Source organism: Rhodococcus sp. NPDC056743 (assembly GCF_042790355.1).
Taxonomy (GTDB): domain Bacteria; phylum Actinomycetota; class Actinomycetes; order Mycobacteriales; family Mycobacteriaceae; genus Rhodococcus_F.
Window position 1 is genome coordinate 1 of record NZ_JBHTZI010000017.1, and the last position, 57671, is coordinate 57671.

48 protein-coding genes, 2 tRNA genes and 1 pseudogene (1 of these 51 running past the window's edge) are annotated in these 57671 nt (G+C 62.4%); 16 read left to right on the forward strand and 35 right to left on the reverse strand.

What is annotated here, in order from left to right; all coding sequences use genetic code 11:
* Positions 1-225: 225 nt before the first annotated feature.
* Positions 226-1485: a UDP-N-acetylglucosamine 1-carboxyvinyltransferase gene (gene murA / locus ACFRFQ_RS29645; protein WP_378665168.1), complete on the reverse strand. Its 1260-nt coding sequence runs from the start codon at positions 1483-1485 to the stop codon at positions 226-228.
* A gap of 54 nt (positions 1486-1539) precedes the next feature.
* On the opposite strand from murA, the gene ACFRFQ_RS29650 reads away from it, so the two are divergent.
* The gene (locus ACFRFQ_RS29650) at positions 1540-2112 is read left to right on the forward strand and encodes a cob(I)yrinic acid a,c-diamide adenosyltransferase (RefSeq protein ID WP_378665169.1); all 573 of its coding nucleotides are present in this window, start codon (positions 1540-1542) and stop codon (positions 2110-2112) included.
* A gap of 14 nt (positions 2113-2126) precedes the next feature.
* Here the strand turns inward: ACFRFQ_RS29650 and ACFRFQ_RS29655 are convergent, their stop codons facing one another.
* From ACFRFQ_RS29655 to argS, 21 genes are all read right to left on the reverse strand, one after another.
* A complete protein-coding gene (locus ACFRFQ_RS29655) occupies positions 2127-2549 on the reverse strand; it encodes a DUF2550 domain-containing protein (RefSeq protein WP_185993400.1) in 423 nt (140 codons plus the stop codon).
* Positions 2550-2598: 49 nt separating this feature from the next.
* Positions 2599-2967 carry a F0F1 ATP synthase subunit epsilon gene (locus ACFRFQ_RS29660; RefSeq protein WP_138872757.1) on the reverse strand — a complete coding sequence of 123 codons (369 nt, stop codon included), beginning with the start codon at positions 2965-2967 and terminating at the stop codon, positions 2599-2601.
* Positions 2968-2973: 6 nt separating this feature from the next.
* Positions 2974-4425: a F0F1 ATP synthase subunit beta gene (gene atpD / locus ACFRFQ_RS29665; protein WP_003941349.1), complete on the reverse strand. Its 1452-nt coding sequence runs from the start codon at positions 4423-4425 to the stop codon at positions 2974-2976.
* A gap of 3 nt (positions 4426-4428) precedes the next feature.
* Positions 4429-5412, reverse strand: coding sequence for a F0F1 ATP synthase subunit gamma (locus tag ACFRFQ_RS29670; RefSeq protein WP_378665170.1), 984 nt, complete (start codon positions 5410-5412; stop codon positions 4429-4431).
* A 48-nt stretch (positions 5413-5460) separates the two neighbouring features.
* On the reverse strand, positions 5461-7104 hold the full coding sequence (gene atpA / locus ACFRFQ_RS29675) for a F0F1 ATP synthase subunit alpha (RefSeq protein WP_138872754.1): 1644 nt from the start codon (positions 7102-7104) through the stop codon (positions 5461-5463).
* 62 nt (positions 7105-7166) lie between these two features.
* Positions 7167-7991 (reverse strand): F0F1 ATP synthase subunit delta, encoded by an 825-nt coding sequence (locus ACFRFQ_RS29680; RefSeq protein ID WP_378665171.1) that lies wholly within the window; start codon positions 7989-7991, stop codon positions 7167-7169.
* Between the two features lie 5 nt (positions 7992-7996).
* Positions 7997-8557 (reverse strand): F0F1 ATP synthase subunit B, encoded by a 561-nt coding sequence (locus ACFRFQ_RS29685; RefSeq protein ID WP_378665172.1) that lies wholly within the window; start codon positions 8555-8557, stop codon positions 7997-7999.
* Positions 8558-8566: 9 nt separating this feature from the next.
* The gene (locus tag ACFRFQ_RS29690; protein WP_033236102.1) at positions 8567-8815 is read right to left on the reverse strand and encodes an ATP synthase F0 subunit C; all 249 of its coding nucleotides are present in this window, start codon (positions 8813-8815) and stop codon (positions 8567-8569) included.
* 80 nt (positions 8816-8895) lie between these two features.
* A complete protein-coding gene (gene atpB / locus ACFRFQ_RS29695; RefSeq protein WP_378665173.1) occupies positions 8896-9723 on the reverse strand; it encodes a F0F1 ATP synthase subunit A in 828 nt (275 codons plus the stop codon).
* Between the two features lie 281 nt (positions 9724-10004).
* Positions 10005-10475, reverse strand: a complete 471-nt coding sequence (locus ACFRFQ_RS29700) for a hypothetical protein (RefSeq protein WP_378665174.1) — start codon at positions 10473-10475, stop codon at positions 10005-10007.
* Between the two features lie 31 nt (positions 10476-10506).
* A complete protein-coding gene (locus ACFRFQ_RS29705) occupies positions 10507-11691 on the reverse strand; it encodes a glycosyltransferase family 4 protein (RefSeq protein WP_378665175.1) in 1185 nt (394 codons plus the stop codon).
* A 40-nt stretch (positions 11692-11731) separates the two neighbouring features.
* Entirely contained in the window at positions 11732-12394 is a 663-nt protein-coding gene (locus ACFRFQ_RS29710; RefSeq protein WP_033236099.1) for an L-threonylcarbamoyladenylate synthase, read from the reverse strand.
* On the reverse strand, positions 12391-13323 hold the full coding sequence (gene prmC / locus ACFRFQ_RS29715; protein WP_378665176.1) for a peptide chain release factor N(5)-glutamine methyltransferase: 933 nt from the start codon (positions 13321-13323) through the stop codon (positions 12391-12393). The genes ACFRFQ_RS29710 and prmC overlap by 4 nt, the downstream gene beginning before the upstream one ends.
* Before the next feature lie 50 nt (positions 13324-13373).
* Positions 13374-14453, reverse strand: coding sequence for a peptide chain release factor 1 (gene prfA, locus ACFRFQ_RS29720; protein WP_378665177.1), 1080 nt, complete (start codon positions 14451-14453; stop codon positions 13374-13376).
* A gap of 149 nt (positions 14454-14602) precedes the next feature.
* Positions 14603-14836, reverse strand: coding sequence for a 50S ribosomal protein L31 (gene rpmE, locus ACFRFQ_RS29725; RefSeq protein WP_033236138.1), 234 nt, complete (start codon positions 14834-14836; stop codon positions 14603-14605).
* Positions 14837-15069: 233 nt separating this feature from the next.
* Positions 15070-17172, reverse strand: a complete 2103-nt coding sequence (gene rho / locus ACFRFQ_RS29730; protein WP_378665178.1) for a transcription termination factor Rho — start codon at positions 17170-17172, stop codon at positions 15070-15072.
* A gap of 490 nt (positions 17173-17662) precedes the next feature.
* Positions 17663-18607, reverse strand: coding sequence for a homoserine kinase (gene thrB / locus ACFRFQ_RS29735; RefSeq protein WP_378665179.1), 945 nt, complete (start codon positions 18605-18607; stop codon positions 17663-17665).
* 44 nt (positions 18608-18651) lie between these two features.
* Complete coding sequence (gene thrC, locus ACFRFQ_RS29740; protein ID WP_209447759.1) at positions 18652-19734, reverse strand: threonine synthase; 1083 nt, start codon at positions 19732-19734, stop codon at positions 18652-18654.
* The gene (locus tag ACFRFQ_RS29745; RefSeq protein ID WP_378665180.1) at positions 19731-21044 is read right to left on the reverse strand and encodes a homoserine dehydrogenase; all 1314 of its coding nucleotides are present in this window, start codon (positions 21042-21044) and stop codon (positions 19731-19733) included. The genes thrC and ACFRFQ_RS29745 overlap by 4 nt, the downstream gene beginning before the upstream one ends.
* Positions 21041-22462 carry a diaminopimelate decarboxylase gene (lysA, locus tag ACFRFQ_RS29750; protein WP_378665181.1) on the reverse strand — a complete coding sequence of 474 codons (1422 nt, stop codon included), beginning with the start codon at positions 22460-22462 and terminating at the stop codon, positions 21041-21043. The genes ACFRFQ_RS29745 and lysA overlap by 4 nt, the downstream gene beginning before the upstream one ends.
* Complete coding sequence (gene argS, locus ACFRFQ_RS29755; protein ID WP_378665182.1) at positions 22459-24111, reverse strand: arginine--tRNA ligase; 1653 nt, start codon at positions 24109-24111, stop codon at positions 22459-22461. Before argS ends, lysA begins: the two co-directional genes overlap by 4 nt.
* Positions 24112-24328: 217 nt before the next feature.
* Here argS and ACFRFQ_RS29760 point away from each other — a divergent pair, with 217 nt between their 5' ends.
* Together ACFRFQ_RS29760 and ACFRFQ_RS29765 are read left to right on the forward strand one after the other, a co-directional pair.
* Positions 24329-25156, forward strand: coding sequence for a DUF3105 domain-containing protein (locus ACFRFQ_RS29760; protein ID WP_378665183.1), 828 nt, complete (start codon positions 24329-24331; stop codon positions 25154-25156).
* Complete coding sequence (locus ACFRFQ_RS29765) at positions 25143-25868, forward strand: DUF305 domain-containing protein (protein ID WP_378665229.1); 726 nt, start codon at positions 25143-25145, stop codon at positions 25866-25868. Before ACFRFQ_RS29760 ends, ACFRFQ_RS29765 begins: the two co-directional genes overlap by 14 nt.
* 47 nt (positions 25869-25915) lie before the next feature.
* Here the strand turns inward: ACFRFQ_RS29765 and ACFRFQ_RS29770 are convergent, their stop codons facing one another.
* Positions 25916-28285, reverse strand: coding sequence for a phosphoketolase (locus ACFRFQ_RS29770; protein ID WP_378665184.1), 2370 nt, complete (start codon positions 28283-28285; stop codon positions 25916-25918).
* Positions 28286-28483: 198 nt separating this feature from the next.
* On the opposite strand from ACFRFQ_RS29770, the gene ACFRFQ_RS29775 reads away from it, so the two are divergent.
* A tRNA-Arg gene (locus tag ACFRFQ_RS29775) sits at positions 28484-28559 on the forward strand.
* A gap of 84 nt (positions 28560-28643) precedes the next feature.
* A pseudogene (locus ACFRFQ_RS29780) lies at positions 28644-28883 on the forward strand (LysR family transcriptional regulator); the annotation flags it as partial.
* Positions 28884-29107: 224 nt separating this feature from the next.
* Here the strand turns inward: ACFRFQ_RS29780 and ACFRFQ_RS29785 are convergent.
* Complete coding sequence (locus ACFRFQ_RS29785) at positions 29108-33688, reverse strand: hypothetical protein (protein WP_378665185.1); 4581 nt, start codon at positions 33686-33688, stop codon at positions 29108-29110.
* 282 nt (positions 33689-33970) lie between these two features.
* Between ACFRFQ_RS29785 and ACFRFQ_RS29790 the strand changes: the two genes are divergently transcribed.
* From ACFRFQ_RS29790 to ACFRFQ_RS29800, 3 genes are all read left to right on the forward strand, one after another.
* Entirely contained in the window at positions 33971-34897 is a 927-nt protein-coding gene (locus ACFRFQ_RS29790) for a LysR substrate-binding domain-containing protein (protein ID WP_378665186.1), read from the forward strand.
* 128 nt (positions 34898-35025) lie between these two features.
* Positions 35026-36336 (forward strand): MFS transporter, encoded by a 1311-nt coding sequence (locus ACFRFQ_RS29795; protein WP_378665187.1) that lies wholly within the window; start codon positions 35026-35028, stop codon positions 36334-36336.
* A gap of 2 nt (positions 36337-36338) precedes the next feature.
* A complete protein-coding gene (locus tag ACFRFQ_RS29800) occupies positions 36339-38201 on the forward strand; it encodes an FAD-dependent monooxygenase (protein ID WP_378665188.1) in 1863 nt (620 codons plus the stop codon).
* Positions 38202-38292: 91 nt separating this feature from the next.
* Here the strand turns inward: ACFRFQ_RS29800 and ACFRFQ_RS29805 are convergent, their stop codons facing one another.
* Positions 38293-39840, reverse strand: coding sequence for an MFS transporter (locus ACFRFQ_RS29805; RefSeq protein WP_378665189.1), 1548 nt, complete (start codon positions 39838-39840; stop codon positions 38293-38295).
* Positions 39841-39925: 85 nt separating this feature from the next.
* Between ACFRFQ_RS29805 and ACFRFQ_RS29810 the strand changes: the two genes are divergently transcribed.
* Positions 39926-40303 carry a MarR family winged helix-turn-helix transcriptional regulator gene (locus ACFRFQ_RS29810; protein ID WP_378665190.1) on the forward strand — a complete coding sequence of 126 codons (378 nt, stop codon included), beginning with the start codon at positions 39926-39928 and terminating at the stop codon, positions 40301-40303.
* A gap of 2 nt (positions 40304-40305) precedes the next feature.
* Here ACFRFQ_RS29810 and ACFRFQ_RS29815 read toward each other — a convergent pair whose 3' ends face one another.
* The 5 genes from ACFRFQ_RS29815 to ACFRFQ_RS29835 all read right to left on the reverse strand — a co-directional run bounded on the left by ACFRFQ_RS29815 (position 40306) and on the right by ACFRFQ_RS29835 (position 45603).
* The gene (locus ACFRFQ_RS29815) at positions 40306-40677 is read right to left on the reverse strand and encodes a limonene-1,2-epoxide hydrolase family protein (RefSeq protein WP_378665191.1); all 372 of its coding nucleotides are present in this window, start codon (positions 40675-40677) and stop codon (positions 40306-40308) included.
* The gene (locus ACFRFQ_RS29820) at positions 40674-41819 is read right to left on the reverse strand and encodes a 3'(2'),5'-bisphosphate nucleotidase CysQ (RefSeq protein WP_378665192.1); all 1146 of its coding nucleotides are present in this window, start codon (positions 41817-41819) and stop codon (positions 40674-40676) included. Before ACFRFQ_RS29820 ends, ACFRFQ_RS29815 begins: the two co-directional genes overlap by 4 nt.
* Positions 41816-43660 carry an adenylyl-sulfate kinase gene (gene cysC, locus ACFRFQ_RS29825; protein ID WP_378665193.1) on the reverse strand — a complete coding sequence of 615 codons (1845 nt, stop codon included), beginning with the start codon at positions 43658-43660 and terminating at the stop codon, positions 41816-41818. Before cysC ends, ACFRFQ_RS29820 begins: the two co-directional genes overlap by 4 nt.
* Positions 43660-44586, reverse strand: a complete 927-nt coding sequence (cysD, locus tag ACFRFQ_RS29830) for a sulfate adenylyltransferase subunit CysD (protein WP_138872731.1) — start codon at positions 44584-44586, stop codon at positions 43660-43662. The genes cysC and cysD overlap by 1 nt, the downstream gene beginning before the upstream one ends.
* 93 nt (positions 44587-44679) lie before the next feature.
* Positions 44680-45603, reverse strand: coding sequence for an IclR family transcriptional regulator (locus ACFRFQ_RS29835; protein ID WP_378665194.1), 924 nt, complete (start codon positions 45601-45603; stop codon positions 44680-44682).
* A gap of 115 nt (positions 45604-45718) precedes the next feature.
* Between ACFRFQ_RS29835 and ACFRFQ_RS29840 the strand changes: the two genes are divergently transcribed.
* From ACFRFQ_RS29840 to ACFRFQ_RS29855, 4 genes are all read left to right on the forward strand, one after another.
* Positions 45719-46885 carry a hypothetical protein gene (locus ACFRFQ_RS29840; protein ID WP_378665195.1) on the forward strand — a complete coding sequence of 389 codons (1167 nt, stop codon included), beginning with the start codon at positions 45719-45721 and terminating at the stop codon, positions 46883-46885.
* Between the two features lie 3 nt (positions 46886-46888).
* Positions 46889-47671, forward strand: coding sequence for an SDR family oxidoreductase (locus tag ACFRFQ_RS29845; RefSeq protein WP_378665196.1), 783 nt, complete (start codon positions 46889-46891; stop codon positions 47669-47671).
* A 7-nt stretch (positions 47672-47678) separates the two neighbouring features.
* Positions 47679-48818, forward strand: coding sequence for a sulfotransferase family protein (locus ACFRFQ_RS29850; RefSeq protein WP_378665197.1), 1140 nt, complete (start codon positions 47679-47681; stop codon positions 48816-48818).
* A gap of 62 nt (positions 48819-48880) precedes the next feature.
* Positions 48881-50266, forward strand: a complete 1386-nt coding sequence (locus ACFRFQ_RS29855; RefSeq protein ID WP_378665198.1) for an alpha/beta hydrolase domain-containing protein — start codon at positions 48881-48883, stop codon at positions 50264-50266.
* Here ACFRFQ_RS29855 and ACFRFQ_RS29860 read toward each other — a convergent pair.
* Positions 50242-51114: an alpha/beta fold hydrolase gene (locus ACFRFQ_RS29860; protein WP_378665199.1), complete on the reverse strand. Its 873-nt coding sequence runs from the start codon at positions 51112-51114 to the stop codon at positions 50242-50244. The two genes, ACFRFQ_RS29855 and ACFRFQ_RS29860, sit on opposite strands and share 25 nt — an antisense overlap.
* A gap of 573 nt (positions 51115-51687) precedes the next feature.
* Positions 51688-51761 (reverse strand) — tRNA-Cys (locus ACFRFQ_RS29865).
* A gap of 254 nt (positions 51762-52015) precedes the next feature.
* On the opposite strand from ACFRFQ_RS29865, the gene ACFRFQ_RS29870 reads away from it, so the two are divergent.
* Positions 52016-53248 (forward strand): hypothetical protein, encoded by a 1233-nt coding sequence (locus ACFRFQ_RS29870; RefSeq protein ID WP_378665200.1) that lies wholly within the window; start codon positions 52016-52018, stop codon positions 53246-53248.
* 42 nt (positions 53249-53290) lie between these two features.
* Complete coding sequence (locus tag ACFRFQ_RS29875) at positions 53291-54535, forward strand: multidrug effflux MFS transporter (RefSeq protein ID WP_378665201.1); 1245 nt, start codon at positions 53291-53293, stop codon at positions 54533-54535.
* Here the strand turns inward: ACFRFQ_RS29875 and mraY are convergent.
* Positions 54532-55608 carry a phospho-N-acetylmuramoyl-pentapeptide-transferase gene (gene mraY / locus ACFRFQ_RS29880; RefSeq protein ID WP_378665202.1) on the reverse strand — a complete coding sequence of 359 codons (1077 nt, stop codon included), beginning with the start codon at positions 55606-55608 and terminating at the stop codon, positions 54532-54534. The two genes, ACFRFQ_RS29875 and mraY, sit on opposite strands and share 4 nt — an antisense overlap.
* Positions 55609-55693: 85 nt before the next feature.
* Here mraY and ACFRFQ_RS29885 point away from each other — a divergent pair, with 85 nt between their 5' ends.
* The gene (locus ACFRFQ_RS29885; protein ID WP_033236071.1) at positions 55694-56206 is read left to right on the forward strand and encodes a MarR family winged helix-turn-helix transcriptional regulator; all 513 of its coding nucleotides are present in this window, start codon (positions 55694-55696) and stop codon (positions 56204-56206) included.
* Between the two features lie 66 nt (positions 56207-56272).
* Here ACFRFQ_RS29885 and ACFRFQ_RS29890 read toward each other — a convergent pair whose 3' ends face one another.
* Positions 56273-57049 (reverse strand): enoyl-CoA hydratase, encoded by a 777-nt coding sequence (locus tag ACFRFQ_RS29890; protein ID WP_378665203.1) that lies wholly within the window; start codon positions 57047-57049, stop codon positions 56273-56275.
* A protein-coding gene (mmsB, locus tag ACFRFQ_RS29895) for a 3-hydroxyisobutyrate dehydrogenase (protein WP_378665204.1) crosses the window boundary here: on the reverse strand, positions 57046-57671 show its 3' portion. It continues 271 nt past the right edge of the window; only the last 626 of its 897 coding nucleotides appear in the window; its start codon lies off the right edge, out of view; its stop codon occupies positions 57046-57048. Before mmsB ends, ACFRFQ_RS29890 begins: the two co-directional genes overlap by 4 nt.

A 57671-nucleotide genomic window follows, 5' to 3' on the forward strand; every position in this document is an offset into this window, starting at 1 on the left:
GAAATTTGGCCAGGCACTTCGTACAACCTCGTGTCACTCGCTGTGAAGCGGGAGTCGGTGTCCGTGTCGCTCTGACTTGGAATAAGTTACGCGAACCTTCAACGAATTAACAAATCGCCTGGTCACTCCACTTGGATGGAGAAGATTTCCGAGGTCACAGCGATTTCGGTGCCGGCAGAATCCGACTAACCCGCACAACTGCTCGATGTGACCCCGAGCACCCCGCTATTCGGTGCCGACCCGCTCGATGATTCCGCCCAGTCCGCGCAGATTCTCGACAAAGCGGGGATAGCCGCGATCGATATGGAAGATGTCGTGCACTTCGGTCACTCCATCAGCCACCAGGCCGGCAAGAACAAGACCAGCTCCGGCGCGAATGTCCGACGACCACACCGGCGCACTGGACAGAACCGGCACTCCCCTGATTACTGCATGGTGTCCGTCAGTCCGGGCGTCTGCACCTAAACGGATCATTTCCTCGACAAACCGGAAACGGGATTCGAACACGTTCTCGGTGATCATGGACGTTCCCTCCGCCACTGCCGCCAGTCCGATGGCCATGGGCTGCAGGTCTGTCGGGAATCCCGGGTACGGAAGCGTCGCGAAATTGACAGCTTTGGGCCGCTCACGTTGCACGACTCGAAAGCCGTCGACTTCCGGCGTCACTTCGGCGCCTGCAGTTCGTAGCTTGTCCAGGACCAAGCCCAGATGCTTGTGGTTGACCCCACGAACTCGCACGTCTCCCCTGGTCATCGACGCAGCGACGCCCCAGGTAGCTGCAACGATGCGATCACCGATCACTCGGTGTGTGGTCGGTTCCAGCTTGCGAACACCTTGAATGGTGAGCGTCGTGGAACCCCCACCACTGACCTTTGCCCCCATCTGGTTCAGCATGTTGCACAGGTCGACGATCTCCGGTTCACGCGCGGCATTGTCGATGACCGTTTCACCTCGCGCCAGAACTGCAGCCATGAGGATGTTTTCAGTAGCACCGACCGACGGAAATACGAGGCGGATATTCGCACCATGCAGGTCATCGGCCTGCGCCACAACACATCCGTGCTCGATTTCGCTCTGCGCACCGAGAAGCCGAAGGCCCGATTGATGCATGTCGAGTGGACGAGATCCGATCGCATCGCCACCGGGAAGGGCAACCACTGCCCGTCGACAACGCGCCACGAGCGGTCCCAAGACACACACCGATGCGCGGAACTGCTTCACCGCGTCGAAGTCGGCGTGGTACTTCGGTTCCGCCGGAGTCGTGATCCGAACTTCCGAATCCTCGAGTTCGACGTCGCACCCCAAGCCTCGCAGCACGTCCGCCATCAGGGGAACGTCGAGGATGTCAGGGCAGTTGGTCACGACGGTTGTGCCCTCGGCCAACAATGCCGCAGCCATCAGCTTCAGCACACTGTTCTTGGCGCCCCCGACTGAAACTTCACCTTCGAGGCGCTGACCCCCGGTTACAAGAAAGTGCTCACTCACGGTTCACAGCCTAGAGCCACAACCGCCGAAACTCCGCGCCGGTACCGTTGGCGTATGAGTGTTCACCTTACGAAGATCTACACCCGAACCGGCGACGACGGCACCACAGGACTGAGCGACTTTTCGCGCGTGTCCAAGAACGACCCGCGCCTGACCGCATATGCGGATTGCGATGAAACCAATGCCGCGATCGGTGTTGCGTTGGCTCTCGGAAACCCGCCGGAGAATCTGGTTGCGATACTTCGACAGATTCAGAACGACCTCTTCGACGCCGGAGCGGACCTGTCCACCCCGGTCGTGGAGAATCCCAAGTACCCACCGCTTCGCGTTACCCAGGCATACATCGATCGCCTCGAAGGTTGGTGCGATGAGCTCAATGATCAACTGGCACCGCTGAATTCGTTCATTCTGCCCGGCGGAACGCCGTTGGGTGCACTACTGCACGTTGCTCGGACCGTCTCTCGCCGAGCCGAACGAGCGGCATGGTCGGCTATCGACTCTCACCCTGACGACACGAGCGTTCTGCCTGCGAAATACCTCAACAGGCTGTCGGACTTGCTCTTCATCATGGGAAGAGTTGCCAATCCGAACGGTGATGTTCTCTGGAAGCCAGGTGCCGGCGCCTAATACGACGCCTACGGTCAGGCGGTACGTCGCCTACGGGCACGCCCGTCTGGCCGAGATTCCACCCAGGACAGGAAGGCAGTCAACGCTCCACTGTCCAAAGCGATTTCGTAGTTCGACTCCCCGTCGCGCACGCGCAGGACAACGATGTCGTCACTCATGATGTCGAATTCGGTACCCGAGGGAGAGCGACGGCTCTCGACCTCGATGCCTTGACGATCGACACGTGAATCCGGACCGGGCCGGAGAGAAGAAAGTTTGAAGAATACACACGAGCTTTCGCCGTAGCGAATGATTCCGTGCCGCCACCCGCTGTCCCCCGGCGAGGGCAGAACGCGAAGAAGTGCTGCAGTACCACCGCGGCGCAGGATCACCAGGCGGTACAGAAAAGCCGCGACGAGAACCGCGAGCAGCACAACCAGAATGATCAACACAGTCATTCCGAATGTCACTGTTCGTCGGCTCCCGTCGCGGCTTTGCTCTGATTAACTACGCGCGCTCGACTGCCCGAAGCTGACCCTTGGCGACCGCAATCGCCTCGTCGTCTGCCTGGGTGTCAGCGAGAACTGCCTTGGCAGCGTTCACGTCGATGTCCTCGGCCATGTCCGCGGACTCGGCCAGAATCGTGACGGTGGTAGCCGTCACCGACAGGAAACCGCCGTGAACTGCTGCGACGATGCGCTCACCGTCGACAGGCGTGATCGACACGGTACCGCCCTCGATGAGCTGGCCGAGGACCGGCTCATGCCCAGGCATGATGCCGATCTCGCCCTCGGTCGTCTGAGCGCTGACCAGCGTCGCCGTACCCGACCACAAGCGCTCCTCGACGGCAACGAGTTCTACGGTCATCTCAGCCATCGTGGACTACTTCCCGGCCATCTTCTTGGCTGCAGCCTCGACGTCGTCGAGTCCGCCACAGCTGTTGAATGCCTGCTCGGGCAGGTGATCGAACTCGCCCTTGCAGACGCGGTCGAAGGCTTCGATGGTGTCGCGGAGCGGCACGACGGAGCCGGGCTCACCGGTGAACTTCTCGGCAACGATGAAGTTCTGGCCGAGGAACTTCTGGATACGACGGGCGCGGCCCACGAGGACCTTGTCCTCTTCCTGAAGCTCGTCCATACCGAGGATGGCGATGATGTCCTGCAGTTCCTTGTACTTCTGCAGGATGCGCTTGACCTCGTTGGCAACACGGAAGTGCTCGGCACCGACGATGCCGGGCTCCAGGATGCGGGAGGTCGAGCTCAGCGGATCCACAGCGGGGTAAATACCCATCTGCGAAATCGGGCGCGAGAGCTCGGTGGTGGCATCGAGGTGCGCGAACGTCGTAGCCGGCGCGGGGTCGGTGTAGTCGTCGGCGGGCACGTAAATAGCCTGCAGCGACGTGATCGAGCGACCACGGGTCGAGGTGATGCGCTCCTGGAGCTCACCCATCTCGTCCGCCAGCGTGGGCTGGTAGCCCACTGCCGAAGGCATACGGCCGAGGAGAGTGGAAACCTCGGAACCTGCCTGCGTGAAGCGGAAGATGTTGTCGATGAACAGCAGAACGTCCTGGCCCTGAACGTCGCGGAAGTACTCCGCCATCGTCAGTGCGGACAGGGCGACGCGCATACGCGTTCCGGGCGGCTCATCCATCTGGCCGAAGACAAGGGCGGTGTCCTGAAGGACGCCCATCTCTTCCATTTCCAGGTGAAGGTCGGTGCCCTCACGGGTACGCTCACCGACGCCTGCGAACACCGAGGTGCCCGAGAACTCGCGAGCGATACGCGTGATCATTTCCTGGATCAGAACGGTCTTGCCGACGCCGGCACCACCGAACAGACCGATCTTTCCACCCTTGACGTACGGGGTGAGAAGGTCGATGACCTTGATACCGGTCTCGAGGATCTCGGTCTTACCTTCGAGCTGATCGAAGGCTGGTGGCTTGCGGTGGATGCCCCACTGCTCGCCGTCGCGGCCGAGGCCCGGGGTGTCGAGGCAATCGCCCAGTGCGTTGAACACGTGGCCCTTGACGACGTCACCGACGGGAACCGAGATCGGCTTGCCCGAGTCGGTCACTGCAGTGCCGCGGACCAGGCCGTCGGTGGGCTGCATGGAGACGGTGCGGACCAGGTTGTCACCGAGGTGCTGAGCAACCTCGAGCGTCAGCGTCTTGGCGACCGAGGGAAGTGTGATCTCGGCGTTCAGGGCGTTGAACAGTTCAGGAACAGCGCCACGCGGGAATTCAACGTCCACGACGGGACCGATGACCCGCACGACGCGGCCGGCTACGGCCGAAGCCGAACCTGCCCCGTTGTTTTCGGTTACTGCTGCGGTCATGTGCTAGTCACTTCCTGCGCTCGAGGCGAGCGCGTTGGCGCCGCCGACGATCTCGCTGATTTCCTGGGTGATCTGGGCCTGGCGAGCCTGGTTGGCCTGACGGCTCAACGTGTTCACCAGTTCGTTTGCGTTGTCCGTCGCGGCCTTCATAGCGGTACGACGGGCTGCCGACTCCGATGCCGCAGCATCGAGAAGCGACGAGAAGATTCGCGTGCTGACGTACTTCGGCAGAAGTGCGCCGAGCAACTTCTCCGGCTCCGGCTCGAAGCTGAAGTCAGCGACGGGACCGGTGGAGTGGTCGTCGTCGTGACCGTTGGTCAGCATGTCTTCACCGAGTTCGATGTGCTCTTCGGACACGGACACCTCGAGCGGAGCCATACGGCGAACCTCGGGGGTCTGCGTCAGCATCGACACGAAGCGGGTGTAGACGATATGGAGTTCGTCGACGCCCTCGATCGTGCCTTCGCCGTTCGGAGCGTCGACCTGGTTGCCCGAACCTGCCATGAAGAGTTCGACCAGGTGGCGACTGGCCTTCGCGGCATCCGAGTAACCCGGATCCTGCGAGAAGCCCGTCCACGCAGCACCGATGTTGCGGCCACGGAATGTGTAGTACCCGAGTCCCTTGGAACCGAGCACGTAGACAACCGGCTCCTTACCCTCGCTGCGGAGCAGAGTCATGAGCTCTTCTGCCTGCTTGAGGACGTTGGAGTTGTAGCCACCGCACATGCCGCGGTCACTGGTGACAACGAGCACCGCAGCCCGCTTGGGCTCCGGACGCTCGTTGAGCAGCGGGTGATCGAGCGAAGCAGACGCACTCGCCAATTCGGTGAGTACCTTCGTGATCTCCTCGGCATACGGCTTGGATGCGGCGACGCGAATCTGAGCCTTCGTGATACGCGAAGTCGCGATCAGTTCCTGTGCTTTGGTGATCTTCTTGGTCGAGTTGACCGACTTGATACGGGACCGCAATTCGAGAATGCTTGCCATCGATCAATCACTCTCCCTTCGGAATTCGCAGTGTCATGGGCGCGTACGTCACTTGCTGACGGTCTTGCGCTTGACGTTGATCTGCTCGTTCTCGACCTCGTCTGCGCCCAGAGCGGCGGCCTCGGCCTCGTTCACGACCCGGCTTCCGTCGGATGCGATGAAGCCTTCCTTGAACTTGTCGGTTGCAGCGATCAGCGCAGCAGCGTTGTCGGCATCGAGTGCCTTACCGCCGTTGATGCTGGCGTAAACGCCGGCAGCCGAGTGCTTGAGGTCTTCGAGCAGTTCCTTCTCGAAGCGACGGACGTCGCCGATCGGGACGCTGTCGAAGGTGCCTTCGCCGGCGAGGTAGATCGAGATGATCTGGTCTTCGACGGGGATCGGGCTGTACTGATCCTGCTTGAGCAGCTCGACCAGACGGGCACCGCGCTCGAGCTGAGCCTTGGAGGCAGCGTCGAGGTCGGATGCGAAGGCGGAGAACGCTTCGAGCTCACGGAACTGAGCCAGTTCCAGACGCAACGAACCGGAAACCTTCTTCATGCCCTTGGTCTGTGCAGCGCCACCGACGCGGGAGACCGAGATACCGACGTTGATCGCGGGGCGAACGCCCTTGTTGAACAGGTCGGACTCGAGGAAGACCTGGCCGTCGGTGATGGAAATGACGTTGGTCGGGATGTACGCCGAGACGTCGTTTGCCTTGGTCTCGATGATCGGCAGAGCCGTCAACGAGCCACCGCCGAGTGCGTCGGACAGCTTCGCCGAACGCTCCAGCAGACGGGAGTGCAAGTAGAAGACGTCACCGGGGTACGCCTCGCGTCCCGGCGGGCGACGCAGCAGCAGCGAGATGGCGCGGTACGCCTCTGCCTGCTTGGTCAGGTCGTCGAACACGACCAGAACGTGCTTGCCCTGGTACATCCAGTGCTGGCCGATGGCCGAGCCGGTGTACGGTGCGAGCCACTTGAAGCCTGCGGAATCAGAAGCCGGAGCAGCGACGATGGTGGTGTATTCCATCGCACCCTTCTCCTCGAGGGCAGCCTTGACGCCCGCGATGGTGGAGCCCTTCTGACCGATGGCAACGTAGATGCAGCGAACCTGCTTGTTGACATCGCCGGAATCCCAGTTGGCCTTCTGGTTCAGGATCGCGTCGATGCAGACCGCGGTCTTGCCGGTCTTGCGGTCGCCGATGATGAGCTGGCGCTGGCCGCGGCCGATCGGGGTCATGGCGTCGATAGCCTTGATACCCGTCTGGAGCGGCTCTTCGACCGGCTGGCGCTCGAGCACCGAAGCGGCCTGCAGTTCGAGTGCACGGTTTTCGGTGCTCTCGATCTCGCCGAGGCCGTCGATAGGAGCACCCAACGGGTCGATGACGCGGCCGAGGAAAGCGTCGCCGACGGGAACCGACAGAACGTCGCCCGTGCGCTTTACTTCCTGGCCTTCTTGAATGTTCTGGTAGTCACCCAGGATGACTGCACCGATTTCGGTGGCATCCAGGTTGAGCGCGACGCCGACGATTCCACCGGGGAACTCCAACAGTTCGTTGGACATAGCCGAAGGCAGGCCAGAGACGTGCGCAATGCCGTCACTGGTGTCGGTCACTGTGCCGACCTCCTCACGGGAGGCCTCCGGGGAGTAGCTCGCGGTGTAGTTGTCGATCGCGCTACGGATCTCGTCGGAGGAGATCGTCAGCTCCGCCATGTTTTTCCTGCTCTCGGTATCTGGTCTTCGAAAAGATCTGGAGTGTGTGTTCGGCTGAAGGACTATTTGAGGTTCTTCCGCAGTGCTGCGAGTCGTCCCGCTGCACTACCGTCGATGACCTCGTCGCCCACCCGGACGACCAAGCCGCTGAGAAGTGCGGGATCGATCTCGACGTGCACGGTGACCGGCTTCCCGTAGGTGCGGGTAAGTGTGCTCGTCAGACGATCCGTCTGCTCCGCACTCAACGCCGAAGCGCTGCGCACGTGGGCAACAGCGACATCACGCTGCGCGGCGGCAAGATTCGACAGCTGGTCGAAAGTGTCTGCGGGTGCAGACTTCAACCGGCCGACGGCCTGTCCGGCAAGTGCCTCGGTGACCGCGGTGACCTTGCCGTAGAGCAGGCGCGAAAGGAACTCACGCTTGCGGGCTGCGGGAACCGACAGATCCGAGAGCGTCTGCTCCAGGCTGGGATCCCCTGCCACGATGCGACCGAGACGGAACAGCTCGTCCTCGACGGTGTCCAACTGACCCTGATCTGCGGCGGCGCGGAGCAGAGCTTCGCGGCCGAGCAGTTCGAGCGAGTTGACCAGGTCGCGGCCCGCTGACCAATCCTGGCCTGCAGCTGCTTTCACGGTTGCCAGCGCTTCCGCGCCGACCTTCCCGGAGAACAACTGCTCGGCCAAAGCCTGGCGACCAGCGACCGGTGCCGAAGCGTCAGCCAGCGCGCTGCGAAGAGCGCGCTGGCCGTCGAGTACCTCGACCACCGAGAAGAGCTCGGACCCAGCCTGCGCAGCGGCCGCGGTAGCGGCACCTGCAGAGACTGCGCCCAGGGCGCTGCTCAGCGCAGAACGCGTCTGCGCCAAGGATTCACGGCTCGCTGCGTACATGTTGCTCACTTCCTGGCTGAATCAGCGCTGACGGCGTCGAGCTCGTTGAGGAATCGATCAACCGTTCCGGCACGCTTCACGTCGTCGGCGAGGGACTCTCCGATGACCTTCTCGGCCAGGTCTACAGCGGTCTTGCCGAGATCCGAGCGGAGCTCAGCGACGATCTGCTGACGCTGGGCGACGAGCTGGCTGTGGCCTGCGGCCACGATGCGATCGCTCTCCTCCTGCGCCTGAACCTTCATGTCGGCAATGATCTGCTGACCCTGGGTGCGCGCTTCCTCACGGATCTGCGCGGCCTCGGTACGGGCATCGGCGAGCTGCGCGCGATATTCTTCGAGCGCTGCCTTTGCCTCGGCCTGTGCCTCTTCGGCCTTCTGGATCCCGCCCTCGATCTGCTCGGTGCGATCGGCAAGAACCTTCTGGAACATCGGAAGTACGAACTTCCAGAAGACAAAACCGACAATCACGAGGCAGACGATGGACCATACGATGTCGTACGTCGCGGGCAGGAGAGGGTTAGGTGTTTCACCCTCAGCGGCCGCGAGCAGTGTAATGGTGGCTGCCATGTCGGTCTCTTAGAAAATGAAGCCGGCAACGAGGCCGATCAGCGCGAGGGCCTCGGTGAATGCAATACCGAGGAACATGGTGGTACGAACCTGTCCGGCCATCTCGGGCTGGCGAACCATGCCCTCGATTGCCTTACCGACAACGATGCCGATGCCGATGCCGGGGCCGATTGCCGCGAGGCCGTAGCCGATGGCGCCATAACCCTTGTTGGTGATGGTCTGCTCGGCAACTTCCTGTGCCAGGTAAGCGACGCTCATGGTGTTCCATTCCCTTTCAGTTGACCTCCGCCGGTGTCGACGGAAGGCTCAGTTCTTGGTGTAGCTGAAATGTGGTGTGGTCAGTGCTCGTCTGCGTGCAGCGCGATGTCGATGTAGACCGCGGCCAGCAGCGCAAAGACGTAAGCCTGCAGGAAGATGACCAGCAGCTCGAAGAACGTGAATGCAAGGCCGGCAATGATCGACGGAATGCCGAATACCGCCTGGAATCCGCCGGACACGAAGAAGAAGTAGTTCGTCGCGCTGAAGAACAGCACCAGCAGGATGTGGCCGGCCAACATGTTGGCCATAAGACGAACCATCAGCGTGAACGGGCGCAGTACGAACGTCGAGATGAACTCGATCGGAATCAACAAGACGTGCAGTGCAGGAGGAACGCCGGGAACGACGATGGTGCTCTTCACGTACTTGAAGAAGCCGTACTTCTTGATGCCGACGTAGTTGAACACGATGTAGGCAAGCGCGGCTAGAACCAACGGCATGCCGATACGTGCGTTCGGCGAGATGTTCAAGAAGGGGATGATTGCGGAGACGTTGCTGGCGATCACGAGGAAGAAGATCGTCGTGATGACCGGCAGGAAGCGCTTGCCCTGTTCCTTACCGAGAACGTCTTCAGCGATCTGAATGCGAACGAAGTCCAGGGCGATCTCGGCCACGTTCTGCACGCCACGCGGAATCAACCGCGGACTACGCATTGCAATTGCGAAGAACGCTGCAACCAACACCGACATCAGGATGCGGATGAGCATCAGTCGGTCGAGCTCGAAGGGGCCCGCGTGAATCAACACGGAGGGCGGGAAAAAATCGTCTAGTGACGGCGCATGGAATTCATCCGCGGCCAGGGTGGTGACGCTCAGCGTTCTCTCCCGTAGTCGGTCCGCAGCCATCATTGACTGCGGTTCGATCGGACATTGACGATCTACAAGTCGACAAGTTCGACTCGCGCATTCGTCAGCTGCTGGAGAACCCTTGCGGGGCCTGGCTTCTGTCGGTGTCGGCGACTCTCGTCGACTCAGTGGCCCAGAATATCGACCACCTGCGAGCACATGGCATTGTCGGCTGAGGGTTACCTAGCCTGCCTTTGCTCTCGCTTGACGCTGACCCTACCAAGCCGTCTACGACATTGTGTAGATGGGGTACCTGAAAGGGCAGTTTGTTACGTTTTGTAGTACTACTCGTCGTCGTTGACGGGATCGCTCGGGGTGGGCTCGACGTACGGCGTCTTGGTTCCGAGAACGCCGTACGTTTCCGCCCCGAGGACGATAACCAACGCGAAGACCATGACCAGTACCAACGAGGTCTTGTCGTAGAAGTCGAGCGGTTTCAGGATCGCGAGCACCACGATCGCCAGGATCATCTTGAGCAACCAGGTCCCGAGAAGAACGGCGCCGGCGGTCAGAGCAGGCAACTTCGACGTGAGAAGCACGCCCAGCGCGGTGAACAGAATGAACCCGCCGCCCACAGCCGCCCCGAGAAGCGCGCCGTACAGGCCTTCCTTACCGCCGATCAGCCACCCGAGCAGGGAACCGACGATGGTCAGCACAACCAGTCCGATCACGCCCCACTTCACTGCAGAGCGCATTGCTGCGGTCGAATCGGGAATGGGCTGCGATGCCGGCACTGATTGCGGGGTGTTCGTCACGATGCCAAGGGTAATGGATCGGAAAAGCTGGCTACTGTCGCTCCTGCTGGCGATCACGCAGCGACGGGATCGCGGTGAACAGAAATGCTGCAAGCATTCCGGCGGCAACGAGGACAACAACCAACTGTCGATCCAAGAGCGAAGATCCCACGGCGCCGAAGGCCAGAACGCCCACCCAGGAGTAGATGACCAGCACAACCCGGCGATGAGTGTGTCCGATCTGCAGCAACCGGTGATGCAGATGCATCTTGTCCGGACTGAACGGACTGACGCCGGCCCGCGTGCGACGGATGACAGCGAGCAGCATGTCCAGCATGGGGATGAACATCACAGCACCGACCAGCAACAACGGTGCGAGTAGAGCGACAAGGTCGCGCGTACCGTACGCCGTCAGCGGAATCCGTCCAGACGCGGAAGTCGAAATCGCGGCGAGCATGAGTCCGATCAACATGGATCCGGAATCACCCATGAAGATCCGTGCCGGATTGAAATTATGCGGCAGGAAGCCGAGGCACGCTCCGGCGAGAGCAGCAGCGATCATCGCCGGTGGGTACACGCTCACATCGCCACCTTGATCGTGCAGGAGTCCGATCGAGAAGAGCAGAATCGCGACCGCTGCGATGAGGCCGAGGCCAGCCGCCAGACCGTCGAGACCGTCGACGAAATTCATGGCGTTGATGGTCGCGACAGCAACAGCAACGGTGAACAGACCCGATTGAATCTGATCGAGAATGATCGTCGATCCGCCATCCCCGAATGGGTTGTAGATGATGAACCAACTAACGCCCATCACCACCATGATTCCGGCGGCAGTCACCTGGCCGACAAATTTCGTGAGAGCGTCGAGCCCCCACTTGTCATCGATGATGCCGACCAGAACGATCACGCCGCCGGACACCAGCGCCGCTTGAACGTCAGGACTGTCGAACTCGAATCCTCGTGTCAGAGCAGGCAATTGCTGCGCAAAGAGCAGCCCGGCAGCCAGGCCCACATACATGCCGACGCCACCGAGACGGGGCGTCGGCTTGACGTGAACGTCACGGTCGCGCGGGATCGCGACCGCGCCGAACCGAATTGCCAGGATCCGCACGGCGCCGGTGGCCAGATAGGTGACCACAGCAGCGGTGCACAGAACCAGGAGGAGTTCTCGGATCGGTACGCCCACTCCCCCGCTGGACTGCGCGAGGATCTCGGTGGCCCGGTGCGTCGTGATCACTGGGGATAATCACCCGTGTTCTGGCGGGCACCGACCATCGTTACGAAACTCCCTCTACAAGGCTTTCCGGGGTGGTGCCCAACACGTCTGCGATATCTTCCGCGGACACAGCGCCGACCCGCAGGATACGGGGCGAGTCGCCGGTCAGATCCACGATCGTCGACGCCACCGCATGCGCTGCCGGGCCGCCGTCGAGGTAGACACTGGCCGAGCCGCCGAGCTGATCGCGGGCTTCGTCGACCGTGGTGGCCGGTGGCCGTCCGGAGATGTTGGCGCTGGACACGGCCAGTGGCCCGACGTCGCGCAACAATTCCAGGGCGACAGGGTGCAGCGGCATGCGAAGCATGACCGTTCCGCGTGTATCGCCAAGATCCCAGGCCAACGAGGGCGCTTGTTCGACAACCAAACTCAGCCCGCCCGGCCAGAATGCGCGAACGAGATCGCGTGCCTGCGGGCGCACGCTGTAGACGAGTCCGTCGATGGTGTTCCAGGATCCGACGAGAACGGGAACCGGCATGTCCCGGCCGCGTCCCTTCGCGCGAAGGAGGCTCGTGACCGCCTCGCTGTCAAAGGCATCGGCAGCCAATCCGTACAGAGTGTCCGTCGGAAGGACAACCAGGCGTCCGGCTTTGAGTGCATTCTTAGCGGCAGCTAGACCTGCCGTGCGGGTATCAATTTCACTACAATCGTAAACGGTGCTCACTGGACCATCCTGTCACTCGGCATTCCGTGGTCTCGCTCACGCTGGGCTTCCACGCTCGTGGCGACGCGTCTCGCGACAACAAAACGGGGGCGACCGGCCAGGTCCGGATGCTGCTCGACTTCACCGAATACCCGTCGACCCGAGAACAGTGCCGCGACGCCGTCACCATTGGTGTCGTCGTGTTCGATCCCCGCGGCACCGCCGATCCGCAGCCAGCGTGCGATGTTGCTGATCATGGGTTTGATCACGGACAAACCGTCCGGCCCACCGAAGAGAGCCGTGTGCGGGTCGTAATCCATGACCTCGGGCTGCAACTGCGCCCCTTCGGGAATGTACGGCGGGTTGGAGACGACAAGATCGACTTTGCCTTCGAGTGCCTGCAGCAGATTTCGATCGGTGACGTCACCTTGATGAAGATGAATCGGGGTATCCCCGGCGGCTTCGCGGTCCGCGGCGTTACGACGCGCCCACGCGAGCGCTGCCGGTTCCTTCTCCACGGCGTGCACCACCGCATCTGGCCTCGCCTCGGCGATGGACAGCGCGAGCACTCCGGAGCCGGTGCACAGATCCAGCACCACCGGCGGCCTGCTGCCGCATCCTTCGAGGAACGAGAGCGCCCAGCCCATCAGCAACTCGGTTTCCGGACGGGGAATGAAGACACCCGGGCCAACGGCGACGTCGATATTGCCCATCGACGCGCTGCCGATGATGTGCTGCAACGGGATTCGCTTCACGCGCTGCGCGACCATACCGTTGAACGCCTCGATGACTTCGGCATCGACCAACGGAACCAGGCCCAAACGCGTGCGCTCGATACCGAGTAGGTGCGACGCCAGTAGTTCGGCATCGGTACGTGGGCTGGGCACGCCGGCCGCATCGAGCTCTTTGGCGGCCTCGATCAGCGCCAAACGGAGTGGGAGTCTGCTCACGCGTACAGCCTGCCACGCGTGACCGTTTCGCGAGTTGTCATGTCGCCCGCCTATTCGGCCGCGAGGCGGGCTTCGCGGTCCGCCTTGCCCAATGCGTCGAGGAGCGGATCAAGCTCACCGTCGAGGACTGCGTCGAGGTTGTGCGACTTGAATCCGATGCGGTGATCGGTGATGCGGTTCTCGGGAAAGTTGTAGGTGCGGATGCGTTCGGAGCGGTCGACGGTCCGAACCTGGCTCTGACGCCCGGCCGATGCTTCCGCGTCCGCCGCTTCCTCCGCGACAACCTGCAGACGAGCAGCCAGCACCTGCATGGCGCGGGCCTTGTTCTGAAGCTGCGAGCGCTCGTTCTGGCACGTGACGACAATTCCGGTGGGCAGGTGAGTGATTCGCACTGCGGAGTCGGTGGTGTTGACGCCCTGACCGCCCTTGCCCGACGAACGGTAGACGTCGATGCGCAGATCACCCTCGTCGATCTGAACCTGCTCGACCTCTTCGGGTTCCGGGTACACCAGAACACCGGCGGCAGAAGTGTGCACGCGCCCCTGAGATTCGGTGACGGGCACGCGCTGGACGCGGTGAACGCCGCCTTCGAACTTGAGTCGTGCCCACACACCGTCCGGGGTGTCGGACTTACTCTTGATCGAAATGGTTGCTTCTTTGTATCCGCCGAGGTCGGACACCGTCGCATCGAGGATTTCGACGCGCCAGCCGTGACGTTCCGCGTAGCGGACATACATGCGGGCCAGGTCGGAAGCAAAGAGAGCAGACTCCTCGCCGCCTTCGCCCGACTTCACTTCGAGGACGACGTCGTCGCCGTCGTGGGGGTCACGCGGGGCAAGCTGATCGGTCAGCGTCTGCTCGAGCTGTGCGACCTCGGCCTCGAGGTCCGGAATCTCGGCGGCAAAGCTGGAATCGTCTGCGGCAAGTTCACGTGCGGCTTCCAGATCGTCCTGCGCCGACGTGAGCTTGTTGTACGTCGACATGATGGGCGAGAGCTCGGCGAACCGCTTTCCGACGCGGCGGGCAGCCGTCGGATCGTTGTGCAGCGCCGGATCGGACATCTGCGCTTCGAGACCGGCATGTTCTGCCAGGATGTCGTCGATGGCCGAGGGCTTGGTTGCGCCTGCCATGGTTCGCTCCGCTCTGAGTTTCGTTTCCTACGGTGCGCGCTTCAAAAGATAATTCGACGCTACTACCCGGGAAACGCGCAAAACCGAGTGCAGGCACAAAAAAGCCGACGCCCGATCTGCACATGGCAAATCGGGCGTCGGCGGAACAGCTAGTCTTCGGTCTGAACCTTGCTGTCTGCGCGCTTGCCGTAGCGAGCCTCGAAGCGAGCCACGCGTCCACCGGTGTCAAGAATCTTCTGCTTGCCCGTGTAGAAGGGGTGGCACTGCGAGCAAACCTCGACGTTGATGCGTCCGGACTCCTTGGTGCTGTGAGTCTCGAACGTGTTACCGCAACCGCAAACGACGGTGGTCGCTACGTAGGTTGGGTGGATTCCTGCCTTCATGGTGTCCCTTTCAATGGTCGCCGGGTCGACGTCGCCAATCGACATCGTGAACCGGAACCGGACTCGGCCGTTCAGTATGCCAGACGTGGTGGTAGAGCCGGTAATCCGCGTCTGAACTTCCTGAAGGAAGTGGGCTGTACGAATTCCATAACGCACTCCCCCGTCAGTTTGTTCCACAGATGCAAAGAACCCCACAGCCATGGGCTATGGGGTTCTTCGCATCTGACTGAAGGTCAGTCGTCGATTGCGCCTGGTGCGGTCTTCGAGACCTGCATCAAGAACTCGAGGTTGTTCTTGCTCTTCTTCAGGCGGTCGATCAGCAGATCGATGGCCTGATGCGAGTCCAATCCGGACAGCACACGACGCAGCTTGTGCAGCACAGCGGCTTCGTCGGGGCTCAGGAGCAGCTCGTCCTTACGCGTACCGGACGGGTTGACGTCCACGGCCGGGAACACACGACGCTCGGCGATCTTGCGATCGAGTTTGAGCTCGGCGTTGCCGGTGCCCTTGAACTCTTCGAAGATCACGGTGTCGCCGGTGGAACCGGTCTCGACCATCGCGGTGGCGATGATGGTGAGCGAGCCACCGTTCTCGATGTTGCGGGCAGCACCGAGGAAACGCTTCGGCGGGTAGAGAGCCGTGGAGTCGACACCGCCGGAGAGGATTCGTCCCGACGCAGGTGAGGAGTTGTTGTACGCACGGCCCAATCGAGTGATCGAGTCGAGCAGAACCACGACGTCCTTGCCCATTTCCACGAGACGCTTCGCACGCTCGATCGCGAGTTCGGCGACCGAGGTGTGGTCTCCCGGCGGGCGGTCGAAGGTCGAGGAAATAACCTCGCCCTTCACGCTGCGCTGCATGTCGGTAACTTCCTCGGGACGCTCGTCCACGAGGACGACCATGAGGTAGCACTCCGGGTTGTTGGTTGCGATTGCGTTGGCGATCGCCTGCAACACGCTGGTCTTACCGGCCTTGGGCGGGCTCACGATGAGGGCGCGCTGGCCCTTGCCGATGGGCATTACCAAGTCGATGACACGCGTCGTCAGAATGTGCTGCTCGGTCTCGAGACGCAGACGCTGGTTCGGGTACAGCGGCGTGAGCTTGTTGAACTCGGGACGCTTCTTCGCGGCCTCGACGTCGCCACCGTTGACGGTGTCGATACGCACCAACGGGTTGAACTTCTGACGCTGGTTACCCTGGTCACCGTCACGGGATACGCGGACAGCACCGGTGATGGCGTCGCCGCGGCGAAGGCCGTTCTTGCGGATCAGGTTCATCGAGACGTAGACGTCGTTGGGTCCGGCGAGGTACCCCGACGTACGCACGAAGGCGTAGTTGTCGAGCACGTCGAGGATGCCGGCTACCGGCTGAAGGACGTCGTCCTCGCGAATTTCGGTCTCGCGTGACTCGTTGGGTGCACCACCCTCGCCGCGTTCGCGACCGCGGCCACGACGCTCACGGAAGCGGCGTCCGCGGCGTCCGCGGCCACCCTCTTCGTCGTCGTCCGGACCGTTGTTGCGGTTGTCGGTGCGCGGGCCCGCATTGTTCTGTCCGGCAGTGCTCTGGTTTCCGCGATCCTGACGATCCTGGTTACCGCGCTGACCTTGGTTGTCGCGCTGTCCCTGGTTGTCGCGCTGTCCCTGGTTGTCGCGGTTGTTGCGCTCGCGACGGGGACGCTCGGTGGGCTGCTCGGCAGAGCCGGACTGATCGGAATCGGTCCGGGTCTCGGCGCGCTCGTTCTGCTTGCGCTCGACGGGTGCTTCGGTTGCCGGTGCGGCTTCGACGCGGGCGGCCGGTGCCGTCTCCTGCTCGATGTTCAGCTCACCCTGGTCGGGTGAACCGGCGCGACGTGCAGCGCCGCGACGCTGACGGCCACGACGAGGAGCGCCCGCCTCGGCTTCTTCAGCAGTGGCAGGTGCCGCTGCGGCGGGCTCGGCTGCCGCAGTTTCGACAGGAGCCGGAGTTTCAACAGTTTCGGTGCGCGCGGCGCGAGTGCTCTTGGCGCGTGTGCGGGTCACCGGTGCGTCGTCGAGCGTGAGTTCACTCTGAGCGGGTGCAGCCTTGGCGCTGCCGCCCTGCCGTTCCTTGATCGCGGCGATCAAGTCGCCCTTGCGCATCCCGGAAGTGCCCTTGATGCCCAGTTCACCGGCAAGACTGCGCAGTTCGGTGAGCACCATGCCGGAGAGCCCGGCGCCACGACGTGCGTCGGCACGCTTCGTGGAGGTCGCCACCGCACCGCTGGGTGCTGAAGATGACGCCTGAGAATTGTCGCCTGACTGTGCCCCAGCGGAATTCGCCTTGGGTGCAGTGGTGGCGATGAGGTCCGTATCGGTCACGGAGGTCCTTTCCTTCCCTCACTTGCGCGGCGCAGAGTCGAGGGTTCGTCCCGAAGTTTCGATTGATTACCGAACTCGGAGGTGCCGTACTTAGTTGCATGTCGAGAGTTGCATGTCAAGAACTACCGGCTTGCCCGTCATCAACATGGCCGTCGGAAACCGGTGCTCGAAATGCCCCTGTTTCAAACAGACATGCTGTCGCACACCTGCCGCGACTGACGAAACATCGATGGTTGTGGCCATCGAGGATTCAGACCTTCTCGAGAAGGTACAAGTGCGAGGATCACGTCAAGGATTGTGGACCCCAATTCCCGACTGGGTAGGAGTTTGGCCCCTTGATGATGCACCGGCGACTGACGCGCACGATGTACGGACATTGCCCAGGATAGCGCCGATCCACGAGTCCGGCAAGATTATCCGAAACTCGCGTGTGTCACTTCACTTGCCTGGCAACCGGCCGGGCGCCAACTCGCTCCGGCCGGATGGACAGTCAGGCCAGGGTCGGACGAACCTCGACACCGGGAGCAATCTCGAGTTCGAGCACCCGGAGACCGTCGGCGCGCGCGGCTTCCGCCAAGTGCGCGGGGAACGGTTCCGTACTGAGGGCGAGCACGGTGGGGCCGGCGCCGGAAACGGTGGCCGCGATACCGGCTTCGCGCAGAATCGCGATCCATCGGGTTGTCAACGGCAACGCGGGAGCGCGCTGGCTCTGATGCAGGCGATCCTCGGTGGCTGCCATCAACAGATCCGGACGCGCCGTCAGGGCGACAACAGCCAGGGCGCTGCGGCTTGCGTTGAACGACGCATCCTGGTGCGGAACCAATTCGGGAAGCAGTCCGCGGGTGTGCGCGGTGGAGGATCGTTCTTCCGGAACCAGTGCTACCGCACGGATATCGGGATGAACGTCGAGTTTCGCGGCCGAGTAGATCGGCTCGTCGCCATCGACGGCGGACGGGCAACTCCACGAGACGACAGCGCCGCCCAGGACACTCGCCGACGCATTGTCCGGGTGCCCTTCGAACTCGGAGGACAGCTGAACCAACTGCTCGTCGGTGAGACCGATCTCGGCGTCGAGTGCGCGGGCCAATCCGTTTGCGGCAGCAAGGCCACCCACGGCCGCCGACGCGGACGAACCGAGCCCACGTGAATGCGGGATCGCGTTGCGGCACAGCACATCCAGGCCGCTAGCCCACACGCCGGCAGCTTCGAGTCCGCGTTCGATGGCCCGAACGACCAGATGCGAAGGGCCCCAAGGTACGTCCGCAGCACCCTCGCCTTCGACCTGAATATTCAGACCGGAATCCGTTGTGGTGACCACGATCTCGTCATACAGCCCCAGAGCCAAGCCGAGCGTGTCGAACCCCGGCCCCAAGTTTGCACTCGAGGCCGGGACGCGTGCGGTCACCGAAATACCCACAGGGAGGGTTCTGGTCATGTCAGATACCGGATTCCGCGGAGTGGTTGACGAGTCCACGGACACTATGCAAGCTCGAGGGCAGCCGCAACGGCAACGGGATCGACACCGATGGGCTCGACGTTCGGCATGCCCTTCAGAGCGGTATCGGGATCCTTGAGGCCGTTACCGGTCACGGTGCACACGACGGTCAGGCCCGGCTCGAGCCAGCCCTCTGCACGTGCGGCGAGCAAGCCGGCAACGCTGGCTGCCGACGCCGGCTCCACGAAGACACCTTCGGTAGCGGCGATCAGGCGGTAGGCCTCGAGGATCTTCTCGTCGGTGGCGGCACGGAATGCGCCGTTCGACTCTTCCTTGGCCGCGACGGCGCCGTTCCAGGATGCGGGAGAACCGATCCGGATGGCGGTGGCGATGGTCTCGGGATCCTTGACGGGGGCGCCGTTGACCAGCGGTGCGGCTCCGGCTGCCTGGACGCCGAGCATGCGGGGCTTGACCGTGGTCAGGCCGTCTGCGTAGTACTCGGAGTATCCGCGCCAGTATGCGGTGATGTTTCCGGCGTTTCCGACCGGGAGTGCGTGCACGTCGGGAGCCTTGCCCAGGACGTCCATGATTTCGAACGCTGCGGTCTTCTGACCTTCGATGCGCACCGGGTTGACGGAGTTGACCAGACCGATGGTCGGGAACTCGGCGGTGGTCTTGCGTGCCAACTCGAGGCAGTCGTCGAAGTTGCCCTGCACCTGAATGATCTTGGCGCCGTGCATGACTGCCTGAGCGAGCTTGCCCATGGCGATCTTGCCCTGCGGGATCAGGACGGCGCAGGTCATACCGGCCTTGGCTGCGTAGGCGGCAGCCGAGGCGGAGGTGTTGCCGGTGGAGGCACACAGCACAGCGCGCTGGCCACGAGCGAGGGCGTCGGTGACGGCCATCGTCATGCCGCGGTCCTTGAACGAACCGGTGGGGTTGAGGCCCTCGACCTTGAGGTAGACGTCGCAACCGGTGACTTCGGAGAGATGACCGGCGGGCAGGAGCGGCGTGCCGCCCTCACGCAGGGTGACGGTCTTCCAGTTGTCGCCGATTGCCAGACGATCCCGGTATGCCTCGATGAGTCCCGGCCAAGCTTTGTGGACGGGATTGACGATGCCGGTCATTGTTCAGTGCCTTCCAGTCGCAGCACGCTGGTCACAGCGGTGACGAATTCGAGTTCGTTGAGGGCCGCCACGGTGTCGGAGAGAGCCGCGTCGGTTGCTACATGAGTGACGACCACCAGTCGGGCGCCGGCTCCGGCACCTTCCTGGCGGACGACGGAGATGCTCACGCCGTGCTTCGCGAACTCGGCGGCGACTGCGGACAGTACGCCTTCCTTGTCCGCCACCTCCATGTTCACGTAGTAGCGCGTGAGGATGTCGCCCATCGGGGCGACTTTGAGCTTGGCGTACTTGGACTCGCGGGGGCCGCGGCCACCGTGAACCTTGTTGCGCGCCGCCATCACCAGATCGCCCATCACCGCGGAAGCGGTGGGAGCGCCGCCGGCACCCTGGCCGTAGAACATGAGCCGGCCGGCGTTTTCCGCTTCCACCACAACGGCATTGAAGGCGCCGTTGACGGTGGCGAGTGGATGGGTGAGCGGAACTAGTGCGGGATAGACCCGGGCGGAGATCCGCTCCTTACCCTTGGGCGTGACGATTCGCTCGCAGATCGAGAGCAGCTTGATCGTGCAGTCGAGTGCCTTTGCCGACGCCAGGTCAGCGGAGGTGATGCTGGAGATTCCTTCGCGGTACACATCGGCGGCAGTGACGCGGGTGTGGAATGCGATGGACGCGAGGATCGCGGCCTTTGCTGCGGCGTCGTAGCCTTCGACGTCAGCCGTGGGATCGGCTTCCGCGTATCCGAGGCGGCCGGCTTCAGCGAGGGTTTCCTCGTAGTCTGCGCCCGTTTCGGCCATCGCGGAGAGGATGAAGTTGGTGGTGCCGTTCACGATTCCGGCAACCTTGTTGACTCGGTCGCCGGCAAGCGACTGCGTCAGCGGGCGGATGACCGGGATCGCGCCGGCGACAGACGCTTCGAAGTACAGGTCGACCGAGTTGGCCTCTGCAGCCTCCGCCAATTCACCGGTGTGGTCCGCGAGCAGCGCCTTGTTGGCGGTGACGACGGACTTGCCCGAATTGAGCGAGGAGAGAATCAGCTTTCGAGGGAGCTCGATTCCGCCGATCACCTCGACGACGATGTCCACGTCTTCGCGGGCGACCAGAGATTCTGCATCCGTCGTCTGCATGTCCTCGGGGATTCCGCGGTCGGAACCGACACGACGAACGGCAACTCCCCGCAGTTCCAGCGGAGCGCCGACGCGAGCTTCGAGCTCGTCGGCCTGCTCACGAATGATGCGGACAACTTCACTTCCGACGTTACCGAGGCCGAGAACGGCCACACCGATAGCGCGATGCGCCGATTGGCTCGTCACTGCGATACCTCCAAGCTGAGCAGATCTTCCACTGTTTCCCTCCGCAGAATCACGCGTGAAACTCCGTCACGCACCGCCACCACGGCTGGGCGGGTGAGCAGGTTGTACCTGCTCGACATCGAATAGCAGTATGCACCGGTCGCTGCTACCGCAAGTAAATCACCAGGTCCGACGTCCTCGGGCATCCAGGTGTCCCGAATGACGACGTCACCGGATTCGCAGTGCTTTCCGACAACACGTGCAACAACAGGATCGGCCTCGGATGTTCGTGACACCAACTTGGCTTCGTACTCCGCACCGTAGAGCGATGTGCGGATGTTGTCGCTCATGCCGCCGTCGACGCTGATGTAGCGGCGTGTCAGTGCGCTGCCCACCGTGACGTCCTTGACGGTGCCGACCTCGTAGAGCGTCACCGTTCCGGGTCCGGCGATGGCGCGGCCGGGTTCGACGGCAAGTGTCGGCTCGGGCAGTCCGGCCAGTGCCGACTCGTTGCGAACGATGTGACCGAGCTTGGCTGCGAGTTCGTCGACGGGCGGCGGGTCGTCGGACGGGATGTACGAAATTCCCATGCCGCCGCCGAGGTCGATGATCGAAATCTGCTTGGTCTTCTCGACGCCGAACTCCGCGACAACGTCGCGAAGCAGTCCGATGACGCGGTGCGCCGCCACCTCGAAGCCGTCGACGTCGAAGATCTGCGATCCAATGTGGCTGTGCAGTCCGACGAGACGCAGGTTGTCGGCGGCAAAGACGCGGCGGACGGCGTCGATTGCCGCTCCCCCGGCCAGCGAGAATCCGAACTTCTGGTCTTCGTGTGCGGTGGAGATGAATTCGTGGGTGTGCGCTTCGACGCCGACGGTCAGGCGAATCAGCACGTCCTGAACAACTCCGGCTTCACCGGCGACACGGTCGAGTCGGTCGATCTCGATTGCCGAGTCGAGGACGACGTGTCCGACACCAGCGGCGACACCGGCTGCCAGTTCGGCGACGGACTTGTTGTTGCCGTGCATGGCAATTCGCTCGGCGGGGAAATCGGCGTGCAACGCGATCGCCAGTTCGCCGCCGGAGCACACGTCGAGGGAGAGTCCTTCGTCGGCGACCCAGCGTGCGATCTCACCGCACAGGAATGCCTTGGATGCGTAGTGCACCTTGGCATCCGGACCGAACGCGCGGGCCATGTCGCGGCACCGCGAACGGAAGTCGTCCTCGTCGATGACAAACAGAGGCGTGCCGTACTTCTCGGCAAGCTCGCTGACCTTGACGCCGGCGAGAGTCACTTCACCGTCGTCGCCGCGAGAAGCATTGCGCGGCCACACCTGCGGTGAGAGTTCGCCGAAAGCCTCGGGGCTGGTGGGACGGTCGGGCAGACCGGGGGCCTGCAACTGCTCGGCATGCTTGGGGCCGGCGGGGTGCGCGTTCACATCTGCTCCGGTGCGGTGACGCCGAGCAGTTCGAGGCCATTGGCCAGAACCTGTCGGGTGGCGGCGCAGAGTGCCAGACGTGCGCGGTGCACGTCGGTGGCGTCTTCGTCGCCTTGCGGAAGGATGCGGCACGCGCCGTAGAAGCGGTGGTACGCACCCGCGAGTTCTTCGAGGTAGCGGGCAATGCGGTGAGGCTCACGCAGGTTCGCAGCGCTGGACACGACGCGCGGGTATTCGCCGATCGTGCGAATGAGATCGCCTTCCTGCTCGACCGTGAGCAGGGCGAGGTGGCTCGCGTCGGCAGAGAGTCCGAGGTCTGCGGCGTTGCGGGCAATCGCGGAGAGGCGAGCATGTGCGTACTGGACGTAGTAGACCGGGTTCTCGCTGCTGGTCTTGGTCCACAGGTCGAGGTCGATGTCGATGCTGGAATCGACCGACGAGCGGATCATGACGTAGCGCGACGCGTCGACGCCGATGGCCTCGACCAGGTCGTCGAGGGTGATGACCGTGCCGGCGCGCTTGCTCATCTTGACGGCGGAACCGTCCTTGACGAGGTTGACCATCTGGCCGATCAGCACCTCGACGGTGTCCGGGTCGTCACCGAAGGCGGCAGCGGCGGCCTTGAGCCTGCCGATGTAACCGTGGTGATCGGCGCCGAGCATGTAGATGCACAGATCGAAGCCGCGGGCACGCTTGTCCTGGAAGTAAGCAATGTCACCGGCGATGTAGGCGGCGTTGCCGTCGCTCTTGATGACAACGCGGTCCTTGTCGTCGCCGTAGTCGGTGCTCTTGAGCCACCAGGCACCGTCCTCGTGGAACAGGTTGCCCGAACTCTTCAGCGACTCGACGGCCTTTTCGACTGCGCCGGATTCGAAGAGCGAGTTCTCGTGGAAGTACACGTCGAAGTCGACGCCGAAGTCGTGGAGCGTCTGCTTGATGTGCGTGAACATCAATTCGACGCCGATGGCGCGGAAGGTTTCCTGCTGCTCGTCGGCGGGCAGGTCCATGACGTCCGGACGCTGCTGTATGACGGACTGTGCGATGTCGGCGATGTAGGCGCCGGCGTAGCCGTCCTCTGGCGCCGGTTCGCCCTTGGCGGCCGCGATCAGCGAACGCGAGAAGCGGTCGATCTGGGCGCCGTGGTCGTTGAAGTAGTACTCACGGGTGACCAGGCCACCCTGTGCGGACAGAATGCGTCCGAGCGCGTCTCCGACTGCGGCCCAACGGGTTCCACCGAGGTGAATCGGGCCGGTGGGGTTAGCGGAGACGAACTCGAGGTTGATCTTCTTACCGGCGAGGGAGTCACCCGAGCCGTACGACGCACCGGCTTCGAGTACCGACACGACGATGGCGCCCTGGGCGTCCTTGTCCAGCCGGATGTTGAGGAAGCCGGGTCCGGCGATCTCGGCGGATTCGATTCCGTCGGCTGCGGTGAGGGCTTCGGCAATCCAGCCCGCCAGCTCGCGGGGATTCGTACCGACCTTCTTGGCTACCTGCATGGCAATGTTGGTGGCGTAGTCGCCGTGCTCGGGGTTGCGAGGACGCTCGACGGTCAAGGTTTGTGGGAGCACCGAGACGTCGAGGCCGCGTTCGGCTAGGACGCTCGCAGCGGTTCCGCGGAGCAGTTCGGCAAGGTCAGCTGGAGTCACAGGTATTCATCTTATTGCCTGCACACTCGAGGTGGAGACTCGCCTCACGCCCGGCCGCCTGCGGGTAGGCTGACGACCGATTTGGGCGTGTCGCACGCCACTCTCCCAGATTGCCCTCAGACTCGGAAAGTACAGTGGTAATGCCCGAGCTACCGTCAAGTACGTCTGACGGAAGGGTCTGCTGCATATTTGCCCACACACCGAAAGAGCCCAATCGATGCCAAGCGGTTCGGATAGTCGCGGTCCCAAGAACAAGTCCGGGGCCAAATCAGCCAAAGCCATCAAGGCTGCCAACAAGGGTGGCCGTCCGGCCAAGAAAGGCAAGGGAGGCGTTCCCGCCCCTCGCCAGATCCCGTGGCTGACGATCGGCGCCGGTGCGGTCGTGGTTGCCCTGATTGCGGTACTCGCCGTCAACTTGTGGCCGAAGGTGGAGGAGCAGCAGGCTCTCGAGCCCTATAAGTACAGCTCGGAGAACCAGGATCCGTCGGACAAGATCGACGGTGTCCTCAAGATCGAGTACCCCGCCGGTCAGCACGTCGATTCTACGCAGCGCGTGGCTTACGACCAGACCCCGCCGTTCGGTGGCCCGCACGACGCAACCTGGGCGAACTGCACGGGAACCGTGTACGCGGACCCGATCCGCACCGAGAACGCCGTCCACTCGCTCGAGCACGGCGCCATCTGGATCACGTACAACCCCGATCTCGTCGACCAGGACCAGATCGACAGCCTTGCCGGACGCGTCAACGGCAAGTCCTACATGCTGATGTCGCCCTATCCCGGCCAGAGCAGCCCCATCTCGCTCCAGTCGTGGGGCCATCGCCTCGAGGTCGACAACGCCGACGACGAGCGCATCGACCAGTTCATCACCGCGCTGAACCAGAACCCGAACGTCTACCCCGAGGTCGGCGCGAGCTGCTCCAATCCGCTGTTCAGTCCGGAAACGTCGCCGTTCGATCCCACCGCTCCGGGCCCCGACGCCGTTCCGATGGACGGCTCAGGCACCACGGCAGCTACCGACGAGCAGATTCCTGCGGGTGGATAACGTGCCGGACACCGACCAGCCGTCAAAGCCCAGTCAGCGCACCGCACTGCTGATCATCGGGCTGATCGGCGCAATCGCCATCGGCTTTGCCCTGGGTGCGCTCACCAATCTGCTGGGTCCCGACGCAGAGTCCTCACTGACCGTCCCGGCATCGGACTCCGTCGACGTGGGCTTCGCGCAGGACATGAGCGTGCATCACAGCCAGGCGGTCGACATGGCCTCTATCGCGCTGACGAAGTCCACGGACAACGACGTGCGCACGCTGGCCTACGACATCTTGACCTCGCAGCAGAATCAGCTCGGCCAGATGCAGGCCTGGTTGACGATGTGGGATCAACCGCTCAGCAAGGTCGGCCCGTACATGGAGTGGATGTCGTCCGATTCGATGTCCGGACACGGATCACACGGCACGTCGTCGACGATGACCATGGATCATTCCGGTCCGGTAGACACGATGCCCGGCATGGCGTCTCCGGAGGATCTGGCCGCTCTGCGCGCCGCGTCCGGCACCGAGCTCGACGTCTTGTTCTTGCAGCTGATGTTGCGCCACCACGAGGGCGGTCTCCCGATGATGGAGTACGCCGCGGCCGACGCCACCGAGGGCCCCGTGCGCTCCCTGGCCCAGACCATGGTCGACACGCAGCAGAGCGAGTCCACGCTGATGACCAACATGCTGGCCGCGCGCGGAGCCACTCCCCTGCCGATGAATTAACCTGGCGTTTTTGCAGACCCGAACTGGGCCTGGTCCTGAAAATTACTTCAGGACCAGGTCCAGTTTTCTACTTCCGGCATGTCCTCGAGGTGTTCGACGATGTAGCGGGAATGCTTTTCCAACTGGGCCCGGCAGAACTCTGCCAGTTCCGGGGATCCGGCCGTCCGCCGCTTCGAGCGTCGTAGTGCCTCGATCACCAGGTGATAGCGGCTCATCTTGTTGAGCACGACCATGTCGAACGGTGTTGTGGTGGTTCCCTGTTCGCTGAATCCGCGAACGTGGAACCGCTCCGGCGACGGCCGGCCGTGCATGAGTTCGTGAATGGCGCGGGAGTACCCATGGAAGGCAAATACGACGTCGGTCTGCGCAGTGAACAGGTCGAGGAAGATTCGCTCACCGAATCCGTGTGGATGCTCGGTCGGCGTCAGCAATGCCATGAGATCGACGACGTTGACAACCCGCACTCGCAGGTCCGGCGTGTGCTCTCGGAGCAATTGGGCTGCGGCCAGAATCTCCTGTGTCGGAACATCTCCCGCTGCCGCGAGCACAACATCCGGTTCTTCGCCGTGAATCTCTGTTCCCGCCCACTCCCATACCGAAGCGCCGGCCGCACAGTGCGCGTGTGCCTGCTCGAGCGTGAGGTACTGCAGGTGCGGCTGTTTGTCGACGACGATCAGATTCACGTGATCGGTGCTGCGCAGACAATGATCCGAAATCGACAGCAACGTATTGGAATCCGGCGGCAACCACACTCGGATCACGCTGGGCGCCAAGGGAATCACCGCGTCGATCATTCCCGGCCCCTGATGACTGAAACCGTTGTGATCGTTACGCCAACACGTGCTGGTGAGCAGCACGTTGAGTGACGCCACCGGGGCACGCCACGGCAATTCCACGGCGTGTTGAAGCCACTTGGCGTGCTGGATGAGCATCGAGACGCTCACCATCGCAAAAGCTTCGTAGCTGGCGAACATTCCGTGCCGACCGGAGAGCAAATAGCCTTCGAGCCAGCCCTCACACAGGTGCTCACTGAGCACTTCCATGACCCGGCCGTCTGGGGAGAGTCCGTCGTCGAATGCTGTGATCGGCAATTGCCAGCAGCGCTCGGTTGTCTCGAAGACAGCGCCGAGTCGGTTGCTCGACGTCTCGTCCGGACAGAAGAGCCGGAAGATTCCGCCGCCGTCGTCGGTCTCCGTGGCGGCGTAGATGTCTCGGAGCAGTTCTCCGAGCACTCTGGTGGTCTCGTGGAAGGTCGAACCGGGCGAGTCGATGGGGAGTGCGTACTTCTCGAGCGCCGGAATGGGGAGGGCGACGCGTAGTCGTCCACCGTTGGCGTACGGCGTGCTGCCCATCCGCTTGTCGCCGACCGGGGCGAGCGCGGCCAGGTCTTCGCGCAATGATCCGGCTGCGTCGAACAACTCGTCCGGACGGTAGGAGCGCATCCATTCTTCGAGTTGGCGCAGATGCGCTTCGTTGGTGCGCACTCCCGAGAGCGGCACCTGATGCGCCCAGTGGGTGCCTTCCACCAATTTCCCGTCCACCGTGTGCGGTCCGGTCCACCCCTTGGGTGTGCGCAGGACAATCGCCGGCCACTTACCCGACCACTCCTCGCCGGCGCGCGCCTTCGCCTGCCTGTCGCGGATCATGTTGTGAGCGTTGACTATTGCCCGGTACAGTTCCGGGAACACCGTGCCGGGATCGTCGCCCCCCACCACAACGGGATCCCATCCCTGACCGCTGAGAAACGCCTTGACGTCGTCGTCGCTGCTGCGCCCGTACACCGTCGGTCCCGCGATCTTGGCGCCGTTGACGTGCAGGATCGGTAACACCGCTCCGTCGCGACGCGGATTGAGGAAAGCCGGGAGTTTCCACGATCCCGACAACGGTCCCGTTTCCGCCTCACCGTCACCGATGACACACGCCACCAGCAGGTCCGGGTGGTCGAACGCGGCACCGGCCGCGTGTGCGAGTGCGTAACCGAGTTCGCCGCCTTCGTGGATGCTGCCGGGCGTCTGCACGCTGACGTGACTTGGCACGCCGCCCGGAGCCGAGAACCGTCGGCACATCCGATGAATGCCCTCGCCGTCTGCCGACACGTCGGGATAGATCTCCGAGTACGTGCCCTCCAGGTACGTCGATGCGACCAACGCCGGCCCGCCGTGCCCTGGCCCCGTCACGTACAGCCAATCCGCGTCGGTGGAAACGATGTGCCGGTTCAGCAGCGTGTAGATCATCGACAAGCCCGGACTGGTTCCCCAGTGCCCGAGCAGTCGCGGTTTGATGTGCTTCGCTTGCAACGGTTCTCGCAGCAAAGCGTTGTCCTGCAGGTAGATCTGCGCGACGGTCAGATAGTTCGCGGCCGCCCACCACTGCAGGTCCAGCGCAAGATCGTCGTCGGAATACTGGTGATCGGTCATCGTCGACTCCCGTACTTCACGAGGGTGCCCGAGCGGTCCGCCCGAACCTGTGCCCAGAGGCGAGCCTAGGGGGAAACCGCACGGATGTCTTAGTTACCGGCACTCGACTCACCCTTAGATGGGGCCGGTTTGACCACAGGCGGGTGTGATGCGCTACGCTAACGCAGCCCAAGTCGGCACACCGATTTCTATCGGTGCGCCCCCGTAGCTCAGGGGATAGAGCGTTCGCCTCCGGAGCGAAAGGCCGCAGGTTCGAATCCTGCCGGGGGCACCACGACAACGCAGGTTTTCTTATAGCCTGCGCGTCCCGGTGCCACATTTCTCAGTGCTTCATTTCTCAGCGACTACCGTTGGCTTCATGCCGCGACGCGATTCTGCCCCGACCTACACGATGCGTCAGCTTGCTGCGTTTGTGGCGGTGGCAGAGACCGGAACCATCACCGCCGCGGCCGACCTCATGCATCTCTCCCCCTCGGCGCTGTCTGCGTCCATCACCGAACTCGAACGCGCCCTGAAAGTTCAACTGTGCGTTCGTCGTCGATCATTCGGCGTTCAGCTCACGCGCACCGGCGAATCCGTTCTGGTGCGTGCACGTGCGCACCGTCCTACGCGAAATCGATCCCACCGTCGAGCAATAGTTCGTCTCCAACCAGCGCGTCGCCACAGCCCTCCGCGCACGCCCGTCGGCGGACGAGCAGTAGCTCCGTGAGATCAAGCTCAGCCAAGCCGTGCCGCACTCGCGGCGGAAAGACGTTCGTGTTAGGACGCCTGGGGAGGCTCGTCAGCGCCCGAGCAGCCCCAGAGCGACCTGCTCGCTCGTATCTAGTTGCGCACGGCTCCATCAATTGCTCGATCGACTCCGTAGACACCGAGTTCGAGCAGGCGATCAAGGATATCGAGTAGCGCTGTGATGCGCCGTCGGACGCGAGTCTGCGCCAACCCACGGACCACCAGATCCGAGATGTAATGAGCATCCCCGGCAGCACCGGTCCTGATGTCGGCCACATCTTCACCATGGATATTCAGAAAGTGGTGTGCAGCGAGGTCGACGAGATCGTCGACCTTGTCCGGCGCTTCCTGCAGCGTGATGAGCAGTTGCGGGGTCGCGTGCACGTAGCTTGGTGACGCGATCAAGTCAGCCAGGAACTCGGCGTAAGGGCGCAGGTCGTCTCCACGCAGGTGAACAGCCAGGGTGCCAACCTTTTTCCGAACCTCATCGTCCTCGTCATGCATCAGATGGCGCAGAGTCGACAGCACGAGTTCTGAATCGGCGGATCGATCAACCCTCGCGGCGCAGACCTCAGCCAGGCCGACCCGAACTTCCACATCGCTAGCCAAGGCTCGCTCCATTAGGGTTGGACGCCCCCATTGCAACGCGGCGAATGCCGCCACGCAACCCCCGGCCCTCCGAACCTCGGCATCTGTTGAGCTGAGCATGCGATCGATGACCGGATCGACTACTTCTGGATCGACGTTGCCGATGTAGATAATCAGGTTGTCCAACATGTCTGAGGCAAGTAGAAGATCGTCGGCCTCGATGAGGCGGTCGAAGGCTGCGTAGGCCGTTGGCCGTGCATGCCGTAGGCAGGCAGCGATGGTGTGGGCGGCGCAGGCGCGGACACTCAGTACTGGATCGCTCGCCAGTTCGGCGAGGCGGGGGGCCACGAGTTCCGTGCGCGTGCCATCAGGGTCGTGGACCAGGAGGTCGCCGAGCGACTCAGCCAAGCTTCCTCGTGAGGTGTTGTATCCGTTCTGGAACAAGGCGCGTCCGGGTTGGTGGTCATCTCGGCCCACGAAGACGGGCGAGTTGTCGACAGGGTCAGGAGCGTTTAGTGCACGGTCGAGGACCATCTCAACGATGTCCAACGGTGTCTCGTCATAGACGTGACGGACCGCCCAGCCAAGCCAGCGGTCACAGTTATCGAGGCCGAGGCTCATGACGTGACGGATCGCGTCGAAGACGGCGTGCTGTGCTTCTTCTGGAATAGATGCTTCTCCGAAGCCCCACAGGATCGCGGCGGGATAGGCCTCGTTGGTCTCGGGTGTCAACAGCATGGCTAATCCGGCGAATCGAAGTGGATCCTCAGCTGTGCGCGCCTTCAGCTGCTGCGCCAACTCGCGAGCACCGCCTACCTCGCTGCCGAGGTCACGGTCGTCGTTGTCGTGCTTTGCCATGGCCTGCAACCACTGTGCGTTGCTCATCTTGCCTGTGGCTGGTCCACCAATCGGCGACCCGACCGTGTAGGTGATAATTCCGGTCGGTTGCTCGGGCAAGTCGCGGTTGAACTTGCGCTGGTACTCCTGTAGCCGTCGAAGTCCCAACGGCGTTAACCGCTTGGGGTCGAGCGCTGATAGGAACGTGAAGGCGGTGTAGCCGAACCACCGAAGCGTGTGGTGGAGGTCGGAAGATTGGTATGTCGCGGGAAGGTCTCGCAGCTGCTCTTCAAGCTGCAGGTGGACCTCATCGCTGACAATCGGCGCTATGGCCTCAACGACCTCGCGTGAGAGCCAGTGCGAATCGGACAGATACCCTGCTTCTAGGCGGTTGCCGCCTTGGAGAATCAGCTCAGCTGCCCACGGGGCAAAGGTCAGTCCCCCAGCAATCAGAGCGCGATACAACAACGACTGCGCCGCGTCGTGCTCGTCAGCGGCCAGGAGCTGCAGCACCGACTCGATCGTTTCCGGCGAGGTCTGCGCCCACTTCCCGAGCGCGTCCGCCACGCCGTTGTATAACGCGTCATCGACGTCGCCGTACCCCGACTCCGCACGAAGTCTCAGTCTGAAATGCCGGTCGCGAAGAAGATCCTGCTCGTGTCGGTCGTAGTGCGTGGCGTCCATGACTGCCAGCAGATGCGGCACGAACGCCTCGGCGAACGCTTGCGGCTCTGCGTTGCACGCTGCCTCGATCATCTGCGTGGCGCCGTACTCACGAATGCCAAGAAGGGCCACCTTGCCGTCGCTACCGAGCACCAGAGCAAACGGACTCTCGACAAAACAGGCCTTGAGCATCTCGATTGCCCAGAGTGGCTGGTATTCCGCAAGCTCGTGTGCCGAGAGCCAGACATTCTGATCGGCTGGGTTGATCTCGCCGGCACGGACTGCGTCTAGCAATAACTCGAACAGCTGCCGGTGATCGTACAAGTCGGCGCGCCAGGTTACCGAACGGAGCCACGCCACGTAGTCGGGTGACCGGTTCCGCGCCGTCAAGAGATCAGCCACCTCGGCGCAATGCTCGGCGCCGGCGTTGCCCATCCAGTTGATGCTCCTGCCGCGTAGTGCGGCGTCGTCGCTGTCGAGCCACCGTTCGATGTGACCATGGGCGGAGAACGGGCCGAACCAGGTAGGGCGTGCGAGCTGCAGCCACAGCCGTTTCGTGAGCGTGGATTCCCTCTCGGCAAGGGACAGCACAAGTTCGACGTCCTCAAGCGTCGGAGCGCTGACGTTCACGAATACGGCGACCACCGTCTCCTTAATGTGGAAGCGAATATCTGCGCTGCTAAGGACCGTCTCGACCTCCGTCCGGAACCGACCGGGATCTCGCTCACGGAGAAGCTCAAGGATCTGCCGCACCTGCGCGCGTCGGAACAGTTCTTGCTCCTGGGCGCAAAGGAATTCGACCATCGACTGCCGTCGTGACAGCCACTGGCGGGCGAACGTGAAGTCGAAGAACGTCTCGTGAAAGAAGGAGACCCGGTCATCTTCGATCGCGATGACCTGTTCGGAGGCGAGAACCCGCGCGTGTTTGATGAAGTCGCCAGGACCGAGTATCTCGACGGGAACGGACAACGCCTGGTTGTCGCTCGCAGTGTTGGCGATCCGGGCCAGCACGTCGTTGAACAAGGTTCCGGGCCGTCGCTCCTCGGAGGTCTGTTCTTTGCGCTGCCAGAATGCTTCGAATAGCGATCCTCGGGAGGTGAAGTTCAGGGCACCTGGCTGCTCGGCGATCGTCTCGAGCAGGACAAGGTTGAGCGGTGATCTGAGGAGTGCACGTTGCGTAGCAGTGAGCAAGTCGGGATCGAGACCCATGGCTGAGACAGCGTCCGCCGCCGCTTCGTCAGGAAGCGGATCAACGGTCAAGCGCTCGACATCGTTCCGCGCATCGAGTTTGCGGATGCGGTGGTCGTTCTCGACGTCGAATAGTCGGCAGGCCAATATGACACGCACCCCGTCAACCGCCGTTGCTTCTTGAATGAGATCGGCAATGACGTCGTAGCGCTCCGAGAGGCGGCCGGACGCTAGCGACACGGCGTCGAGTTGGTCGATGATCAGGAAGGCGTCGCGGCCGTCGGCCGCCTGTCGCAGCGCCGCGACCGGCGAGGTCGAGAGACCCAGCTGAGTGCCCAGTTCCATGGTCGAACCGAAGGCGCCACGGCGGTCAAGCCGGAACGCCAACACCTCGGCGTCCTGCCCCTCGAACTCGCGCGCAGCCTGGTAAAGCACAGCACTCTTTCCACCACCGCCGGCCCCAACAACAAGTGCAAGGCGGGTCGTAGTCATGAGGTCGACGAGATCTGCAGCTTCCCGCCTCTCGATCGACGGCGAGAGCAGTTCGCGCTCGATCGTGCCGCGCCAGCTCTGGGTGGTTGCCACCACCTGCTCATGGGACGTTCGCCGTGCCAGGGAGTCGCGCAGAGTGATGCCCTCGCGAGCAAGAGCGTCAAGCAGTTCGCGTCGCGTCAGCCTCCTGCGCAGGTTGCCGAGCAGCACCGCCCCTATGGCAACTGCCATGACGCGGCCGGTCGCGCCCTCCATGCTCACTTCGGCGAGCATGGCGTTGGTCATGATCATGTCCTCTTCGACTTCAATCTCGATCCGCAGACCGCGCAGGGTCTGCCAGGCCCCGTCAGCGCTACCGAAGACATTCGCCGCGGTCAGCTCATCGAAGATTGGTCTCAACTCCCGCGTGAGCTGATGCGCAACGAATTGCTGTGCGTCCGCCGATTGCCGTGACAAGTCCGCCATGACCCGAAGTGCCCCGCTCGGAGTCATCGAACTGAAGTGGAACTCACGCCCAGCGGCAACGTGGCGAGCAGCCGCCGCCAAGACGCCGCGACCTCTGAGGGCTGCGATCGTCCAGTGATCGGTGATGTTGTTCTGGCGCTTCACCTGGGTCACCGAGATGTCGCCGTGCTCGTTGACGTAGGTGAATTCTGAGCCATCAGCCAGCTCAGGGTCGATCTCTTCGAGCGTGAGACTGCGGCGCTCGTCCTGGATGCAGAACAGAGCGTGACGAATAGCCCAGGCCAACTCGTATTTATTGCCTAGCTTGTCCGCGACACCACCACTGGCGCCGGGCATTCGGGGCGACGCCAGATTCCGTGGCGTGGGAGTTGTCTCGCTGCTCGCCTGTTCGGATTTCTCTCTCTCCCCTTCAGGTAGATAGGGGCGAGGGGCGTCGGTCACAGCAACAGGCTAGTTCCGCCCGGCGACATTCACCACAGCGGACCGTCGGTGACGCATGCCAATCTGGGCGGAATGAGCCAGCGCTCTGACGGTTTGGGGCGGATCACTCCACCTCAGACGACCCGCGGACCAGCGAGATACCAGCGTTTCCCGCCGGAGTGATGTTCTGCGACTGTCGCGTTTAGGTGCACCACGAAGACGCAGGTCAGATATTCATCTTCTGCCTCTCCTCGGTGTCACACCGAACGATTCAGGGTCATCTACGCGACTACTGTCGATCTCATGCCGCGCCGCGATTCTGCCCCGACCTACACGATGCGTCAGCTTGCTGCGTTTGTGGCGGTGGCAGAGACCGGAACCATCACCGCCGCGGCCGACCTCATGCATCTCTCCCCCTCGGCGCTGTCTGCGTCCATCACCGAACTCGAACGCGCCCTGAAAGTTCAACTGTGCGTTCGTCGTCGATCATTCGGTGTTCAGCTCACGCGCACCGGCGAATCCGTTCTGGTGCGTGCACGTGCCCTCCTACAACAGGCGGACGAACTCGAATCCGACGCACTCGGAACTGCAGGCACCGTCTCCGGGCCCATCGCGATCGGATGCTATCCGGCACTGGGGCCGACGATTCTGCCGTCGATGATCGCCGGCTTCACACGCGCGTACCCGGCAACGCAGGTGGAGTTTCGTGAGGACAACCAGAACCGCCTGCAGACTCATCTGGAAAACGGTGAGTTGGATCTTGCGATCGCATACGACCTGGATCTCTCGTCGGAGCTACGCACGATTCCGTTGACCACTCGCGAACCTCTGATCGTCATGGGCGCCGAGCACCCGTTGGCGGAGTCGGAGCACCCCATTCATCTCCCCGACCTCGCCGGTTTTCCGATGGTCCTCCTCAACGCACCGCCGAGCACCAAACACGCACTCGACGTGTGCCGCCTCGGCGGGTTTGTCCCGGACGTCGCCTACCGAACCGGGAACTTCGAGACGGCGCGAGCCTTTGTCGGACGCGGCCTCGGCTGGACGCTCCTGCTGCAACGCCCGAAGATGGACATCACGTACGAGGGGCTCGAAGTAGTCGTCAAAACGATCGGGTCGCCCGCTGTTGCTTCGGTCGACGTGGTTCTCGCCTGGCACCAGGACGCACGCTTGAGCCGAGTGGCGCGAAGTTTTATAGAATTCGTTTCACAACGGGACGATCAGCAATAACGTCCCCACCAGGGAAAATCTCTCCTTCCATCATTTTTCCGTGGAAGAACCTCCAATTCTTTAGCTTTTCAAGTGTTGTGGCGCGCGTCATTGTGTCTTCAAGCGATATTCATGTCGAAAGGCAATTCATGACCTCCACCGCCACGCCGCCAACGGTGCGCGCTGCCGCGAGCGCCAAAGCGCGCAAAGCCGCCCTCGGCAGCTTTGTCGGCACCGCCATCGAGTGGTACGACTTCTTCATCTACGGCACCGCTGCGGCGCTCGTACTCGGCACCCAGTTCTTCCCCGGCACGTCCGAGCTCGCCGGAACCTTGGCAGCATTCGCGACACTCGCGGTCGGCTTCATCGCGCGCCCCATCGGCGGAATCGTGATGGGCCATTTCGGCGACCGCATCGGACGCAAGTCCATGCTCGTGCTGTCGCTCCTGCTGATGGGCGGCGCGACCGTTGCCATCGGCCTGCTGCCGAACTACGACTCGATCGGCGTCTTCGCACCCATCCTCCTCGTGACGTTCCGATTCATCCAGGGACTCGGCGTCGGCGGCGAATGGGGTGGAGCAGTTCTGGTTGCGACCGAAAATGCACCAGAAGGCAAAAAGGGTCTGTACGGCGCTGCGCCGCAGATCGGCGTTCCGGCCGGTGTTCTGATGGCCAACCTCGTGTACCTGCCACTGGCCGCCTTCATGGACGACAGCACTTTCAACTCGTGGGGTTGGCGAATTCCGTTCCTGCTCAGCGCAGTTCTGGTGGGCGTAGCAATGTGGATTCGACTCGGACTCGAGGAAAGTGACGAGTTCACCGCCTCCAAGGACGATGCTCCCGCCGAGACACTGCCGATCCTCGAGGTTCTGACGAAGCACTGGAAGACGGTGCTACTCGCCGGCGGAACCTTCATCGCCACCAACGGAATTGCGTACGCGTACATGGTGTACGTCCTCAAGTACGGCGAGAAGGAACTCGGATTCAGCAAGACGACGATGCTGTTCCTGCTCATCGCGTCCTGCCCCTTCTGGATGGCCGGAATGGCATTCAGCGCGCACAAGTCCGACTCCATCGGCCGCCGAACCGTCTACATCCGTAGCTCCATCGCGTTGGTAGTCGCCGCGGCAGCGTTCTTCCCGCTCATGGACACCGCGATCATTCCGGCGATGCTGTTTGCCATGATCGGCCTGGGCTTCACCCTCGGTTGCTGCGCCGGCCCACAGTCCGCGCTGTTCGCCGAACTGTTCCCCGCCCACATCCGCTACAGCGGCGCGTCGCTCGGTTACCAGATCGGCGCCATCCTCGGCGGCGGCCTCGCCCCGATGATCGCTACCGCACTCTTTGCCGGTTTCGGCACCTCGCTTGCCATCACCGTCTACTTCGTGGGAATCGCAGTGATCAGCCTCGTCTCGATCCTGCTGCTTCCCGAACCTTCTGCCGCACAGAAAGCCTCGTGATCATGTCGACTTACTTTCATCCGAAGAAGTACGCTCCCGAGGATTTTGCGTCCCTCTCTCCGTCGGCCGACGCGCTTCCGGTAGTGATCGTCGGCGCCGGCCCCGTCGGCATGGGCGTTGCCATGGGCTTGGCCCAGCGCGGCATTCCCGTCACAATTCTCGAAGCGGCAGATCAGGTCTCGTTCGGCAGCCGCGCGATCTGCGTCTCCCGCCACAGCCTCGAAGTTGCCGAGCGTCTCGGCTTCGGCGCCGAACTCGAAGACATCGTTCTGCCGTGGGTGGGCGGCCGGAGCTACTACCGCGACCAGGAAGTGCTGCACTTCCGCATGGCGTCCGCCGATCACGATGCGCGTGGCCCCATGGTCAACGTGTCGCAATCCGAGTTCGAGCAGATCATGACCGACAAGCTGCTCGCTCACCCCCTCGTGAACTTCCACTGGTCATCGTCGATCGCGGGCATCACAGCCGCCGACGACGAGGTGACCTTGACTGTCGACACCGCATTCGGAACTCGCGAACTGCGTGCCGCCTGGGTCGTCGCCGCTGACGGTGGCCGCAGCAAGATGCGCGAACTCAGCGGCATCCGCCTGCAGGGCAACAGCTACGAGGGCAACTACGTCATCGCGGACATCCATTGGGAATCGGAACTCCCGGCCGAGCGCCTGGTGTGGTTCGACGCGCCGAGCAACCCGGGATCCACGATCATCATGCACCGCCAGCCGCGTGACATCTGGCGCATCGACTACCAACTCGACGCGTCGGACGATCCCAAAGCCGAGACGCAGGAAGATCGCATCCGTGACCGCATCACGCGCCACCTCGAATGGCTGCAGAGCGACATCCCGTGGACGCTCGAGTGGTTCGGCTTCTACCGCGCTCATGCACTGGCCCTCGAGGATTTCACTCACGGTCGCGTCTTGTTTGCCGGCGACGCAGCGCATCTCGTTCCGATCTTCGGTGTTCGTGGCCTCAACTCCGGTATGGAAGACGCCGAAACACTGGTGTGGCAGCTGGCCTCCGTCATCAACGGAGCATCCGATACCGCCATCCTCGACGCGTACTCGACCGAACGTCGCAGCGCGTGGCAGCAGAACGTCGACAATGCAGGCAAGTCGACGCTCATCATGTCCCCGGGCAGCCACGGACACCGAACCACCCGCGACGCCGTGCTCGAACTTGCCACCACCCGAAGCGAATTCGCGCACCTGATCAATCCGCGTCAGTCGAGCGCAACGCATGCACACCTGTCACCGCTGACGTGGCCAACCGCTCCGGGCACCGAGGGCGTACTGCCCGGCGATCCACTCGAGGACAGGATCGTCGAGGTCTCCGCGGACGGTTCGGCAACCTCCTTGAATCGACTGCGCGGAACGGGATTCGGACTACTGGCCTTCGGCCTGTCGGCCGAACTTGTATCCGAACTCGACACGCAAGCCGATGCGCTCGCCCGCGCACTTGCGCCGGAAACCGTGCGGGTGATCACGGTGGGCTGCGCCGACGCCACGATCGACGATGCTCGCGGTGACCTCGCGTCTGCCGTCGGCGCTCGCGTCGGCGAGATCTTCGTGATCCGCCCCGACGGCTTGGTACTGTGCCGGATCAACGATCCCGCGCAGTTGAGCGATGTGACCAAGCATCTGTCCGCGGGCACCGCGCCGACGCACTTCGACGCGGCAGTGTCCGTGATCGCTGCGGGGAACGGCGACGAAGCCCGCCGTGAGCACGTGTGGTTAGCACTCTCCAACGCACTCGATCAGGCCGATCCGGCTGATCGTGAAGGCCTGTTGGTACGCCTGGCCCTGGTCCTCGGTTCACAGGCGAGCACTGCGGACTTCGACAGTGCTGTTGGGTCCGCTTCGCGTTAGCGCTGTTGGGTCCGCTTCACGGTAGTCACAAACGACACCAGTTCAGCCGCGCAGGAATTCTCCTGCGCGGCTGAACTTTTTTGCGCTCCGGTCAGACGGTTGTTGTCGAGGGGACGGGCGTCAACTCGTCCTCCGCTTCGGCGCTCCCTGCACGCGCCGATCTTCCACGCATCAGCGGCGAGACGGTGATAGCCAAGCCCACCAGCGCTACGCCGGTCACCAGGATCAGTCCGGGATGGAACTGCTCGAACCCAGCGGTTCCGGCACCGGTCGCGGTATGCGATCCGGCGGTCACCAGGGCAGTAGTCAGGGCAAGCACCAGGGCCGCACCGACCTGAGCCGACGTGTTCACCAGACCCGAGGCCAGACCTTGCTCCGAATCGTCGACACCGGACGTGGCCTGAGCCATGATCGAGGTGTAGCCCAACGCAAATCCGAGCCCGAGCAGGATGACGCTCGGCAGAATCGCCACGACGTACGACGGTGAATCACTCCCGGCAAACAGGAACCAGAGGTACCCGACGCTCAGCGACGTCAGTGCGGCGATGATGAGCTTGGCACTGCCGTACAGGTCGACCAATCGTCCGACAAACGGTGACCCGAAGGCGACGATGATGCCGGCCGGGAGCAGGGCCATCGCCATCTTCAGGGGCGACCAGCCGAGAGCGGACTGCAGGAAGATCGTCATCATGAACTGGAAGCTCAGGTAGGACCCGAAGAGCGCGATGATGGCCAGATTCGCACGAACGATGGTTCCGACACGCAGAAGTCCAAGGCGCACAAGCGGATGCGCCACCTTCTTCTCCACGAAGAAGAACGTCGCCAACAACACCGCTGCCACGGCAAAGGATCCCAGCGTCATCGGGTGCGCCCACCCACGGGCCGGTGCCGAGACCATCGTGTAGACCGTGAGCAGCATTCCCGTCACCAGGGTGACGGCACCGACCAGGTCGTGTCCCCCGTTGTCCGCGCGACGGTCCCGCGGAATGAGGAAGTACCCACCGATCAGTGCGATGACGGCAAACGGAACCGGCATCAGGAACGTGAATCGCCAACCGGCGCTCGTCAACAGCCCACCGAGAATCAGGCCGGACGAGTAACCACTGGCACCGAATACCGAGAACACCGACAGCGCCCGGTTGCGGGCCGGACCCTCTTTGAACGTCGTGGTGAGGATGGACATTGCGGTCGGAGCAGTGAAGGCGGCGGCCAGTCCCTTCACGAATCGTGATGCGATCAGCAGTGTTCCGTTGTCGACGAGGCCACCGACCAGCGAAGCGATTGCGAACACTGTGAGCGCGATCAAGAAGACTTTCCGACGTCCGAGGAGGTCCGCGGTGCGCCCGCCCAGGAGCAGCAGTCCGCCGAATCCGAGGACGTAACCGTTGATGATCCACTGCAGCGAGGTAGTGGACAGGCCCAGTTCATTGCCGATGGACGGTAGAGCGACGCCCACCATCGACACATCGAGACCGTCGAGGAACAACACGAGGCAGAGCACCGCAAGGATGCCCCACAGCTTGGGAGACCAGCCCTCCCCTGTGGCCGGGTCCGTGGATCCCATAGAAGCCGGGGATTCCGTAGAAGCCGGGGATTCCGGCGAATCGAATGGTTTCAGTGTCGAGTCAGTGCAAGTCACGTCAGCGAGAATAGATGCACATGCACTTAATGCACAAGCATTTAATGCAGTTGCAAGTAATAGTGTCTTCAACTAGAATGCGGTCGTGACGTCGGAATCCGAACTACGCAGCACGTGGCGCTCGCTGTCGAGCAGTTACAACGACATTGCGTGCGAACTCGATCGGCAGATGCAATCGGCACATGGGCTGAGCATGAGCGATTTCGAAGCTCTCGACCGCTTGATGGATGCCACGTGCGATCGTCCACGCATGCAAGATCTGGCTTCGGAGATGTACCTGAGCCCCAGCGCGCTCTCCCGCAGCGTTGCACGTTTGGAGAAGGCCGGCCTCGTTCAGCGAGCACTGTGCGAAGCCGACCGGCGCGGAGTCTTCATCGATGTCACCGACAAGGGTCGCGAAATCCACGAGGATGCCAGCAAAATACAACTGGCAGTACTGAATTCACACCTACGTGAGCAGTAGAATCAGGCCTGCCCGACCGCCGCGTTGATGGGCGCCATGTCGAAGTAGTCGCGCCAGGCGCTGATCTTCCCGTCACGGATCTCGAACACACCCATGACCGGTAGCGCGACCTCAGCGCCGTTGATGGCGAAGACGTCGACGCGCTCGTTCATGACCACAGAGCCGTTCGCGACCTGACGTTTGACCTGATAGTCGATGTTGCCGAAGGCACCGACAAACTGCTCGATGAACGCCCGGACGGCCTCGCGCCCGACCACGGGTTCCATCGGAATGTTGTGGTAGACGATGTCATCGGTGAAGTAGTCGACGATTCTCGCGATGTCCGCGTCGGCCCACTCTTTGCAGAATTCGGTAACCAACGTATCGGGTGTCATTGTGTGTCAGCCTCTTTCGGGTGGGGTTCGATAATTGCCATGATGCTCTCGATCTCGCCGGCCGGTATCGCGAAGTACTCGGTGACGAACACGGTGGTTGCCGGTTGTTGTCCTGGCGTTCCGAGGTCCAACAGATACCGCGCCACAACGCTCTCACCCCACTCACGCAGTGCAAGTTCACGTATCGCGACAATTCCGCGGTACTGCTGCCCCTGTTCGAGTTCGTTACTGATGAAAGCGCCCGTGTCGCCGGTTCGTTGACCGTTCTCGACGCGCCACGCGTCGGCGGCAAAACGGACCTTCGTTGCGTCGTGGCTGAGCAACGCGTTCACGTACTCGCGCGCCATGGCGACGCGTCCACTGACGGCTACCACGTCCGAGTGCGTGGCAATTGCGCGCAGGATCGACTCGGCCAACTCGGGTCGGCAGATCACGAGGTCGGGCAGATACGGATGGGATTCGTTGTACGACAACGGCGAACCGTCGATACGGCTGCAGTGCAATCCCGCCGACTGGGCGACTCCGACGGGCGCTGCCGAATCCCATTCCCACTGCCCACCGGCGTGCAGATAAGCGTCGACGTCACCGCGTACGACGGCCATCGCCTTCGCTCCGGCCGATCCCATGTAGAGAACGTCTGCATCGAGTTCAGCTGCCACGCCGTCCGTGAATGCCGGCGGACGGGAACCGCTGACAACAATGCGAAGGGGGTGGTTTGCCGGTGCATCCAACCCGGCGTCGTTACTCGAATAAACCTGTCCGAGCGCAGGCTGCGACACCGCCGCCGCAGTGATGCCGTGTCCCCGCTCCCAGAGAGCAACGTGTACGGCCCAATCCGAACGATCAGGCATTCCGTATTCCTTGGATCCGTCGAGAGGGTCGATGATCCACACCCGCGATGCTTCGAGTCTGGTGCGATCGTCGGCGGATTCTTCGGACAGGACGGCGTCACCGGGACGGGCCTGGGCCAACTGCTCGAGGATGTAGGCGTCGGCTGCCTTGTCCCCGCGTCGGCCCAATTCCCTTCCGTCGCTGACGCCGAGCCCCTCGGCCCGAATACCGAGGAGAATCGCTCCGGCCGCTTCCGCCAGATCGGCCGCCAATTCGGCGTCTGCAACTCGGCTATGCGTAGGTTCGCTCACCTGGCCAAGACTTCCATAATTCGCTGCGCCAGTTCGGCAGGCGTTCCGTCTTCGGGTCGAATTACCAGTTCGGCGCGTTCGGGAGCTTCGTAGGGATCGTCGACTCCGGTGAAGCCCTTGATTTCCCCGGCTCTGGCCTTGGCGTACATGCCTTTGGGATCGCGGGCTTCACACTGCTCGATCGGGGTATCCACGTACACCTCGACAAAGCGCAGTCCCGCCGCTTCGTGAGCAGCACGGACGCGGTCGCGGTCCTCGCGATACGGACTGATCAGGCAGGCCACGGCTACTGCACCGGAATCGGCGAACAATTGCGCCACCGAGCCAACTCGTCTCACGTTCTCAGCCCGATCCTCGGCACTGAATCCCAAATCGGCATTGAGTCCGTGCCGCAGGTTGTCACCGTCCAACCGGTAAGCCGGAGTGCCTGCAGCGACAAGTCTGCGTTCGAGTTCCACTGCAATCGTGGATTTACCGGATGCCGAGAGTCCGGTGAGCCACACTGTGGCGCCCGCGGTCGCACGCTCTTCCCGCGAGACTTCGGAACTGTGCCAGACGACGTGGGAATCCTTGAGTGTCGGCCCGTTGATCATTCCCGCCGCGACGGTATTTCCGGTGGTCTCGTCCACCAGAATGAAGCTGCCGGTGACACGATTGCGACGGTAGGGATCGAACATCAACGGCTGCTGCGTCTTGATCGCGATGCGCCCGATTTCGTTGAGAGAAAGCGCCTCCGCGCTATCGTCGCGGTGCAGAGTATTGACATCGAGACGGTAGTCGAGGCGCACAATTTGCGCCTTGGTCGAGCGAGTGGTGTGCAGCAACGAGTACCGGTTGTTCTCGGACAACGTCGATTGGTCGGTGAGCCAACAGATCATCGCGTCGATCTCTTGCCCCACCTGCGGCCGGTTGTTGATCCGGCACAATTGATCTCCGCGACTGACGTCGAGGTGCTCGCTCAGTTCGATGCACACGGCGGACGGCGCGAACGCTTCCGCGATCGCAGTTCCGCCCGGTCCGTGAACGGCCTTCACCGTCGACGTGAAACCTGAAGGGAGAACGACTACTTCGTCGCCGGGTTTGAAGACTCCGCTGGCGACCGTCCCGGCGTATCCGCGGAAGTCATGAAGATCTGCATCGGTTTGCTGCTGAGGACGGATGACGTACTGCACCGGGAACCGCGCATCGATGAGATTGCGATCCGACGCGATGTGCACCTGCTCGAGATGGTGCAGCAGCGACGGCCCGTCGTACCAGGACATGTTCTCGGTGCGCGCAACGATGTTGTCCCCCAACAGCGCCGACACGGGAATGAAGGACAGATCATGAACATCGAGCTTGATGGCGAACTGCCGAAACTCTTCCTTGATCTCCTCGAACCGATCCTGCGACCAGCCCACCAGGTCCATCTTGTTCACGCACAGAACGAGGTGAGGAATCCCGAGAAGTGTTGACAGGAAGGCATGCCGGCGCGTTTGTTCGAGCACACCTTTGCGTGCGTCGACCAGGATGAGGGCGAGGTCGGCCGTAGACGCACCGGTCACCATGTTGCGGGTGTACTGCTCGTGCCCGGGCGTATCGGCGATGATGAACTTGCGATGCGGAGTGGCAAAGTATCGGTGCGCCACATCGATTGTGATGCCCTGCTCACGCTCCGCCCGCAACCCGTCGGTGAGCAACGCGAGGTTGGCGTACTCGTCGCCGCGTTCACGACTGCTGCGCTCGACGGCTTCGAGTTGATCTTCGAAGATCGATTTGGAGTCGTAGAGCAATCGGCCGATGAGCGTCGACTTTCCGTCGTCGACACTGCCCGCGGTCGCGACTCGGAGGAGTTGCGGCATCAGAAGTACCCCTCTTTCTTTCGATCTTCCATGCCCGCCTCGGAGATTCGGTCGTCGGCACGGGTGGCTCCGCGCTCCGTGATCCGGCTCGCGGCTACTTCTTCTACGACGGCAGCGACCGTTTCGGCCGACGACTCCACACAACCGGTGCAGGTGGCGTCGCCGACGGTACGGAACCGCACCAGCGCTTCGTAAGATTCTTCTCCTGGCTGCAGTTCGAGGAACCGTGTGCGCGCCAACAGCATTCCGTCGCGCGGCACCACCTCACGCCGATGGGCATAGTAGATGCCGGGAAGGTCGATCATCTCGCTTTCGATGTATTGCCAGATGTCGAGTTCGGTCCAGTTGGAGAGCGGGAAGATCCGAATGTGTTCGCCCTTACGGTGTTTGCCGTTGTACAGATTCCACAGTTCCGGTCGCTGCATCTTGGGATCCCATTGGCCGAATTCGTCCCGGAAACTGAAGACCCGTTCTTTTGCTCTCGCCTTCTCTTCGTCCCGGCGGGCTCCCCCGAATACGGCGTCGAACTTTCCGTCCCGAATTCCGCGGAGAAGTGCGTGAGTTTGCAGGCGGTTACGACTCGCCCCGACGCCGGTCTCTTCCGAGACACGGCCTGCGTCGATATCGTCCTGCACGCTGGCGACCACCATTCGCAAGCCGAACCGCTCAACGGTTCGATCGCGAAACTCGATCACTTCGTCGAAGTTGTGGCCGGTATCGACATGCATGACGGCAAACGGCAACGGTGCCGGCCAGAAAGCCTTGGCCGCGACGTGGAGCATCACCACGGAATCCTTGCCGCCGGAAAACAGGAGTACCGGCTTTTCGAAAGTCGCGGCAACTTCCCGGAACACATGGACTGCCTCAGCCTCGAGCGCCCGTAGATGGGACAGTTCATAGGCGGGTGGGGCCTGGAGTGCGGACATCGCTTCAGCTCCTACTCGGCGTCGGTACATTTTTGTACCGGACTGGTTCGAGAACGAACGCACTCACAGAATAGAACTCGTTCTACCTAGAGGTCAATGACTGCGAACCGGAGCCCGTCCGCCCACCTCAGCAGTTACGGCATCGGCAGCGGCCACCAATGCCGTAGCGCGTCGCTCGATCTCGGAACCCGTGACCGAACCGCCCACATACAGCGTCAACACCAACGCCTGATGGCCTTCGGCGTCGTAGGTGGGAGCCGCAATCAACGAAACCGGATGCTCGTCGTCCGAACTGATGTCGCGCCCGAGATACACGCGCTCCCCCAGACTCGACACCATTTCGCCGAGCAATTCCCGCACCTCGGACGGAAGATCATGTGTCACAACACCGGCCATCAACGTGTGCAGGCGCTGACCGATCGGGTCGAGACTCTCGACGAGATACCCGGAGTCGCGACAGTCGCGCACCACGGTCCACAACCGATCCCGATCGAGGCGCACCGGCAGGCTCGGTTCTCGCGCCAACCAACTCTCGAGATCGTGATCACTTCCCCAGAGCACGTACATCAATCCGACCGGCGGAGCGAACGGATACACCTGACCGACCCTCGCCGCTTTCCGTATGCCTTCCGGCCCGGTGACTTCGAGAACACTGATCCGATCACCGACTACCGCCGACGCCGTACACGTCGTATCGAATTCGGCGCTCAGTTTCTCGAGATGAGCCCGGGCGATAGGCCCGACAGCGAATCCGCGCTGAGCCGCTCGACCCGCCGCAATCAGCGCCGGCCCCAGACCGTACGTTTTCACGGCGTCGTCCCGCGTGAGATACCCACGGTCCGCCAACACCGTCAGGATTCCCAGCGCGGTCGGCTTACTGATCTCGAGTGTCCTGGCAAGTTCGGACAACCCGAAACGCTGGTCGGGGCGCGCCACCAGGTAGTCGAGAACCTGCACGACGCGTTCGGTGGGTGGAGACTGACGTCCCGCCGAACGGGACTTCTCGAGCTCACCCATTGACCACTCCCTAGAACGCGTTCTATTGTCAGAATACCAAGATCTACCCCATAGGTACATATTTGTACCACGACGCTCTGGGCCGGCAAGACTGCCGGAACTGTGAGGAGCCAGCGTGCTGACGGACCCGTTTGCCCAGGCCATCGCCGAGGCCGAGAAACTCATCGAGACCGCGCCACACATCAGATCCGAACAGGATCTCCTCGAGGGGTACCAATACCTGGCGGGCGGAATCATCGCGACAATGCACGCAGCGTGGGCCGTCGAGAGAACCCACCCCAGTTTCATCCAGGGAACCGGGCCGTTCACAAAGATGGGGCTCGACAACCCCGACACGATGTACTTCGGTGCGCGCATCAACGACGACCAGGAGTACAAGGTCACGGGAAAGCGCGGCACCACAGCCGATCTCAGCTTCCAGGTCCTGAGCGGCAACTACACCAACTCGAATGTCCCGGGCAGTGAGATAGCGTTCGACGACCGTGAACTCGAGATCGCAGACGACGGCAGTTTTGTCGTGTGGTTCGGCCCCGGACCGGCCGACGGCCGCGCCAACTACTACACCCTCGCACCGGGATCGTCGCAGCTCGTCGCGCGAGAGGTCTACAGCGACTGGAGCCAGGAACGCGGAGTCATCCGGATCGAGCGGACGGATTCGATCGGCACGGCGCCCGCGCCGCTCACCGCCGAGGAAACCGAGAAGCGTTTCGCGCGGGCCGGGAAGGCTCTGGTCACCCGGGTCAAGACGTGGCTTCAGTTCCCGGAATGGTTCTACATGAAGCTCCCGGTCAACACGATGACCGAGCCTCGGCTGACCCCAGGTGGTCTCGCCACGCAGTACTCCTCGGTCGGGCATTACGAACTTACCGACGATCAGGCCATGATCATCACCGTTCCAGCCTCGGATGCGCCGTACCAGGGCTTTCAACTCGGTAGCCTGTGGTACATCTCGCTCGACTACATCAATCACCAGACGTCACTCAACAACGGTCAGGCTCAGGTGGATCCGGACGGCATGATCCGAATGGTGGTGAGCGAGAAGAATCCCGGCGTCACCAACTGGGTCGAAACCGTCGGGCATCCGCGCGGCATTCTTCAGTTCCGTTGGCAGCGGGTCTCGCGTGAACTGACGCCCGAGGACGGGCCGACCGTCGAAATTGTTGCCGTTGAGGATATTCCGAAACATCTGCCGCATTTCGACACCAATGCCATCACCGCCGACAACTGGGCAGAGCGAATCGCCGCCCGCCAGGCCGCCATCGACAATCGAATGCTGGGGTAACAGATGACCGAATTGCTGAAAGACCGAGTAGTTGTCATTTCCGGTGTCGGCCCCGCACTGGGCCGCGCACTGGCACTACGCTGCGCGTCGGCCGGTGCGAATCTTGTTCTCGCAGCGCGCACACAGTCCCGATTGGACGACGTTGCCAAGGAGATAGTCGACGCCGGTGGACGCGCTGTCACTGTTGCCACCGACATCACCGATCAGGCGTCCGCCGAAAACCTGGTGGCCGAATCCCTGTCCGCCTACGGCAAAGTCGACACGCTGATCAACAACGCCTTCTCCGTACCGTCGATGAAGCCGCTGGCCCGCACCGACTATCAGCACATCCGCGACAGCATCGAACTCACTGTTCTCGGTGCACTTCGCCTGACACAACTCTTCACAGCGCCGCTCGCGGAGTCGAACGGCTCGGTAGTGAACATCAACTCGATGGTTCTGCGACACTCGCAAGAGCGGTACGGCAGCTACAAGATGGCAAAGTCGGCGCTGCTCGCGATGTCCCAGTCCTTGGCCACCGAACTCGGTCCGCAGGGAATCCGCGTCAACTCGATTGCACCCGGATATATCTGGGGCGACACCCTCAAGGGCTACTTCGCCCATCAAGCCGAGAAGTTCGGCATGACCGTCGAACAGATCTACGAGCACACTGCCGCCAATACCGACTTGAAGCGCCTCCCCACCACCGACGAAGTGGCCGACGCGGCAATCTTCCTCGCGTCACCGATGGCCAATGCCGTCACCGGTCAATGTATCGACGTCAACTGCGGCGAATTCCATCACTAGGAGCATCATGGCTGAGCGCACACATGTCGGCACCGTCGAGGATCTTCATGCATCCGCAACCAAGATGACGGGGCTCACCGATTTCGGCGTCGACGATTACACCGAAGCCCTGTCAGTTCTCCTCGAGTCGTACGACCGCGACGAGGACCTGACGCCGTTCGGCAGCAAAATCTCTCGCGTTTTTCTCCGCGGCGCCTTGGTCGCCCGCCTGCTCAGTGAGTCTGCGTGGAAGCAGCATCCTGAGCATGCCGAGGTCAAGATCGAACGCCCGATTTTTGTCACCGGGTTGCCTCGCACCGGAACTACTGCGCTGCACCGACTCTTGACGGTGGACCCGGCACATCAAGGTCTCGAGATGTGGCTGACGGAGTTTCCGCAGCCTCGCCCGCCACGCGATACCTGGGAATCGAACCCCGTGTTCGCCAAGATCGAGGAGACGTTCGGCCAACACCACGTCGAACACCCCGAGTTCATGGGTGTGCACTACATGTCTGCCGGCGAAGTCGAAGAATGCTGGCAACTGCTCCGGCAGACCTTCAAGTCGGTGTCGTACGAGTGTCTGGCCAATCTGCCCACGTACTCGAATTGGCTGAAAGGCCAGGAATGGTCCAATGCCTATGCACGCCACAAGAAGAATCTCCAGTTGATCGGACTCCCGGATCAGGATCGCCGGTGGGTTCTCAAGAATCCCAGCCACCTGTTTGCACTCGACGAACTGATGACTGTATACCCGGACGCACTGATCATTCAGACGCACCGATCGCCCACGACAATCATTCCGTCGGTGTGCAGCCTTGCCGCGCAAGCCACGCAGGGGTGGTCGAATACGTTCACCGACAAGGTGATCGGAGAGAGCCAACTCGAATTGTGGGCACGAGGACTCGAACAATTCGACGCGGCGCGGGCCCATCACGATCCTGCCCAATTCATCGACGTCGACTACCAGGATTTTGTTGCCGATCCACTCGCCACCGTCGAGAATATCTACACCCACTTCGACCTTCCGTTGACCGCCGGCGCACAGCAGTCGATGGAGGCTATGCATGACGAAAGCCGTTCGGGGGCACGCAAGCCCGCACACAAATACACCTTGGAAGAGTTCGGGCTGACCGCCGAGCAAGTCGAGGAGCGTTTCGGGGGGCGCTGACGCGTCCCGCTCATCGGGAGCCATGTCGTCCGACCGCCGAGCCATGCGACAGAATCGCCCAGATGTACGCGAATCCCGACGCCGTCCGATCAGCAGTTACCTTCAGTGGTCCGATCGAAGGTGGATCGAACGGTTTCCCCGGGACCTCGACCTCGCTCGACCTCGCGGCGAAGGGCTACACCGAACGTGAGTTCTTCGTCCGCGGGTCCGCGGCGTCGTACCGCGAGGACGGTACCTGGTCGTCGGACGGACATTGGGCTGCCGCGGAAGATAGTTCGGCGCCGTTCACCACCAGGATCCTCGTGCGCACACCGGCCGACCCGAGCCGATTCAACGGAACCGTTGTCGTCGAGTGGCTCAATGTCAGTGGCAACACCGATATCGATGTCGACTTCGGACACATGAACGAGGAGATCACGAGAGGGTATGCGTGGGTGGGCGTCTCCGCGCAGGCTGCCGGAATCACCAGCACCGGAGGCAGCGGCCTCGGCGACGGCGTCGTGGGTCTTCTCACCTGGGATCCCGAGCGATACAGCGCATTGGATCATCCCGGCGACCGGTACTCGTACGACATCTTTTCCCAGGTCGGCGCAGCCCTGCGCACACCAGGGGACGTCGACCCCCTCGGCGGCCTGGTTCCGACGCAACTGCTCGCGACCGGGCAGTCACAGTCGGGGTTCCGTATGTTGACGTACGCCAACGCCGTTCATCCCCGCGCCCGGGTATTCGACGGCCTGATCATTCACGCCCGCGGCGGCATCGGAGCTCCGCTTGCCGACGGCATGATGCTCCTGGATCCGGCGCCGGCCCGTGTACGCACCGACCTCGACGTTCCAGTGTTCCAGCTGATCACCGAGACCGAGCTCTTCGAACTGTGCGGTGGACCAGGCCCCACCAGTTTTGTGGCCGCCCGCCAACCCGATACCGACATGATCCGAACTTGGGAGATCGCCGGCACATCGCACTCAGACGCCTACTCTCTGAAAATCCTTCATCCACAGTATGTTCGGCAGTTCTCCGACATCAGGGATCTGGCGGCGCTGTTCCCGATCGTCAACGACGGACCGCAGCGTTACGTCGCGAACGCCGCCCTGCGCGCCTTGCGTCAGTGGGCTGCGGGCGGCGCGGCACCCACATCAGCGCCCGTCATCGACACTGCTGACAATGCGGTGCTGCGGGACCGGCACGGCAATGCGACCGGCGGTGTCCGCACACCTCAACTCGATGTCCCGGTCGCCACGCTGACGGGCGAACTGGTGCACGTGCCTCAGAACGGCGCAACCGTCGCCTTCGACGCCGCGGCGCTCGCCCAGCTCTACCCGAGTCACGACGAGTACGTCACCGCGTTCTCCAACGCTACTGCGCGGGCCGTCGACGACGGTTTCCTACTCCCCGAGGACGCTGAGATTCTGATCGCCGGCGCTCAGGACTGCGGCGTCGGCCGGTAACGGTCACCCCGCAGGTGCTCGGCGAGCAACCGGTCCAGTTCTTCCGGAGCCTCGTCCGGTATCCAATGGCTCACGCCGCGAAGAACTTCGAATCGATACGGGCCGTCAACAAAATTCGGCGTGAGCTGGGCACCATTCGGGCCGATTGCCGAATCTCCGTCGCTCCAGATGTGCAAGGTCGGCACGCTGATGCGAGTCGAACGTCCATCGGGCTTGACCATCCACAATGCGCGGTACCAGTTGAGACCTCCGCGGAGACGACCGGGTGCGCGCATTGCATCCAGGTCACGCTGTGCGTAATCGGGCTTCTGTCCGCTCGCGACAAGTGCTTTGTGTCCGAGCGAGGTTCGAGCCAGCACCCATTCCGGAAGTATCGGAAGCTGAAATGCGGCCATGTACCAGGACTTCACTACCTGACTGCTCGTGAGCATGGCGCGGGCGAATGCAAGCGGATGGGGTACGGACACCGCCGTCAGAGTGCGCAGCATGTCCGGTCGCTGCGCCGCGATCTGCCAGGCGACGGCTGCTCCCCAGTCGTGGCCGACCACATGTACTGTGCCTAGCCCCGCGGCGTCGATGAGCGCAACTATGTCAGCAACGAGCTCGGACCCGCGGTACGCCCATCGCCACTTCGGCCGCGCCCCGGGCGAATATCCACGCTGATCCGGCGCGAGCGTCCGGTAGCCACGAGCGTGCAGCATCGGTGCCAGCCGATCCCAGGACGTCGAATCCTGCGGGAATCCGTGAAGTAGTACGACAACAGGTCCGTCGAGCGGTCCTTCGTCGCGGACGTCGAAGGACAAACCAGATCGTATGTACGTCCGAATTCTCACCTCTGGTGCCGTCATGACACGATCGTATGTCCGATTTCTGACATTCGTGACCCATGCCACCGACATAGAACCGTGACGTTAGGTATCTTGCTTGCAGCGGTACTGGACCACAGTTCCCCCAAATGTAAGGACTTACGACATGCAGTCTGTCGAAGACGTATTGCCCGAAGGCGTAACCCTCGATGACATCACCAAGGTTTTCAAGCTTGGTGCTGCCGCTATCGCCTTCTTCACCGCGGTGTCCGCCTTCAGCTGATCACCATGCTTCACAATAAACTGGCCGGCCCTCGGGGAGTCCGGCCAGTTTTTGTATGTTGACCCAGATTTCATTCTTCCGAAAGCGGCAAACACCCCATAAAAGCTGTCAGGCTTGCTAACTTTCTCCTGCGCGGCACAACGTCGAGCATTTCAACACTCGGAGGACATTCGTGGGTTCCATCAGCACGCTCAGCACGGTCATCGACGTTCTCGCAGCAATCCAGAAGGCTTTGAAGCTCATTCCGGTGAACAGCTGATCGTTGCAGAAATCTCGCCGGATGATCGGCGAGAACAAGCGGGGCCGACTTTTTTGTCGGCCCCGCTTCTCGTTGGAGCGGATGGCGGGATTCGAACCCACGTGAACGGCTTTGCAGGCCGGTGCCTAGCCACTCGGCCACACCCGCGTCATGAAGTAACTCTGCCCCCGATATCACCGCCACACCACAGTTTGAATCAACGTGATTGCGACTTCGCTGATCGCTTGGTATTTGCTGGGTTACATGCCTCCGAAGGTGGGGTACCCGCTCGAGAAATACCGACTGTGCCGTACCAGAACAGGCATGGTTCACTCGGGGCTGGAGTGACGTGAGTTACGCCTGTTTCTCACCTGGCGTCTGTCGTGAGAAGTGAGACGCCCCCGAGACGAAAGGCGGCACCGATGCCCCGAGCACGACTGACAGCTCTGGCCACTGCAGCACTGGCCGCAGTGACGGGTCTTGTCGCAATCGTCGTTGCACCACCGATCGCCTCGGCCGAGAGCACCAACGGCATCGGCATGGCCTACTCGGACCGGACCTTCCAGCCCTTCACCGCATCGAATGGTCTGTCGTCGAAGTACCACGTGTACGCCGCGGGTATCCCGCAGGATCACGCCGCCGGTCTGGTACTGCAGTTCCACGGCGACGGAGCATACGAATTTGCCAATCCCACGTCGTCGTACAGCCTCGGCGGCCCGTCGGGCATCGTGGCGCAGGCCCGCTCGCGGGGCTACATCACCGTCCCGGTACGCACTCCGGACTCTGCCGGGGAAATTACGTGGTGGGAAAACGGGAGTGCGAACGCCGACTTCGTCGCCGACCTGCTCAGCAGTCTCGAAGCGGGCTACAACATCGACACCGAGGACATCTGGCTCGTCGGCTACAGCGGCGGATCTCAGTTCATCACTCAGTTCTTCCTACCGAAGTACTCGAACAAGCTCGACGGCGGCGGCACTGTGGTGTTCGGCGGCGGCGGCGTGCCGCGAGTCTCGGCGCAGCCCTTCGCCGGCGGCCTGGTCGCAGACCTTCCCATGCACTGGTACACCGGCGCTGCCGACAACGGCACGAATGTCAGCGACGGTTACAACGCCGTACTCGACGCCCAGAAGGGGTCGGCCTGGTATTCGGCACAAGGCTTTACGACGGATCTCGAGTCTCCCGCCGGCCTCGGCCACAACCTCTCCGGCACATTCGGCACAGTTCTTGCGCGCCACCTGGACGATCATGTTCCGAACAATCAGGTTTCCACCACAGTTTCCACCACAGTTCCCACCACAACGGTCGCCGCTACTCCTGAGCCGACGACAACACAGCCGCCGACGACCACAGCAACCCCACCCCCGGTCACGACGACAACCACCACCACGACACCACCACCGGCCGTGTGGAACTACACGCTCACTCCGACGAGGATCGGCGCCAATCTGGCTGTCAGCATTCCCGCGGGTACCAGTCGAACTACATTCAGGGTCACAGCTACCCAAGGTCCGTTCTACGTGTACAACTACACAACCCGAACCGGTCTGCGGACTCTGAGCATCGTCTCGAGCCTCTCCCCCAACACGACGTACAACTACACCGTGGAAGCCGATGACGAGATCGTCGGATCCGGGTCGTTCCGAACACTTCCCTGACGCAAGGGAACAAATCGGACCGTCCTGGTGCTGACTTGCTTCGTGACTGCCGAGAAGACCGCCACCGCTGTGCCCGTGGAACACACTGCTTCACCGACGACCGTTGAACGTAAGCCGAGCATCGGAAAGATCCTCGCTCTCGGATCCATGACGGCACTCGGCCCGTTCACGATCGACATGTACCTGCCGGCGTTGCCGGATATCGCCGACGATCTCGGGACCTCGTCGTCGACGGTCCAGCTCACGATCACGGGAACGTTGATCGGACTGGCGCTCGGGCAGTTGCTCGTCGGTCCGCTCTCGGACACCCTCGGACGCAAGAAGCCCTTACTCGCCGGCATCGGCGTGCACATCGTGGCGTCGCTGCTGGCCGTGTTCGCGCCCACGATCGCTGTTCTCGGCATCCTGCGGGTGTTCCAGGGCATGGGTGCCGCTGCTGCCGCTGTAGTCACGATGGCGATCGTGCGCGACCTGTACAGCGGCAATACCGTCGCCGTTGTGATGAGCCGTCTGATGCTTGTCCTCGGCGTTGCACCGATCCTGGCGCCCAGTATCGGCGGCGCACTGTTGGTCGCGCTGGATTGGCGCGGGATCTTTGTTGTTCTTGCCCTGATCGGTGTGGGCACGGCCATGATCGGCGCTTTCGGGATTCCGGAGACTCTGCCCCGCGAGAAGCGTCGTCCCAGCGGCGTGCGATCAGTTCTCCAGATGTACGGATCACTGCTGCGAGATCGCACCTTCATGGTCCTGACGCTGGTCTCCAGTGTCGGTATGGCGTCGTTGTTCGCGTACGTCTCCGGTGCGTCGTTTGTCTATCAGGATCAGTACGGCCTCAATCAGCAGGAGTTTGCACTGCTGTTCAGCGCCGGCGCTATTGCTCTGATCGGCGCTTCGCAGGTCAACGTCCGTCTGCTGGATCGTTGGACGCCGCAGCAGATCACCCGGTCGGCGCTCGTCACTGCGGTTGTCTCCGGAGCCTTGGTCATCGTTGTTGCGGCGCTCGACCTTGGCGGCCTGATCGGATTCGTGATCGCACTCTGGGTCATGCTCGGCGCCGTGGGATTTGTTCTACCGAACGCTCCGGCACTGGCACTTTCACGGCATGGTGAAGCCGCAGGAACAGCTGCCGCGATGCTGGGCGCGTTCCAGTTCGGAGTCGGCGCTGCGATCGCCCCGGCTGTCGGTCTTCTCGGTAACACCAGCACTGCTCTTGCCGTCACGATGACAGCATGTGTGTCCGTCGGGCTGATCGCGCTGGTCGCGACAACCCGCACAGCGCAGGCTTAACCGGCAGCCGCAAACCATTCGCTGTAGAAAGTCGCCAGTCCGATCACGCAGGAAATGGCCACGAAAATCCAGAAGCGGGCGATCACCACTGTCTCCGGCCAACCGAGCAACTCGAAGTGATGATGTATCGGGGCCATCTTGAATACGCGTCGGCCGGACGATCGGAACACCAGTACCTGGATGATCACCGACAGGATCTCGGCCACGAACAGGGCTCCGATGATGACCATCAGAAGTTCGGTGTGTGTGGTGACCGAAAGACCGACAACCAAGCCACCGAGAGCGAGCGAACCGGTGTCGCCCATGAAGATCTGGGCCGGCGCCGCGTTCCACCACAGGAACCCGAGGCACGCACCACCCGCCGCGGCGGCAACTATCGCAAGGTCCAGTGGGTCGCGAACGTCGTAGCACCCGGCAACGGGATCGAGGACGCATGAGTTCCGGTACTGCCATCCTGCGATGACAACGTAGGTACCCAGGATCATGCCCATCGACCCGGCTGCGAGGCCGTCCAGACCGTCGGTGAAGTTGACGGCGTTGGACCACGCGAAGACAAGCACGCAGAAGAAGACCAGAAACCCGATCGTTCCCATCGAGAACACCGAGATGTCGCGAACGTGCGAGAGGTATTGGCTGCCGGGCGTGACACCCTTGCTGTTGGAGAACTGCAGGAACAGCACACCGAAAATGATGGCGCTCGCCAACTGTCCAACCGTCTTTGCGGTCTTGTTCAATCCGAGGTTGCGTTTCTTACGGATCTTGATGAAGTCGTCGAGGAAGCCGACAACGCCCAGCGACGTAGCCAGCGCCAGTACCAACCATCCCGACGCGGACAGTCTCGGCAGACGCGAACCGAAACCGATGACGTGCGCAGCCAGATATCCCGCCCACATTCCCGCGATGATCGCGATACCACCCATGGACGGCGTACCGCGCTTGCCCTGATGGCTCTGTGGACCGTCGATGCGGATCTCGTGCCCGAGCCCCTGTTTGGACAGCACCCGGATGAGAAACGGCGTCAAGAACAGAGCGACGAACAACGAGACGCCACCCGCGACGAGGATTGAAATCACTCGGAGGACTCTACAGACGTGAGCGCCCGCGACACATAATCAGACAAGGCGCTCAGGCTCTGGCGGGCATGGGATGATCGAACGTATGCCTCCCCTTTCGCCGCTTCCCATCGACCCCATCGAAGAGGCACATCGGCAATGGACCGAGCACGGTTGGAGTGACGTTGCCGACGGGATGGCTGCTGTCACCTCGGTGATGCGGGCGCAGCAGATCATGATGGCGCGAGTCGAGGAAGTGCTCAAGCCGCTCGGGTTGACGTTCGCTCGATACGAACTGTTGACACTGCTCACCTTCACGAGGTCGGGCGCACTGCCCATGACGAAAGCCAGCGCACGCCTGCAGGTTCACCCCACCAGCGTCACGAATGCGGTGGATCGGTTGGAGAAGGCACAGTTGGTACGACGAGTCCCCCACCCCAGCGATCGTCGGACGACACTCATCGAGATTTCGGATTCCGGCCGAGCCTTGGCGCTCGAGGCTACGGAACTGCTGAATGCCAAGGTCTTCGCGAACCCGGGCTTGGAGCCGGACAAGCTCACGCAATTGGTGACAATCCTCACTGAATTGCGCAAGACTGCCGGTGATTTCGAGGGGTAAACGACAACGATCCTGAAGGATTTCACTCGCTGAGCGAGCAGAATCCTTCAGGATCGTGGGGACTTGTCAGCGGTGCTTGAACTCAGCTGACCGCTTCTCGACAAATGCGCCCATGCCTTCCTTCTGATCTTCGGTAGCAAAGGTCGAGTGGAAGACCCGACGCTCGAAGCGGACGCCCTCGGCGAGCGAGGACTCGAAGGAGCGGTTGACCGCTTCCTTCGCCATCATCGCGATCGGCAGGGACATCTCGGCGATGGTGGTTGCCGTCTTCAACGCGTCGTCGAGCAGATCTGCTGCCGGCACGATGCGAGACACCAGGCCGGCGCGCTCGGCCTCTTCGGCATCCATGTTGCGCCCGGTGAGGCACATTTCCATGGCCTTGGCCTTGCCCACCGCGCGGGTAAGACGCTGCGAGCCACCGATTCCCGGGATAACTCCGAGCTTGATCTCGGGCTGCCCGAACTTTGCGTTATCTGCGGCGATGATGAAGTCACAGAGCATCGCGAGCTCACAACCGCCGCCGAGTGCGTATCCGGCGACTGCGGCGATCAGCGGCTTACGCGAAGCGGCGACGCGATCCCACGGCGTGAAGAAATCCTCGACGTACGCGTCCATGTACGTCTTGGACTGCATTTCCTTGATGTCGGCGCCGGCGGCAAATGCGCGCTCGGAACCGGTGATCAGGATGGCACCGATGTTGTTGTCCGCTTCGAGATCGGTTACCGCGGCAACCACCTCGTTCATCAGCTCGGAGTTCAGGGCGTTGAGAGCCTTGGGACGGTTGAGCGTGATGACGCCGACGCGGCCCTTACGCTCGAGGATGATGGTGTTGAAGTCGGTCACTGCTGTCCTTCGGTCGAACGGTCTCGGATGTCGTTGATGATGGCAGAGAAGTCCTGACCACCGGCACCCGCGGCATGGTACTGGCTGTAGAGCTCAGCGGCCTTGAGGCCGAGTTCGGCATCAACACCATTGGTACGCAATGCGTTTGCGGCCAGTCCGAGGTCCTTGTCCATCAACGCGACCGCAAAGCCGGGCTGGTAGTCGTTGTTGGCCGGGCTGGTGGGTACCGGTCCGGGTACCGGGCAGTTGGACGTGAGGGCCCAGCACTGTCCCGACGCATTGGACGCGACGTCGAAGAGTGCCTGGTTGCTCAGTCCGAGCTTTTCGCCCAGAACAAATGCTTCACTGATGGCGATCATCGAGACACCGAGGATCATGTTGTTGCAGATCTTCGCGGCCTGACCGACACCGGCGTCACCGCAGTGAACGACCTTGCGGCCCATCACATCCAGCAACGGTGACGCGGCCTGGAAGTCTTCTTCGGATCCGCCGACCATGAATGCGAGGGTTCCGGCGGTTGCGCCGACAACACCACCGGAAACCGGCGCGTCGACGCTGCGGTGTCCGGCGGCCTCTGCCCGATCGTGTGCTTCGCGGGCGTCTGCGACGTCGATCGTGGAGC

What these genes read in the sequence shown, in the direction of transcription:
- ACFRFQ_RS29655 (WP_185993400.1), bottom strand. Translation starts at nt 2,549, where the DNA reads ATGACTGTGTTGATCATTCTGGTTGTGCTGCTCGCGGTTCTCGTCGCG.
- thrB (WP_378665179.1), bottom strand. Translation starts at nt 18,607, where the DNA reads ATGACCAGAACCCTCCCTGTGGGTATTTCGGTGACCGCACGCGTCCCG.
- ACFRFQ_RS29795 (WP_378665187.1), top strand. Translation starts at nt 35,026, where the DNA reads ATGACCTCCACCGCCACGCCGCCAACGGTGCGCGCTGCCGCGAGCGCC.
- ACFRFQ_RS29850 (WP_378665197.1), top strand. Translation starts at nt 47,679, where the DNA reads ATGGCTGAGCGCACACATGTCGGCACCGTCGAGGATCTTCATGCATCC.
- atpD (WP_003941349.1), bottom strand. Translation starts at nt 4,425, where the DNA reads ATGACCGCAGCAGTAACCGAAAACAACGGGGCAGGTTCGGCTTCGGCC.
- ACFRFQ_RS29885 (WP_033236071.1), top strand. Translation starts at nt 55,694, where the DNA reads ATGCCTCCCCTTTCGCCGCTTCCCATCGACCCCATCGAAGAGGCACAT.
- atpA (WP_138872754.1), bottom strand. Translation starts at nt 7,104, where the DNA reads ATGGCGGAGCTGACGATCTCCTCCGACGAGATCCGTAGCGCGATCGAC.
- ACFRFQ_RS29845 (WP_378665196.1), top strand. Translation starts at nt 46,889, where the DNA reads ATGACCGAATTGCTGAAAGACCGAGTAGTTGTCATTTCCGGTGTCGGC.
- ACFRFQ_RS29685 (WP_378665172.1), bottom strand. Translation starts at nt 8,557, where the DNA reads ATGGCAGCCACCATTACACTGCTCGCGGCCGCTGAGGGTGAAACACCT.
- ACFRFQ_RS29835 (WP_378665194.1), bottom strand. Translation starts at nt 45,603, where the DNA reads ATGGGTGAGCTCGAGAAGTCCCGTTCGGCGGGACGTCAGTCTCCACCC.
- prfA (WP_378665177.1), bottom strand. Translation starts at nt 14,453, where the DNA reads ATGGCAGGCGCAACCAAGCCCTCGGCCATCGACGACATCCTGGCAGAA.
- ACFRFQ_RS29790 (WP_378665186.1), top strand. Translation starts at nt 33,971, where the DNA reads ATGCCGCGCCGCGATTCTGCCCCGACCTACACGATGCGTCAGCTTGCT.
- cysD (WP_138872731.1), bottom strand. Translation starts at nt 44,586, where the DNA reads ATGTCCGCACTCCAGGCCCCACCCGCCTATGAACTGTCCCATCTACGG.
- cysC (WP_378665193.1), bottom strand. Translation starts at nt 43,660, where the DNA reads ATGCCGCAACTCCTCCGAGTCGCGACCGCGGGCAGTGTCGACGACGGA.
- atpB (WP_378665173.1), bottom strand. Translation starts at nt 9,723, where the DNA reads ATGATGGCTGCGGACCGACTACGGGAGAGAACGCTGAGCGTCACCACC.
- ACFRFQ_RS29860 (WP_378665199.1), bottom strand. Translation starts at nt 51,114, where the DNA reads ATGACGGCACCAGAGGTGAGAATTCGGACGTACATACGATCTGGTTTG.
- rpmE (WP_033236138.1), bottom strand. Translation starts at nt 14,836, where the DNA reads ATGAAGGCAGGAATCCACCCAACCTACGTAGCGACCACCGTCGTTTGC.
- ACFRFQ_RS29660 (WP_138872757.1), bottom strand. Translation starts at nt 2,967, where the DNA reads ATGGCTGAGATGACCGTAGAACTCGTTGCCGTCGAGGAGCGCTTGTGG.
- ACFRFQ_RS29870 (WP_378665200.1), top strand. Translation starts at nt 52,016, where the DNA reads ATGCCCCGAGCACGACTGACAGCTCTGGCCACTGCAGCACTGGCCGCA.
- thrC (WP_209447759.1), bottom strand. Translation starts at nt 19,734, where the DNA reads ATGACCGGCATCGTCAATCCCGTCCACAAAGCTTGGCCGGGACTCATC.
- ACFRFQ_RS29770 (WP_378665184.1), bottom strand. Translation starts at nt 28,285, where the DNA reads ATGACCGATCACCAGTATTCCGACGACGATCTTGCGCTGGACCTGCAG.
- ACFRFQ_RS29670 (WP_378665170.1), bottom strand. Translation starts at nt 5,412, where the DNA reads ATGGCAAGCATTCTCGAATTGCGGTCCCGTATCAAGTCGGTCAACTCG.
- ACFRFQ_RS29815 (WP_378665191.1), bottom strand. Translation starts at nt 40,677, where the DNA reads ATGACACCCGATACGTTGGTTACCGAATTCTGCAAAGAGTGGGCCGAC.
- ACFRFQ_RS29855 (WP_378665198.1), top strand. Translation starts at nt 48,881, where the DNA reads ATGTACGCGAATCCCGACGCCGTCCGATCAGCAGTTACCTTCAGTGGT.
- ACFRFQ_RS29650 (WP_378665169.1), top strand. Translation starts at nt 1,540, where the DNA reads ATGAGTGTTCACCTTACGAAGATCTACACCCGAACCGGCGACGACGGC.
- ACFRFQ_RS29680 (WP_378665171.1), bottom strand. Translation starts at nt 7,991, where the DNA reads ATGTACGCAGCGAGCCGTGAATCCTTGGCGCAGACGCGTTCTGCGCTG.
- ACFRFQ_RS29800 (WP_378665188.1), top strand. Translation starts at nt 36,339, where the DNA reads ATGTCGACTTACTTTCATCCGAAGAAGTACGCTCCCGAGGATTTTGCG.
- ACFRFQ_RS29760 (WP_378665183.1), top strand. Translation starts at nt 24,329, where the DNA reads ATGCCAAGCGGTTCGGATAGTCGCGGTCCCAAGAACAAGTCCGGGGCC.
- ACFRFQ_RS29690 (WP_033236102.1), bottom strand. Translation starts at nt 8,815, where the DNA reads ATGAGCGTCGCTTACCTGGCACAGGAAGTTGCCGAGCAGACCATCACC.